At 42.4% G+C, this 44087-nt stretch carries 40 protein-coding genes and 1 pseudogene; 24 read left to right on the forward strand and 17 right to left on the reverse strand.

Going from position 1 to position 44087, the window contains the following annotated elements:
- The first annotated feature begins 352 nt into the window (after positions 1-352).
- The 6 genes from RM368_RS23175 (at position 353) to RM368_RS23200 (ending at position 5706) form a co-directional block, all read left to right on the forward strand.
- Positions 353-1216 carry a phycobilisome linker polypeptide gene (locus tag RM368_RS23175; protein WP_322696220.1) on the forward strand — a complete coding sequence of 288 codons (864 nt, stop codon included), beginning with the start codon at positions 353-355 and terminating at the stop codon, positions 1214-1216.
- Positions 1217-1692: 476 nt separating this feature from the next.
- Complete coding sequence (locus RM368_RS23180; protein ID WP_322696221.1) at positions 1693-2451, forward strand: phycobilisome rod-core linker polypeptide; 759 nt, start codon at positions 1693-1695, stop codon at positions 2449-2451.
- Between the two features lie 283 nt (positions 2452-2734).
- Positions 2735-3268 (forward strand): phycobiliprotein lyase, encoded by a 534-nt coding sequence (locus RM368_RS23185; RefSeq protein WP_322696222.1) that lies wholly within the window; start codon positions 2735-2737, stop codon positions 3266-3268.
- A 122-nt stretch (positions 3269-3390) separates the two neighbouring features.
- Entirely contained in the window at positions 3391-4020 is a 630-nt protein-coding gene (locus tag RM368_RS23190) for a chromophore lyase CpcT/CpeT (protein WP_322696223.1), read from the forward strand.
- On the forward strand, positions 4014-4352 hold the full coding sequence (locus RM368_RS23195; protein ID WP_322696224.1) for a CpeR family transcriptional regulator: 339 nt from the start codon (positions 4014-4016) through the stop codon (positions 4350-4352). Before RM368_RS23190 ends, RM368_RS23195 begins: the two co-directional genes overlap by 7 nt.
- 346 nt (positions 4353-4698) lie before the next feature.
- Complete coding sequence (locus RM368_RS23200) at positions 4699-5706, forward strand: phycobilisome rod-core linker polypeptide (protein WP_322696225.1); 1008 nt, start codon at positions 4699-4701, stop codon at positions 5704-5706.
- Between the two features lie 321 nt (positions 5707-6027).
- Here RM368_RS23200 and RM368_RS23205 read toward each other — a convergent pair whose 3' ends face one another.
- Complete coding sequence (locus tag RM368_RS23205; RefSeq protein WP_322696226.1) at positions 6028-6786, reverse strand: glutathione S-transferase family protein; 759 nt, start codon at positions 6784-6786, stop codon at positions 6028-6030.
- Between the two features lie 483 nt (positions 6787-7269).
- Between RM368_RS23205 and RM368_RS23210 the strand changes: the two genes are divergently transcribed.
- Positions 7270-8187: a M23 family metallopeptidase gene (locus RM368_RS23210; protein WP_322696227.1), complete on the forward strand. Its 918-nt coding sequence runs from the start codon at positions 7270-7272 to the stop codon at positions 8185-8187.
- 141 nt (positions 8188-8328) lie between these two features.
- Here the strand turns inward: RM368_RS23210 and RM368_RS23215 are convergent, their stop codons facing one another.
- Positions 8329-9183: a cyanophycinase gene (locus RM368_RS23215; protein WP_322696228.1), complete on the reverse strand. Its 855-nt coding sequence runs from the start codon at positions 9181-9183 to the stop codon at positions 8329-8331.
- 402 nt (positions 9184-9585) lie between these two features.
- Complete coding sequence (locus RM368_RS23220; RefSeq protein WP_322696229.1) at positions 9586-9789, reverse strand: hypothetical protein; 204 nt, start codon at positions 9787-9789, stop codon at positions 9586-9588.
- A gap of 329 nt (positions 9790-10118) precedes the next feature.
- On the opposite strand from RM368_RS23220, the gene RM368_RS23225 reads away from it, so the two are divergent.
- Positions 10119-12029, forward strand: coding sequence for an acetate--CoA ligase family protein (locus RM368_RS23225; RefSeq protein WP_322696230.1), 1911 nt, complete (start codon positions 10119-10121; stop codon positions 12027-12029).
- A 262-nt stretch (positions 12030-12291) separates the two neighbouring features.
- A complete protein-coding gene (locus RM368_RS23230) occupies positions 12292-12882 on the forward strand; it encodes a thioredoxin family protein (RefSeq protein WP_322696231.1) in 591 nt (196 codons plus the stop codon).
- A 46-nt stretch (positions 12883-12928) separates the two neighbouring features.
- On the opposite strand, the gene RM368_RS23235 is transcribed toward RM368_RS23230, so the two are convergent.
- The 4 genes from RM368_RS23235 to RM368_RS23250 all read right to left on the reverse strand — a co-directional run bounded on the left by RM368_RS23235 (position 12929) and on the right by RM368_RS23250 (position 17382).
- On the reverse strand, positions 12929-13948 hold the full coding sequence (locus RM368_RS23235) for a sensor domain-containing diguanylate cyclase (RefSeq protein ID WP_322696232.1): 1020 nt from the start codon (positions 13946-13948) through the stop codon (positions 12929-12931).
- A 1019-nt stretch (positions 13949-14967) separates the two neighbouring features.
- Complete coding sequence (locus RM368_RS23240) at positions 14968-15132, reverse strand: hypothetical protein (protein WP_322696233.1); 165 nt, start codon at positions 15130-15132, stop codon at positions 14968-14970.
- A 340-nt stretch (positions 15133-15472) separates the two neighbouring features.
- Entirely contained in the window at positions 15473-15703 is a 231-nt protein-coding gene (locus RM368_RS23245; RefSeq protein ID WP_104906287.1) for a DUF6737 family protein, read from the reverse strand.
- 59 nt (positions 15704-15762) lie between these two features.
- Entirely contained in the window at positions 15763-17382 is a 1620-nt protein-coding gene (locus RM368_RS23250) for a cyclic peptide export ABC transporter (RefSeq protein ID WP_322696234.1), read from the reverse strand.
- 523 nt (positions 17383-17905) lie between these two features.
- On the opposite strand from RM368_RS23250, the gene RM368_RS23255 reads away from it, so the two are divergent.
- Positions 17906-19561 carry a B12-binding domain-containing radical SAM protein gene (locus RM368_RS23255; RefSeq protein ID WP_322696235.1) on the forward strand — a complete coding sequence of 552 codons (1656 nt, stop codon included), beginning with the start codon at positions 17906-17908 and terminating at the stop codon, positions 19559-19561.
- Between the two features lie 359 nt (positions 19562-19920).
- Positions 19921-20724: an SDR family NAD(P)-dependent oxidoreductase gene (locus RM368_RS23260; protein ID WP_322696236.1), complete on the forward strand. Its 804-nt coding sequence runs from the start codon at positions 19921-19923 to the stop codon at positions 20722-20724.
- A 285-nt stretch (positions 20725-21009) separates the two neighbouring features.
- Here the strand turns inward: RM368_RS23260 and RM368_RS23265 are convergent, their stop codons facing one another.
- A complete protein-coding gene (locus RM368_RS23265; RefSeq protein ID WP_322696263.1) occupies positions 21010-21171 on the reverse strand; it encodes a hypothetical protein in 162 nt (53 codons plus the stop codon).
- Between RM368_RS23265 and RM368_RS23270 the strand changes: the two genes are divergently transcribed.
- The 5 genes from RM368_RS23270 (at position 21115) to folP (ending at position 26980) form a co-directional block, all read left to right on the forward strand.
- The gene (locus tag RM368_RS23270) at positions 21115-21930 is read left to right on the forward strand and encodes an MBL fold metallo-hydrolase (RefSeq protein WP_322696261.1); all 816 of its coding nucleotides are present in this window, start codon (positions 21115-21117) and stop codon (positions 21928-21930) included. The two genes, RM368_RS23265 and RM368_RS23270, sit on opposite strands and share 57 nt — an antisense overlap.
- Positions 21931-22153: 223 nt before the next feature.
- Positions 22154-23608 (forward strand): hopanoid biosynthesis associated radical SAM protein HpnJ, encoded by a 1455-nt coding sequence (gene hpnJ / locus RM368_RS23275; protein ID WP_322696237.1) that lies wholly within the window; start codon positions 22154-22156, stop codon positions 23606-23608.
- 121 nt (positions 23609-23729) lie between these two features.
- The gene (gene hpnK / locus RM368_RS23280; protein WP_322696238.1) at positions 23730-24641 is read left to right on the forward strand and encodes a hopanoid biosynthesis-associated protein HpnK; all 912 of its coding nucleotides are present in this window, start codon (positions 23730-23732) and stop codon (positions 24639-24641) included.
- A 156-nt stretch (positions 24642-24797) separates the two neighbouring features.
- A complete protein-coding gene (hpnI, locus tag RM368_RS23285; protein WP_322696239.1) occupies positions 24798-26024 on the forward strand; it encodes a bacteriohopanetetrol glucosamine biosynthesis glycosyltransferase HpnI in 1227 nt (408 codons plus the stop codon).
- Between the two features lie 95 nt (positions 26025-26119).
- Positions 26120-26980: a dihydropteroate synthase gene (gene folP / locus RM368_RS23290; protein WP_322696240.1), complete on the forward strand. Its 861-nt coding sequence runs from the start codon at positions 26120-26122 to the stop codon at positions 26978-26980.
- Positions 26981-26983: 3 nt separating this feature from the next.
- On the opposite strand, the gene RM368_RS23295 is transcribed toward folP, so the two are convergent.
- On the reverse strand, positions 26984-27820 hold the full coding sequence (locus tag RM368_RS23295) for an SPFH domain-containing protein (RefSeq protein ID WP_322696241.1): 837 nt from the start codon (positions 27818-27820) through the stop codon (positions 26984-26986).
- Positions 27821-28225: 405 nt separating this feature from the next.
- Here RM368_RS23295 and RM368_RS23300 point away from each other — a divergent pair, with 405 nt between their 5' ends.
- A complete protein-coding gene (locus tag RM368_RS23300; protein ID WP_322696242.1) occupies positions 28226-28570 on the forward strand; it encodes a hypothetical protein in 345 nt (114 codons plus the stop codon).
- Positions 28571-28876: 306 nt separating this feature from the next.
- Positions 28877-29056 carry a 30S ribosomal protein S21 gene (gene rpsU, locus RM368_RS23305; RefSeq protein ID WP_069073049.1) on the forward strand — a complete coding sequence of 60 codons (180 nt, stop codon included), beginning with the start codon at positions 28877-28879 and terminating at the stop codon, positions 29054-29056.
- A 291-nt stretch (positions 29057-29347) separates the two neighbouring features.
- Here rpsU and pth read toward each other — a convergent pair whose 3' ends face one another.
- From pth to psbH, 3 genes are all read right to left on the reverse strand, one after another.
- Entirely contained in the window at positions 29348-29989 is a 642-nt protein-coding gene (gene pth / locus RM368_RS23310) for an aminoacyl-tRNA hydrolase (protein WP_322674211.1), read from the reverse strand.
- 409 nt (positions 29990-30398) lie between these two features.
- On the reverse strand, positions 30399-30671 hold the full coding sequence (locus RM368_RS23315; RefSeq protein WP_094348881.1) for a TatA/E family twin arginine-targeting protein translocase: 273 nt from the start codon (positions 30669-30671) through the stop codon (positions 30399-30401).
- Positions 30672-30813: 142 nt separating this feature from the next.
- The gene (psbH, locus tag RM368_RS23320) at positions 30814-31017 is read right to left on the reverse strand and encodes a photosystem II reaction center phosphoprotein PsbH (RefSeq protein ID WP_322674201.1); all 204 of its coding nucleotides are present in this window, start codon (positions 31015-31017) and stop codon (positions 30814-30816) included.
- Between the two features lie 85 nt (positions 31018-31102).
- On the opposite strand from psbH, the gene psbN reads away from it, so the two are divergent.
- On the forward strand, positions 31103-31234 hold the full coding sequence (gene psbN / locus RM368_RS23325; protein WP_322688543.1) for a photosystem II reaction center protein PsbN: 132 nt from the start codon (positions 31103-31105) through the stop codon (positions 31232-31234).
- A gap of 231 nt (positions 31235-31465) precedes the next feature.
- On the opposite strand, the gene RM368_RS23330 is transcribed toward psbN, so the two are convergent.
- The 4 genes from RM368_RS23330 to RM368_RS23345 form a co-directional block, all read right to left on the reverse strand.
- Positions 31466-32470 (reverse strand): transaldolase, encoded by a 1005-nt coding sequence (locus RM368_RS23330; RefSeq protein ID WP_322696243.1) that lies wholly within the window; start codon positions 32468-32470, stop codon positions 31466-31468.
- A 149-nt stretch (positions 32471-32619) separates the two neighbouring features.
- Positions 32620-34050 carry a pyruvate kinase gene (gene pyk / locus RM368_RS23335; protein WP_322696262.1) on the reverse strand — a complete coding sequence of 477 codons (1431 nt, stop codon included), beginning with the start codon at positions 34048-34050 and terminating at the stop codon, positions 32620-32622.
- A 248-nt stretch (positions 34051-34298) separates the two neighbouring features.
- Positions 34299-35342, reverse strand: a complete 1044-nt coding sequence (gene gap / locus RM368_RS23340) for a type I glyceraldehyde-3-phosphate dehydrogenase (RefSeq protein ID WP_322696244.1) — start codon at positions 35340-35342, stop codon at positions 34299-34301.
- A gap of 244 nt (positions 35343-35586) precedes the next feature.
- Positions 35587-37425 carry a vWA domain-containing protein gene (locus RM368_RS23345; RefSeq protein ID WP_322696245.1) on the reverse strand — a complete coding sequence of 613 codons (1839 nt, stop codon included), beginning with the start codon at positions 37423-37425 and terminating at the stop codon, positions 35587-35589.
- A gap of 251 nt (positions 37426-37676) precedes the next feature.
- On the opposite strand from RM368_RS23345, the gene RM368_RS23350 reads away from it, so the two are divergent.
- Positions 37677-38036 (forward strand): Rieske (2Fe-2S) protein, encoded by a 360-nt coding sequence (locus tag RM368_RS23350; protein ID WP_322696246.1) that lies wholly within the window; start codon positions 37677-37679, stop codon positions 38034-38036.
- A gap of 293 nt (positions 38037-38329) precedes the next feature.
- On the opposite strand, the gene RM368_RS23355 is transcribed toward RM368_RS23350, so the two are convergent.
- A complete protein-coding gene (locus RM368_RS23355) occupies positions 38330-38833 on the reverse strand; it encodes an Hsp20/alpha crystallin family protein (RefSeq protein WP_322696247.1) in 504 nt (167 codons plus the stop codon).
- Between the two features lie 145 nt (positions 38834-38978).
- Between RM368_RS23355 and RM368_RS23360 the strand changes: the two genes are divergently transcribed.
- From RM368_RS23360 to RM368_RS23375, 4 genes and pseudogenes are all read left to right on the forward strand, one after another.
- Positions 38979-39332 carry a hypothetical protein gene (locus tag RM368_RS23360; protein WP_322696248.1) on the forward strand — a complete coding sequence of 118 codons (354 nt, stop codon included), beginning with the start codon at positions 38979-38981 and terminating at the stop codon, positions 39330-39332.
- Positions 39333-39518: 186 nt separating this feature from the next.
- The gene (locus RM368_RS23365; protein ID WP_322696249.1) at positions 39519-40526 is read left to right on the forward strand and encodes a zinc-dependent alcohol dehydrogenase family protein; all 1008 of its coding nucleotides are present in this window, start codon (positions 39519-39521) and stop codon (positions 40524-40526) included.
- Positions 40527-40535: 9 nt separating this feature from the next.
- Positions 40536-42767 (forward strand): pentapeptide repeat-containing protein, encoded by a 2232-nt coding sequence (locus RM368_RS23370; protein WP_322696250.1) that lies wholly within the window; start codon positions 40536-40538, stop codon positions 42765-42767.
- Between the two features lie 668 nt (positions 42768-43435).
- Positions 43436-44087, forward strand: a pseudogene (locus RM368_RS23375) (hypothetical protein); the annotation flags it as partial.

Here is a 44087-nt window from a genome sequence, read left to right on the forward strand (position 1 = left end):
AGAAAACATATTTCTTGTTTTTCTTGGAATAATTTATTCTTTGGAAATCCCTAATACTCTGGCTCAAGGGAATGGCAACATACCATCACTTGCATCCCAATTGCAAATCCAATACTAAAAAAAAGCTGAATTTTCCCTAAAGTATAATTTAACTTAACAAATTTTAATAAATATGGTTTCAGCATCGTATCACAATGTGTAAAGGCAAACGATGCAAAAACTTAAAATCATCACGACTAATAAGGATTTAAAATCTCTATGTCCCGTACTTTGTCACTATGATGTAAAGTTTTTTAACATTTGCTGAATATCCTTCTCATAAAATTTAGTTATTAACTGGGAGATAGTTTGAATGGCTTTTGGACCAGCATCACGATTAGGGGTCGCTCTGTATGAAGACACCGATCCTATCGATCTGTGGCCAAATCGCTCTAATGAGGATGTTGAAACCGTAATTAGAAGTGTCTATAAACAAGTTCTAGGCAACGCTTATGTAATGGAGAGTGAGCGGCTTTCTGTTGCTGAATCCCAACTCAAACGGGGTGAGATTAGTGTTCGCGGGTTTGTGCGTCAAGTCGGGAAGTCGGAACTTTACCGTTCGCGGTTTTTTGATAACACCCCTCGTTATCGGGCGATTGAATTAAATTTCAGACATTTCTTTGGTCGTGCGCCATTGGATTTAGAAGAAACGCGTACACACAGTACTATTCTGGATACAAAGGGTTTTGAGGGTGAGATTGATTCTTATCTAGACAGCGACGAATACCAAGAAACTTTTGGGGAAAACATTGTGCCTTACATTCGGGGCTACAAAACCGAAGCTATTCAGAGTTTGGTTCAGTTTACCCACTTGTTTCAACTGGTACGTGGTTCCTCTAGCAGCAGTCTCAAAGGTGACTTAGCTGGCAAACAACCAAAATTAAACAGTTTGCTAATTCAAAGCACGCCTACTCCTGTGGTTTCACCAGCCAGCAAGGGTGCTACATTCCGCAACCCAACATCTACTCCTCGCACTCGTCAGGGTGTGGGATCTGATGATGATGGTAAGGTATACCGGATTGAAGTTACTGGCTACAGAGCAAATGTGGTAAATAATATTTCCAAATTTCGCCGCAGTAACCAAGTCTTTTTCGTGCCATACAATAAGCTTTCACAAGAGTATCAGCGGATTCACAAGCAGGGTGGCACGATCGCCAGTATTACCCCTGTCAACTAAAGAATAGAAATTGGGGATTTAGAGATTAGGGATTGGGAAATAATTCCGCTGTACTCAGTCTCTAATCTCTCAATCTCCAGTGTTGCTCGTTCTGGGATTTACGCAAAACTAAACGCACTCAAGGGCAATACCTTGCAAAAAGCCGCTTTTGAGCAAGACACTCCGCAAAGCTAGCTTCCACCTAAAAGTATGCGTCTACATAAAATTGCCCTTATCTGAAAAAAATGATTTTCGGCTATTTTTTGGGTAAATCCCGATCGAGCAAAAGTTAGCCAAAGCGATCGCTAATCTGGAGTTTGACCAATTCCGCCGTCAGTTGTGATATACGAAGACATTTAACACACTTTCACAAACTAAAGTTTTACAAAAGCTAGTCAGTAGCAAAAATAACTGACAACTGATGGGAAATTCTACCTCCATAAGGGGTAGGATGCTCGGAAATTAAATTAAATTAGCGTTTTTCAGGAGATACTTCAATGTCACTTTGGGCAATTGATTCACCTACTGTTGAGCTGCGTCCGAACACCAGCGAAAGTGAATTACAAACACTGATTCGGGCAGTTTACAAACAGGTTTTGGGTAATGCTCACTTGTTGTCAAGTGAGCGACTAGCCACTGCTGAATCGCAATTGCGCGATCGCAAAATCAGCGTTCGCGAATTCGTCAACATGGTTGCGAAATCAGAACTTTATCAATCCCTGTTTTTCAACTCTTCTTCTCAGTATCGGTTCATTGAACTGAACTTCAAACACCTACTAGGGCGTCCTCCTGCCGATCAAGCAGAAATTTCCAAACACGTCCGCATCTACAACGAACAGGGCTATGATGCTGAGATCGACTCCTATATCGATAGCAAGGAATATCAGCAGAATTTTGGCGAGAATATTGTTCCTTATGTTCGCAGCACAAGCTCCCAAATCGGAATTAAAAATGTTACCTTTAACCGCACCTTTAGCTTAGTTAGAGGATTCGCTAGCAGTGATAGCGATCGCAAAGCCAAACTAATCGGCGATATCGGTTCTAATTTACCCACAGCTATCAAGGCTCCCGCAGCTGGTTCTAGTGTCAGCAGCACTGACAAACGCTTCTTGATTAAAGCTGTTAAAGGTGCAGGTAATCTCCGTACTCGTCTGGGCAACCTGGAATACGTAGTTAACTACAACCAACTGTCTGGACAAGTGCAAAACATTCATCGCACAGGCGGCAAAATTATCAGTATCACTGAAGTTGCTTAGATTTGTCTAAGTAAGGAGACTGGGGACTGGGGACTGGGGACAAAGGGGACAAGGGGGACAAGGGGACAAAAAAACTCCTAACTTCTACTCTTGTACAGACGCGATTAATCGCGTCTCTACTCTTAACTCTTGTACAGACGCGATTAATCGCGTCTCTCCCCACTCAGCACTCCCAAATTCAGTTGTGGTCAAGGAGGCTAACATTATAGACTAGGAGAATAACTTTCTTTTTTACCAAGATATCTCTTGGATTTTAAGCTACTTTTTTAAGATCACTTTTCTAATGGAAATTACTGACTTTTTTGAACTTTCAATTGGACGATGGCGATCGCAGCGTAGCGCTCATCATTTAGCATTCGCCCATTTTGAAGAAGTATTGTCCAACATTGAAATTGAGTCTCTATCCACCAACGATCCAGCAGTGGCAGCAATCTGTCAATTGTATAACACTGAACCCGGTAGTATCACTCACCCCTTTCGGATGACTTGGGAAGGTGAGTCAGACTGGGACGATAAACCAATCTCTGGTAGTACTGTACTAGTACCAATTCCCGATGTCGAAAATCCTTCTAGAGGAAAACTACTGCGGGATAAGGGTTACGCTGAAACAATTCCAGCAGTGGCTAAATATCATCTGAGTGACGATGGTATTTTTACCCTGCTCACAGAGTATGAACTCGCTGCTGCTGAGGAGCGAATTTGGTTTGCTAACCCAAATCTCCGGTTTCGGGTAGCGACGATTAAAACCAGTGATGGTAAAGGTGTGACAACAGCTTCCTTTTCTTCAGAGATTCGCTCTTTGTCTTCAACCAATTAGCAAATATCAGGTTAAAACATAAAAGGATACAAGCTCCTAAATTTATTTATGGTTACTGAGCTTGTCGAAGTATGGAGATTTTATGCCGTGAATTTGGAATTTTGAATTTGGAGCGAAGCGACGTGACGATAGCGCCCAGCGAATCTAGCACTAACGCTAGCGATTTGCTCACCTTAGCCTGTTGGATGGCAGGAGATTTTAGCAACTACAAGCAATCTTTTGCAAATCCGCAACTTTACGCCCACATTCACATTTATTTTCGTCCTTTACCGATTGAATTTTTTTCTGGTATCGGTTTCTATTCTGAACAAGCTTACGATCACGATTTATGGACACCCTATCGTCAAGGAGTACATCGACTAGTCGATTTGGGCGATCGCATTTATATCGAAAATTACAGCTTGAAAGACCAGATGCTTTATGCAGGTGCAGCTCGTGAATTAGATATCCTCAAAACCATCACCCCAGAAAGCATCGAACGGCGTTATCACTGTTCGATGGTTTTCCAACGAGAAGGTGAAATGTTTCGAGGTAGTGTGGAACCAGGCAATCAATGTCTGATTCAACGCAATGGATGTCAGACATATCTTGTCAGCGAAGTAGAAATAACCGAGCGTACTTGGATAAGTCTAGATAAAGGCATGGATATCGAAACCCATAAGCAAATATGGGGATCTACTGCTGGGCCATTACAATTTGAAAAACGGGAGAGTTTTGCTGATGAATTACGTGCGGTGAGCGCATTATGTTGATTCAGCTTGAATCTATTAAAACCAAAATGTTGCCTCCACTGGCTGAAAAAAAAATGCGCTGCTGGATTCGCAGCCGCCACTTGATTTGTTCGGGTAACTTTTTTATATTCGAGACATTAGAATATACAACGATTGAGAGATTTTCTGAATGCGTTGCTTCTTTAGGAGGGACAGTAATATCCGTTGACCCAGTTAACAAAATCTGGATGGGCGATCATCGCCAAGTAATTTTATATCAGGCAAAAGCTAGTTTACATACACCTCATCATAATTTGAAACAATACTGGATCAAATACGGTGGTTTTTACACTAGATTTGATGAGCGTGCTTGAGAGTTACTATCCTGGAGAAATTATTTTGACAGGCGTTTATAACTCTAATTCAAAATTAAGTTTTGAATTTTAAATACTCCCCAAGGGGGTTGACGGCTAATTATTAATGTCTAATTGCTAATTTCTCATTGTGATTAGCTGTTAGTTATTAATAGTTAGCCGTCTAAGTTTGTTAGAAAATGTAACTAAAAAAATCACCAAAAGTTGATAAGTTATTATCAATAACCAGTAATTAGTAAATTTTAACTAGGGACTGTTATGGCTTTGCATTTTAGTATTGCCACACTGCTACAGAAATTTTATTTTACTTGACAAATTAGTTCCCCTTACCCACAATAAGCCAACTATGCAAACCTTCTTAGACGAAGAAACCAGACGACGCCAATATCAAGCATTTCCCCAAACAGAACCTATAGAACTGTGGAATACTGCTTCAGTTGATGACATTGAAATTGTAATTCGAGCAGTTTATCGGCAAGTGTTGGGTAATGCTTACATCATGGAAAGTGAGCGGCTCGTAGTTCCAGAATCCCAACTCAAGCAAGGTATAATCGATGTCCGTGAGTTTGTGCGTCAAGTTGCCAAATCAGAGTTATATCGCTCCAGATTTTTTGATAACGTTTACCGCTATCGGGCAATTGAACTGAACTTTAAGCACCTGTTGGGTCGCGCTCCTGATGATTACTCCGAAACTAAACATCACAGCAACATTTTAGATGAGAAAGGTTTTGAAGCGGACATTGATTCTTATCTTGATAGCGACGAGTATTTAGAGGCATTTGGCGAGAACATAGTGCCGTATTACCGGGGTTATAAAACTCAAAGGGGCAAAAAAATATTGGAATTTACCAATATGTTACAACTGTTGCGGAGCAACTCTAGCAGTGATAAGAACTTAGCAACTAATAATGAACCTCAACTGGTGCGATCGCTAATTACCAACGCTCCTTACGGTAGACAGAAACTCACGGATATTAGTGCATTGCTGGCTGAAGTATTCAAGCCAAAGCCAGAAACTGCTGCTCCAGTTAATACCTTTATTGCAGCTTCCACAGCAGCCGAGGAAAGCTTGCGACAAAAGATTAAAGAGCAAGAAAGCCAGATTGCAACTTTGCAACAACAATTAGCAGACTTAAGACCATTTGCCAGCATCGGCACAACAAAATTTAGTAGTAGTTGGCAGTCTTCTAGTTTGCCGACTAGCACAGGTGAATATACATCTTTGCAACAGCAAGCTGACGCCCAAGAAAAACAGATTGCAGCTTTGCAAGAGCAAATTGCTGATGCTCGACGATCTGCGACAATTGGGGAAGCTCGGTTGAATAAATGGCGCAGTCGCGTTTTTAATGGCTAATTTCTCTAGTGTTTAGTTTTATCGGGTGGGTTAGGCAAGTTTAACTCACCCATTTTTTCACTACGAACAAATAAACTACTTTAACCCTAATTCGAGAAGCTGCTTGTAGGAAAAGAAGACAAAGCGTAGCTTTAGCGGGGTGGGGTTCTTTAGATTTAATAAGTCTCGGATTGGAACACCTGCACCTGACCCCAAACAAGCGAGGAAAGTCCCTTGGTTGGACTCCTGGTAGACCCAGAGTGCCACGAACTCGTTATCCCATTGTTAAAAAAGCCTTTACCAAGCCCAAGAAAGTATCTAAAAATACTGCTTAACGGCTTTTCATTCTTCAGTCGGTTGCTGAAGAGTGAAAACCGCTAATTGAGCGGCGAAAGCCCGCTTGAAGGCGGGGCGCGCTTCGCCACGGGCGACATAGGTAGAAAGATTCGGATAGTCGTCCACCATACCCAAGTCTTTCAACCTGAGCAGCACTGACACCATCATCAGGTCGCCTGCGCTGAATGCGCCATCGAGCCAGTCGGCATCTCCAAGGTGACGGGAAAGTTCTAAGAGTCGGTTACGGATGCGATCTTCGACGACACGCAGGCGCTGCTCATACCAGGACTCATCGCCCTCTAAGTACGTGGCGATTTCCCGATCGACGATTGGCGGCTCCATCGTGTTAAGTGCGGCAAACATCCAGGCGATCGCTCGCGCTCGACTATTGGCATCGTCTGGCAACAGCCCTGTATGGCGCTCCGCGATATGGAACACGATCGCCCCCGACTCGAACAGGGTGAGATCGCCTGACTCATAGGTTGGAATTTGCCCGAAAGGATGAAGCGTACGGTGCGCGGGTTGCTTCATCTCACTGAACGAAACAAGACGAACGTTGTAAGGTTGGCCCACTTCTTCGAGCGCCCAGCGAACACGCATGTCACGCGCCAGTCCCTTGCCGCCATCAGGCGATCGTTCAAAGGCGGTAATAGTGGGTGTCATTGTCAGGGTCATGGTGATTTCTCCTTTCGGTTCAATTTTTGCTTTGGGTGTGTTCTGTCCGTCAAGAACAGCAACTCTAGATATCAGCGTCAAAGCTGGCATTAAAAGCGCCGACGGAACTATCACAAAAAGCTAGATGTAACACTATTGGTAATAGTGTTACATTTTGCGCGGCCAAGTGATGCCGACAGCATCAGCCGCGATCGCTCATGACCACCTTGCCAACACTGGCGCTTGGTGGCAATGTAACCGAGACAATTTTAGATTTTAGATGCAAGAATTAAACTCAAAATCTGAAATCTAAAAAAGGTTTCAAACCTCTGCATTTATGGAGAATATTTAAAAAAATCATCATTGAAGCCTTTTCTTTAAAGGAGAGGTTAATCCTTGCATCCAAAATCGACTTGACCTTTGAGTTTTTCTACTTCCAGATGTGTAACTTGTAAACTTACTATTGCTGGGTCATTTTGTCATGCTTTAGTTTAAACTTCAGTCACTAAAGATTTCCTGATATTTTCCGAGTAAGCTTGAAACAACAAATAATCAGAAAGTGTCTGAATTATCGCTCTAATAGACTTACAACTTATGAAAAAAGCTATAATTTATCGATATCGTACTTATGGACTAGTTGGGTTAATATCCTTAAGCGCTGTATTAACTACACCTACATCTGCCTTAACACAATTGGCAGGCGATTCCCCAATTGGGCAAACTCCTATCCCTACTGTTAAATTAATCTGGCCAACTAAAGGGTTTATTTCTCAAGGCTTCCGCAAATATCAACATGAAGGAATTGATATTGCAGGGGAATCTGGAACTCCTGTTGTTGCTGCGGCATCCGGTACCGTTGTTAAAGCAGGTTGGGATAATTGGGGATTAGGAAATGCCATAACTATTAAACATCTTGATGGCAGCACTACTGTTTACGGTCACAATCGCCGTTTGTTGGTGAGCAAGGGTCAACAGGTTATTCAAGGTCAAATGATTGCTGAGATGGGATCTACAGGCAATAGTACAGCACCTCATCTGCACTTTGAAGTTCATCCAAATGGTCGAATAGCAGTTGACCCCCTGCGTTTGTTGACATCCGTAACTGCAAGTGTTGGCTTTGGTTCTAAAGTTCAGCCAGTAGATAACCAGAACCGGCCAGTTTCGCCACCCCCAGTAGCAAATCAAGTTTCACCCTCACAGCAGCCAATTCCTATAGATTTTGCACCTGTAAACACTGATACGAAATGTAATGGAATTAGTCTTATTGAAGGTGAGACTATAAGCTCTCGTGTAAAAGTCTGTGAAGAAAATGGTCAATTATTTTATATTGGGCAATTGAAGCAATCCCCAAGCAAGCCTATAAAGATAGTAGCTTTGAATATTGGTAAAGACAGATATCGAGCAGATAATGGTAGTTTTTATTATTTAGTCACTCCACAAAGAGTTGAAGTTTGGCGAAATGGCAGTCAGATTCGTTCTGACAGTTTTTATAATTTAACGAAATCGCCTTGATATTCTTCTTGATATCCCCTGCCTACCAAAGGTTGAGGCAGGAGTATTACAGCAATTAGTTGAAGAATAATGCAGAATTCAGAATTCTGACTCCTGAATTCTGTTCAATAAAACTTTCAGTTTAAATACACTTGCTAAAAGTTAAGTGTTAATTGAAGCAAGTGTTTGAGAGGCATTTGATACAGAGCCATTGTTTACGATAGGTTGACGAGTTTTCAGGTCAAATTTGAAGCCATGTGGCAAAATATGAAGCTTTGCTCCACAAATCGCCAAAGATTCATCCTTCAAAATTTCGTCCACATTGTTATATGTAGCTTCTGATTCATCAACAATCGTAACCGCACCTTCACCAATTACTTCAACTTGGTTATCTACCACTACCATAGCGGTATTTTCATCAATACCAAATCCTAAGACAGCAGGCTGTAGTACCAAAGCTGATATTAAACGTCCCAAGCGTCCCCGTTGGGAAAAATGCTGGTCAATTACTACCCCTGGTAAAAATCCCATACCTGGGCCCATATCGACAGTTTCAATCCGAGGATGTGTTTCTGAGTCGCCTTCCACAATCATTACGTCTGGCATCACAGCAGCTCCGGCGCTTGTGCCTGCTATAACTGCGCCTTCAGAAAAGCGCTGGTGAATAGCCGTATCGATTTCGGTGTCCTTGAGGATGCTGGTAATACGAGCTTGGTCTCCCCCTGTAAAAAACACCCCAGTTGCTTTATTAATAGCTTCCAACGCGGTAGATGAAGCTGCATCTTCACGGGTTTCTGTATCAATAATGCGAACTGTTTCGGCTCCCAGGCGCTCAAACACTCTGATGTAATTTTCTCCCACTTCTCTTGGTAGTTCTGTGGCTGCTGTCAGAATTACAATATATGCCTTTGTGCCTCCAGCGCGTCTTACAAAGTCCCGCAAAATTACGGAATCACCTTCTTTATCTTCGGCTCCCCCAATAATTACTAACTGCTTTTTGATATTACTTTCAACCATGATGCCCCCTGGGATTTGAGTTAATAAATTTCACTAAAACATGACAATTCAATGTATCAAATCATCCCTTTGATAGATTACTTGATAGAAGTAGGGTTAACATTTGCGTAGACGCATACCCTTACGGGGATCTTGCTACGCAAAGCGTCTGTCTGCGACACGCTGTTCGCGTTCGTACACAAGCGGCTTGTCGTTAGACATCGCAATTACACCAAAATACTTTTCTGAAAAATTATTAATTTTCCAGTCACTAAATAAAATCTACAACATCAACTGCCTCTAGAAAATACTTCTAGAGGCATTTTTGGCTATATTGCTAATGGTCGATTGGAGATTTATCGGGCGATGTGAATAATTGGTATTGACCCTAGCTAGATGCAAATAGATATCTGATGGCAATTCCTAATGAACCCGACTTCTGTAAAGCAAGTTAGTTAAGAAAAAACGTGCTTGTTCGAGTGGGAGATGCCTGGGTTTGCCTTGGTAGACAATTTGATATTCATTCATATCTGGACCATCTCCATGTCCAGAGATCAGCTTTTGGTGAAAAGCTTCGTCAGCCAGTTCTCGAATTTCATCTCTTAGAGCAGCTTTTGTGCTATTCATACTTTGCTGTCTTTTTATACTGTCTTTTTAATGCCCTACATGTATTTATACAATTTTTTAGATGAGTGTTGTACCTTTCAAAGGTTATATATTCAATTATTCATCAGGATGAATTGACTGTTCTTGGTTACTAGCAAAAGATTGAAGATTTAATTATGCCTTAAGATAGTTAAAAATGCCTAGTAATAAAGTTAACGTGGGTTCTGATTAGCTCAGTGGCAAAGCCATTACTCTCCAAAATTAACCTGAGTCAATCTACAATCTATAAGTCTGAGTAACTACAACTCAGCATGAAAAATTTAGGGTGTTTAGCCGAAGGTTCGTAATCAATGGTTCTACAAAAAAGCAGTGAATTAGTCCGCATTAATGCTAGAAGAACGGATGTATTCGATATTTTCAACTTCAAGCATTACCTTGGCCCCAACCCTTATTTAAATGTAGGGGCGCTAGCATTTGATTTTGCTCTAATTGACTCTAGAGAGCCTTTGCCCATTGAAGATTATATTGCCAGCATTGGCGATCGCTATCCAAATCTTCGCGATCAAACCTACGAATCTTATGCCCATCTCTTCGCCCAAGTTGTGTCCGAAGCCGGAAAATTGGACATGGATTTACACCTTGACCGTTTGAGTGTGAAGCCATATCCAAATCTCACGCGGATTAGCATCCAATCACTACACGAACGCACAACTAGAGAGGTAATTTACTTTGTTTGGGACTGGTTTGAAGCCATTACCCAAGATGAAGACTTTGCTTTTGATGAGCAACTGGTAAGGCTGCAAGATAGATTTCGCGCATCTGTCTACGGTGGCCCCACGGTTTACGCCCTATTGCGAACAGCTTATGAAAAAGGTATTCCCGCCTTTTATTTGTGGGAAGAAGGATTGATGCAATACGGTTTGGGAAAAAAACACGTCCGGGGGGTAGCAACAACATTTAACTGTGATAGCCATCTAGATTCGGAATTTACTACCCGCAAAGATGATTGTAAGGCATTTTTGAAAACCTTGGGTTTCCCAGTGCCTGAAGGTAGTATTGTCTTTACCGAAAAAGAAGCTTTGGCAGCAGCAAGAGAAATTGGCTACCCAGTGGCAGTTAAGCCAGTGGTAGGTCACAAAGGAATTGGCGTCACGGCTGATGTGCAAGATTCAAAAGAACTGATATCTGCTTTTAATCGGTCACTGGCAGCGATTCCCGAAAATCAGCAAACCCGAATAATTGTTGAGAAAAGCATCACAGGATCGGATTTTCGTATGCTGTGTGTTAATGGTCGATTCGTCGCCGCCACAGAACGCCGTCCCGCATCAGTTGTGGGTGATGGGTATTTAACGCTTGCAGAGTTAATTCGTGAAGAGAACCGCAAACCTGCACGTTTAGACACGCCAACCTCGCCGATGAGTAAAATTCAGATCGATGAAGCGATGGAACTCTACTTAGAGGAACAGCGTTTATCATTAGACAGCGTGATTGAGAAAGGACGCACCGTTTACCTGCGTAAAGTTGCCAATCTTTCAGCTGGAGGTATGAGCATCGATGCAACCTCAACAGTTCATGCTGACAATATTATCTTGGCGCAAGATATTGCCCAACATTTCCAACTGACTTGTCTGGGGATTGATGTCATTACCAAAAGTCTTGCGGAATCTTGGAAGTCCAGTAACTTTGCTATCTTGGAAATCAATGCTGCACCAGGCGTTTTGATGCATCTGAAACCTTCTGTTGGTGAAAGTGTTGATGTACCTTCTCATATTTTAGAAACATTTTTTGAGTCGGGTACAGATGCCAGGATACCAATTATGACCTTTAACAAAATCTCAGTTGAAGAACTGCAAGCGACTATTGACCATATCCTTTTGCAAAATCCCAACTGGACAATAGGTGCTGTTTGCCGTGATGCCGTTTTTGTGAATCGCTCGAAAAAAGTATTAAGCAAAGATTACAACAGTAATGTTCAAACTTTGTTGCGTCATCCCAAACTTGATTTACTAATTGCCGAGTATCCTGAAGAAATCCTCGAAGAACAAGGCATATTTTACCAAAATAATAATATCGTAGTTTTGGATAATCCCACCGAAACTGAGATGATTTTGGCGCGAGATGTTTTCGACAGTTCGACTGTGGTGATTAGAAAAGGCAACGATATTTCTATTCGTCGCAAAGGGTTGATTGAAGATTATACTTTGGGTGAAGATGAACCATTTACGCGGGTTTATTTGAAGGAAACTGGAGCAATTTTGTAAGTGAAGTAAATAGGGGACTGGGGATTGGGGAGTGGGGACTGGGGAGGCAGGGGAGCAGGGGAGAAATCAATTCAAAATTCAAAATTCAAAATTCAAAATTAAAGAACTTCTCCCTCCTGCCTCCTGCCTCCTCTTTCCCAATGCCCAATGCCCCATGCCCAATGCCCCAATTCAAGCTTCCAGAGGTGAGAAAGTGAAGAGTGGTTGGAGTCAGCTAAACTAAAGAAGAAATTGCTTAAGAAGTTTTAATAATTCTGCTGTTATGAGTACTGATTCATCTGTTAATTCTCCCGAAAAACCTGAATCTACATTCGGGAAGCGTTTGAGAAACTTTTTAATTGTAATGGTAGCGATCGCACTTAGCGTTTCCCTCGTCTTAGGATTGCGAACTGAAACAACCTCGGCAACTCTAGCTAAGTTAAGCGAGACTTCCACACCGTTAGAAGTAGCCGTCAGCAATGGCAAACCATCTCTAGTAGAGTTTTATGCTGATTGGTGTACTGTCTGCCAAAAAATGGCACCAGATATTAGTCAACTAGAAACAGAGTATGCTGACAAGATGAATTTTGTCATGCTGAATGTAGATAATACTAAGTGGCTGCCGGAAATGTTGAGATATCGGGTGGATGGAATTCCCCATTTTGTATTTTTGAGTCAGCAAGGAGAAACCATCGCTGAAGCGATCGGCGATCAACCCCGAACGATTATGGCTAGTAACTTAGAAGCTTTAGTTACTGGTTCTTCTCTCCCCTACGCTCAAGCTAGCGGTAAAGTTTCTAAGTTTTCAGCCCCAGTAGCACCAACGGCGAATCAAGACGATCCCCGCAGTCATGGGAGTCAGGTGGTAAATTAAAATAATTCGTAATTCGTAGTTAAAGACTGTTATGTGATGGGATATTCTATGTAACAGATTGCCGTTTGAGACGCTTTTGAGCATACATTAATTTGTCAGACCTGACGATTAGTTGTTCTAGTGACATATTGCTCTCTGGTGAGTAACGCTCTATGCCGATACTCATCGAAAGTTTATAGCTACGGTTTTGCTGTTGATTAAAGTTAGCGATATTTGTTTGTAGACGCGCTTGGATACTATCAGCGTCCTTAAAGTAGCTAGAGATGAAAACAATGAACTCATCCCCACCCAAGCGGGCAACAATATCTGAGTTGCGAAAACTTTGCTTAAGTAATCGACCAGCATCAATAATCAAGGCATCTCCCATGTCATGACCAAGGGTGTCGTTAATCTGTTTTAGTCCATCTAAATCAATGAAAATAACCCAGCAAAACACTTTCATGCGGTGAGCAATTTTCAACTGCTGTGCAGCCATCAGCAAGAAAGCACGTCGGTTATGCAAACCTGTTAGTTCATCAGTCAGCGATAACTGTCTTCCTTCAATCTCTGCTTGTTTGCGGTAGCGAACTTCCTGAATGAGTTCTATTTGAGCGATCGCTTGACGACTTAGGCGGCGCAGTGCATCTAACTGCTGATAACTTAAGTGATGAGGAATGGTATCTAGAACACACAACGTCCCAATTGGAAGACCATCAGGCGTAATTAAAGGAACACCAGCATAAAAACGAATTTTGGGATTACCTTTGACTAAGGGATTGTTATTAAAGCGATCGTCTTTAAGGGCGTTAGGAACCACTAATATTTCCTCTGGTTGCAGAATCGCATAAGAACAAAAAGACCCATCTCTGGCTATTTCGCTACTTTCTAGTCCAAGCTTAGATTTAAACCATTGGCGATCGCGATCAACTAAGCTAATTAAAGCAATTGGAGTCTTACAAATGTAGGCAGCGATCGCAGTTAGATCGTCAAATGCTTGTTCGGGTAGGGTATCTAGAATATTGTAGTCTGCCAGCGCTTTGAGCCTTTGTGCTTCATTGTCAGGTAGAGGAACAGGTTGGGTTTTCACAGATGATTGTCTACGCCTTAGCCAGGAAAGTCTAGGGCATTGTAAATTTTGAAACAACCGCGGTATTACCTCTCCAGCTACAAGGCTGGGTAACATAAATATCTCTGCAACGAAAATCAACATTCGGTTGAATATACAGAAAAATTTTATTACATTATGTGCTTCATGCCTTTGGTTTGCTCTGTTGTTCATGTCACCCTAACTTTCCCTGTGCAAATTACCTAACTATTTAGATACTTACAAGGTCTTTTGCCCCAAAGAAGCTTAAAAAATATCAATTTTATTAAAAAATTATTAAAACTTATTCTATTGTTAAAGTTCTTTATCATGTATTAATGTTTTTGATACTACTAATTTGTTTATATCTACGTAAGTTACGAGGGTTATAAACCGATTAGGAGAACTTCTCCTTATAATTTGCTTGAGCGATCGCTTAACTTTGCAGCACGGTTTTGCTCATCTCTGCACGCTTACGCAGATATGATACGTATTTTAGAAGAAGTGGTAGACCGTCCTTCCTTACCAAGGGCAGCTACGATGTATACACAAGTCGGAAACAGCTGAGAAATACACGGTTTTACCCCACCCTAACCCTCTCCTAGTTATTGAATCACTACCAGTTCTCGAATTACCCCACCCTAACCCTCCCCTTGTAAAGGGAAGGGAACCGGATTTTTCTTGTTTCCTCCCAATATATCGGGGGGATTAAGGGGGGTAATTTGACTTGTGTATACACGGTAGCCTTATAAAGGGGAGGGAACTAAATTTTCTGTTGTCCCTCTTAATAAGGCAGGGCTGATTTACAAGCGTTTTAAGCAAAAAAATCAGGTGACTAAAAAATCTGACTCAAATTCTCACGAATGATTTAGGACTGCTGTATAAGCAACAGATACCTCGAAGTCGTTTCGAGGTACTCCAAAGTCGTTTCGAGGTACTCCAAAGTCGTTTCGAGGTACTTAAAAGTCGTTTCGAGGTACTTAAAAGTCGTTTTGAGGTACTCCAAAGTCGTTTCGAGGTACTTAAAAGTCGTTTCGAGGTACTCCAAAGTCGTTTTGAGGTACTCCAAAGTCGTTTTGAGGTACTCCAAAGTCGTTTTGAGGTACTTCAAACTTTATCGCACCGCGATCGAGTACACAGGTGCGTAGGCGTAGCCCGTTGTAGGCATCGCTTTCATAAATCTTCACAAACAAATCGATTGCTTGACTTTTAAGACAATCGCTACATTAATAGATTTTATTACAAGTAATCACCCGAACTTAATATAATTAGCTGCATACAATCTGAGATGCTAAATCTCGAACGCAGTAGAATAATTGTTCTCTACCTAAACTCATTTTCCGCATTACATTAAGAGCCTATTTATAAAGTAAATATTAAGTAGGATGTGTTACGGCTATGTAAGAATTTGGGAGTTTGAGAAAATCAGGATTAGCCGTAACGCATCATATCTGTCGGTGCGTTAAGCGTTGCTATAACGCACGCTACAATTTAAGCTTTACTTTATAAATCATCTCTAAGCTCAAACTATTCTTTATACGATTCTAAAATTCCACTGCGAATCATTAGTTGCGGCCAAAACAACACAAAAAATACCATCCACGTTCCTATCGGGATGGAAACGAGAACTGTTAGCCAGATAGTTTTAAATAGTAACCAGCTACCACCAATCAGTGTTACACCCGTGAGAACTATAGACCAGGGCTGACACCACCAAGGTTTGTAGTTCCAAGGATTTATGGGCTTTTGTTCAGACATTGGTTTTATTTAGTCAAACTCCAAATAGTCTTTTAAGAATTATGAATTGTGTTGTCAGATTAAGTTTTATCGTACTCTATTTTGCCATAGTCAAGTTTGATAATTCGGTCTGCTAAATGAAAATAGCGATCGTCATGGCTAATTACCAGTACTGTTTTACCCTGCGATCGCAGCTCTGGGAGAAGTTGAGTGTAAAATATTTCTTTGAATACTGGATCTTGATCGGCTGCCCACTCATCAAACAGATAAATTGGTCGATCTTCCAAGTAGGCTGTGAGTAAAGCTAGCCGTTTTCGTTGTCCTTGAGAAAGAGCGGTGGTAGAAATTTGTCCATTTTCCACTTTCACTTTATGGTCTAGTTGCAGTTTTTGTAAATATTTTCTGGCTTGAGCATCCAAGTGAGAATTTTTTAATCCTAAAAGTTCTTCAAATAAATAAAAGTCGGAAAACACCACGGAAAAATGCTGGCGATACCATTCTCGATTCTCTTCGCTAATGAACTCATCATCAAACCAGATTTCGCCGTTGTCTGGGATATAAAGCCCAGTAATTAATTTAGCTAATGTAGATTTACCGCTACCATTACCGCCAACAATAAAGACTAATTCTTGAGGATAAAGTGTTAGATCGACGGGGCCAAAAATAAAGCTATTGTCTTCTTGCTCTGTGTAGTAAGTGTGAGTGACACTTTGAAATTTTAACCTGTGCCAGTCAGATTTCAGAGCAGGTGGGACAGTGGATATTTCAGTTCGACTAGCTAGAGATAAACCCAGTGATTCGATTTTTTGTAAGGCAATGCTAGCTTTGCTTAATAGAGGAAGTTTACTGATGATGTTATCCATTGGTAACACCAAGTATGTGAAGGTCAAAATGTAGCCAGAGAGAGTTTCGGGATTGATATTAAGCAGATTAGGCAACACGAATAATACAAAACCGAGAGCAAAAAAGAATATGAGTTGACCCCAGCTTGAAGTTATGGCAAAAAGGCTTAGACCGTTAACATTATGATGACGAAACTCGTTCGCAGTTGATTGTAGTTTCTCTTCTAAAAAATCTTCACGCCGCTTGTAATTTAGTTTAAGTTCCTTGACTCCTTCGGTAATAGTGCGAAAATCTTTAAACAATTGGTCTTCATCTTCACGAGCTAGGGTAAGTAATTGTCCACCTCTGTTGAGTAGCCACTGACAACTAGCGATCGCAACTACTGAAATCCCACAAACCATCAACAATACTAACCAAGAAAGCCAGGTTATATATGTTATACAACCCAGAACGATCGCTAAATTAATAAAGATAAAAGGCATCTGATAAACAGCATTAGCAACCGCTTGAATATCTTCTGTTAAAGTTGCCAATAATCGAGGATTCCCTAAGCGTTCCAGATGACTCAACTCGGAAGCGAGAATCTGACGACTCAAACGCATCCGTAATTGCAAGACTGCATTCTGAGAAAGGCGAATCAGCATCACTTGAGAAACGATACTGGTAATTAGTGCAACTATAGCCAGCCCCGCAAAACCCCAAATTATCGATGTGAGCCGGGAAGCATTACCGCTACTTGCAGCATGGCTAATTAAGGCAATCAAGCCAGCACTACTACCGCCACTCAAAAATCCGGTAGCGATCGCGATCGCCACCATCCCCCACGAAGAACGCAAAAGAAAGTAAATCAAATTCATGACAAATGCCTATACCCAGTTGGACACAACAAAAAATGAAAATCTCTCTTTTTATGTCCCATGCGCGATTTCCATAATAGTTGTTTGCCAACCAATTAAATTTGCATTGCGAGGGTAGATTTTATCAAACAGAATTCAGGAGTCAGTCGTCAGAATTCAGTATAAATTCTGTGCGACTGGCAGATGAACAAACGGTGTTTTTGCACCCCCGCTAAATTAAAAATTTAGCAGTCTACAATTAGTGGCGGGTCTGAATCCCCCACTTTCTTATTCTGACTCCTGAATTCTGACTTCTGGATTCTTCTTCAAATTTTACCAGTTAAATACCCCTTCAAATATGACGATGAATCAGGCAGAAGGCAACATTGGACGATTTGTAATCTTTAGGACTTTGTTTTGAGCAAAAATACATTTATAATTCCTTCTGCCTTCTGCCTTTCTTTGGTAAGCTAGTTGGAATTACAGCTAATTCTGTCAAGAAACTGTCAAATTACCTGCTCAGTTTTCCAGGGTGAAATTTGCAATGACTGTGAATTTAAAGTCTTTAGAGAATCAAATTAATGTAGCCGGCAATTCTCAAACCGCTTCTGTCACTCAAGGAACCCGCTACGTTCCTTCGCATCATCGACGTATTCTGTGTATTTTTCCTAAGTACAGCCGTTCCTTTGGTACTTTTCATCATGCTTACCCACTTATGGGTAGTGTCCGGGCTTTTATGCCACCCCAAGGTATTTTAATTGTGGCTGCTTACTTACCTAAAGAATGGGAAGTGCGGTTTATTGATGAGAATGTCAAATCAGCAACGCGGGCTGATTATCAATGGGCTGATGTGGTGATTGTAAGTGGAATGCATATCCAAAAACCACAGATTAATCAAATTAACGAACTTGCCCATCGAGCCGGGAAAATTACCGTTGTCGGCGGCCCCTCGGTGTCTGGTTGTCCAGAATATTATCCTGAGTTTGATATTTTACACTTGGGCGAATTGGGAGATGCTAGCGATCGCATGATCGAATATCTAGACCAAAACTCTCAACGCCCCCAACAACAAATTCGCTTTGAAACTAAGGAACGTTTACCTTTAACAGAGTTTCCCACCCCAGCTTATCATTTGCTGAATATCAATGATTACTTCTTGGCAAATGTGCAGTTTTCTAGTGGTTGTCCTTATCGCTGCGAGTTTTGCGATATTCCCGAACTCTATGGCAACAGTCCTCGGATGAAAACACCAGAGCAAGTAGTCGCGGAGTTAGATGCAATGCGACAATCTGGCAATTTGGGGGCAGTATATTTTGTCGATGATAACTTTGTTGGCGATCGCCGCGCTGCCATGAAGTTACTTCCTCATCTGATTGACTGGCAAAAACGCAATGGCTATCCCATCCAATTTGCTTGTGAAGCAACGCTCAACTTAGCCCAAAGTCCAAAGCTGCTGGAAATGATGCGCAAAGCTTATTTCTGCACAATCTTTTGCGGTATCGAAACACCAGAACCAAATGCCCTTCATGCGATTTCCAAAGACCAAAATCTGAGTATGCCAATTTTAAAAGCAATTCAGGTTTTAAATAGTTATGGTATGGAAGTAGTTTCAGGAATCATTATTGGGTTAGATACAGATACACCAGAAACAGCAGACCGAATTCTCGAATTTATTCGGGCATCGCAAATTCCCATGTTGACAATTAACCTGCTTCATGCATTACCGAGAACTCCATTATGGCGGAGATTAGAAGCAGAAGGACGACTTGTCTATGATGAAAGCCGCGAATCAAATGTTGAATTTTTGATGCCCTACGAGCAAGTTGTTGAGATGTGGCGGCGCTGTATTACAACGGCTTATGAGCCAGAATTTTTATATCAGCGATTTGCCTACAATATGGAACACACCTATCCAAATCGCATCGAAGTTCCTAACAGCCCCTCTCGGACTTCTGCGGCTAATATTCGCAAAGGTTTAACTTATTTAACTAATATTTTGGTGCGGATAGGCGTATTTAGTAACTATCGTCAAACTTTCTGGAAAATGGCCAAGCCAGCACTAAAAGCAGGTAATATTGAAAACTTGGTTCACGTTGGACTTGTCGGACACCATTTGATTAAATTTGCCCAAGATTGCGCCAAAAATGAAGAATCGGCTTCATTTTATTCCCAAAAAATCGTTACGAAAGTTCGTAGCTAAGGTAACAATTAAAATAAGTATTGAGAGACTGAAAGTCTGTTAGAGGTATATACAGAACTGTAAAAAAGTAACCTTGAAGATACACTCGCGATACTTCCTGGGAAAGACGCGATCGCACTGCTACCTACCTAACATTGTAAGGGTTGAAAGCCCACAGTCCATGCAATTAGGAATTTCCAAATAAAAAAATATACAACTAATTATTGTGGGGTGGGTGTCTCGCCCGCCCAGTCCATAGGGCGCTCATGTTGCCCACCCTACAATATTGGATAATTTATTTCTTGGAGTTCCCTTATTTGGTAGCGAAATAAACCATCGCCAGCGAGTGTGGAGCAGTTACATAGGAATTTTAGATGGTTATGAACAGTTCAGTGACCCGACCCTTGGCTGTCGTGACAGGTGCCTCCAACGGCATCGGTTATGAACTTGCAAAACAGTTTGCTCAAAACGGCTTCGATCTCCTAGTTACAGCCACCGGATCGAGCATTGACGAAGCGGCTATTGCCTTCGAGGAACTGGGTGCTAAAGTTGAGACAGTGCAGGCCGATCTGGCTAGCTATGACGGAGTTGAGACACTCTACAACCAGATTAAGGCAACTGGGCGACCAGTGGATGCGATCGCCATCAACGCAGGTGTTGGTGTCGGTGGTGATTTCGCCCGTGAAACCGACCTAAAGGACGAACTCAATCTGATCGAGCTAAATGTCGTATCCTCTGTACATCTTGCCAAACGAGTGGTAAAGGATATGGTTGAGCTTGGCAAAGGTCGAATCCTTTTCACATCGTCAATTGCCGCTTTGATGCCCGGCCCGTTTGAGACAGTTTACGCTGCCTCCAAGGCTTTTGTGCATTCCTTTTCAGAAGGGTTACGTAACGAATTGAAGGATACTGGCGTTACCGTCACCGCCCTGATGCCGGGGCCCACCGATACCAACTTCTTCGACCGCGCGGGTATGGACGACACAAAAGTAGGCACGGAGCAAAAGGACGATCCGGCTGAGGTCGCCAAGCAGGGTTTTGAAGCCTTGATGGCTGGCGAGGATCGCATCATCGCCGGTTCCCTCAAAACGAAGCTTCTGGCGAATGTTAGTAAGGTTTTACCTGATACAGTCAGCGCTGAACAGCACCGCAAGCTCAGTGAGCCGGGATCGAGCAACAACTAATTTGTACCCAATCAAGACTCATTTTAAGCGGGGTGCGATCGCCTGGGCTAACGGACTTGTAAAAAATAAATTATCCCAAATTATTTGTACATCTGTAGGGGCGTACAAGTATCATTGGTGTCAACTTCAGCTAAAAGCCTTTTCAAATCTCGTTTCCAGCCTCTAGGCTGGAAATGTTGCTCTTGGCGGCTCTGCCGCCAGCAAGGGAGGCGGAGCCTCCTTGAGGCATTCCCAGTCTCCGACTGGGAACGAGACAATATCTAAAAGCTGCTTATAGGCTGACTTTCACGCTAAGTTGACACCAATGCACAGATATGTACCCCTACTTACTTTCACCGTCAAAGTCGTAACAGAGGATTCATGCAAATTCATCATCTCAATTGCGGCTGTATGTGCCCGATTGGCGGGGCCCTGTTCGATGGCTTCAGTCGCGGCCCGAAGGCTCATCTAGTCTGCCACTGTCTGCTGATTGAGACAGAGCAGGGGCTTGTTCTAATTGATACCGGCTTTGGGCTGCGCGATATCAACTCGCCTTACTCCCGCCTCAGCCCGTTTTTCATTCATTTCAATGGCATCCAGTTTGATAAAAAATACACAGCAGTCGATCAAATTGAAAAGTTGGGATTTTCCGCGCGAGATGTGCGTCATATTGTGCTTACCCACCTTGATTTCGATCATGCCGGTGGTCTGGAAGATTTCCCAGAAGCAACCGTACACGTAATGCAAACTGAGATGGAAACCGCCCAGGATCGGCGCGGATTCATTGCCAAAAGGCGCTTTCGTCCACAACAGTGGGATGAGGTTAAGCACTGGAAGTATTATTCAGCCGGAGGCGAACCTTGGTTCGGTTTTGAAGCAGTACGTGACCTCGACGGACTACCGCCAGAGATTCTCCTCATTCCCCTTGTTGGTCACACGCGGGGTCATGCTGGTATCGCCATTGATACACCAGAAGGTTGGCTTTTGCACGCAGGTGATGCCTATTTTTATCGGCACGAGATGGACTCAGCCAAAAAAAGCTGCACGCCAGGTTTACGCGCCTACCAATGGATGATGGAAGTGGATCGCAAAGCTCGATTGCTCAATCAAGATCGGCTACGCGCATTATCAAGCGATCGCAATCAGGATGTACGCTTGTTCTGTAGTCATGATGCTGTCGAGTTCAAAGCATTCGCTGACCAATTTAGTACAACACGGCAAAAATAAACCAATCATTCCGGTTATAGCGATTCCCAGTTAAATGAGGTACAAATAATATTTTGAAACGCAGAGAGACGCAAAGTAAAGCGCAGAGGTACGCAGAAATTTTTCGCTAAAGAGAGAAAAAGAGAAAATTTAATGAATGATTTAGAACTGCGATCGCATCTGTTGCCCTTTAGGTTTTATCCTAAAAAAGTGTTAGCTAAAACCTGCAAAGGGAAATCTACCTGTGAAAAAAACTTTGTTTCTCAGTCCTCCTTCCTTCGATGGATTTGATGGTGGTGCAGGTTCCCGATACCAAGCCAAGCGCGAAATTACTTCTTTCTGGTATCCGACATGGTTGGCGCAACCCGCAGCCCTTGTGCCTGGTAGCAAGCTTATTGATGCACCTCCACACGGTCAAACAGTACAAGATGTCATCGAAATTGCTCAAGATTACGAGCTAATTATCATGCACACCAGCACGCCTTCGCTGGCTAATGATGTCAAGTGTGCCGAGACAATCAAAGCTCAAAACCCTGATGTCAAGATTGGCTTAATTGGAGCGCACGTTGCAGTATTACCAGAACAGACGTTGCTTGAAAACCCAATCATTGACTTTGTTTGTCGTCACGAATTCGACTATACCTGCAAAGAAATAGCCGAAGATAAATCTTGGGAAGAAATAACAGGTTTAAGCTATCGCGATCGCCAGGGTAATATCCATCATAATCAAGATCGTCCCTTAATTCACGATTGGGATTCGATGCCCAGTGTATTGCCGATTTATCATCGCGATCTAGATATTACCAAATACTTTATTGGCTACTTATTGCATCCATACATTTCCTTTTATACTGGGCGCGGCTGTCCGGCAAAATGTACCTTTTGCCTTTGGCCGCAAACAATTGGCGGACACTTATACCGCACAAAAAGCCCCGAAGCTGTTGGCCGCGAGATGGAAGAAGCGAAAGCGATCTTTGGTGACAAAGTACGGGAATATATGTTTGATGATGACACATTTACTATAGACAAACAGCGAGCGATCGCAATTAGCGAACATCTGCGGCGACTCAAACTAACTTGGAGTTGCAACGCTCGCGCCAATCTAGATTATGACACTCTGAAAAAACTACGCGATAATGGCTTACGCCTACTTTTAGTCGGGTTTGAATCTGGAAATCAGCAAATTTTAGATGGAATTAAAAAAGGAATCAAGCTGGAAGTAGCGCGAAAGTTTATGGAAAATTGTCATAAGCTTGGCATTACTGTACACGGCACATTTATCATTGGTTTACCCGACGAAACCCCACAAACAATTGAAGAAACAGTCCGGTTTGCTTGCGAGATTAGTCCGCATACAATTCAGGTTTCGATCGCAGCTCCATATCCTGGAACAGAACTTTATCGTCAAGCACAAGAAAATAATTGGTTTAGCAACACTTCTTTAGTTGCTAGTTCTGGAATTCAAATGTCTACACTGCAATATCCAAATCTCTCCAGCGCTGAAATTGAGGATGCAGTTGAAAGGATGTATCGGAAATTTTACTTCCGTCCCAGAGCGATTATTCCAATTGTTGGTGAAATGCTCACCGATCCCCAAATGTTAGTGCGTCGCTTGCGTGAAGGGCGGGAATTTTTCTCTTACTTAAAAGACCGTCGCACCCAAGCAACTGCGAAAGCAGAATCAGTAGTTGTTGGTTAGTTGTTAGTTATTTTTATGGAGGAATTGACGATAACCCAGCCAAATAAGTAAATGCACAAAAATAATTTACTGCGATCTAATTAAATAGCTCAATTATCGGAACCTTAAAAAGCCAAAACTTATGCAAGCACAGCGATTCGCCATCATCAATGGTGATGACTTTGGTTTCTCTGAAGGAGTTAATCAAGCAATTATCAAAGCACATAAAGAAGGAGTGCTAACTAGTACCAGCCTGATGGTGAGCGCTGATGCTGCAAAAGAGGCTGTCACTTTGGCAAAGGCCAATCCAAACCTGGCTGTTGGACTACATCTTGTATTAGTATGTGGTCGTTCTGTTTTACCGCCAGAGCAAATTCCCCATTTAGTTGACAAACAAGGTAACTTTTCCAACAGTCCATTTTTTGCCGGTTTGCGCTATCAATTTGTTAAGGAAACCCATCAAGAATTGCGCCAAGAAATTCGCGCCCAATTAGAAAAATACCGTTCTACTAATTTACCTCTTTCTCATGTCGATGGACATTTGCATTTGCACATACATCCAGTAGTCTTGCAAATTTTAGTTGATTTGGCAGCAGAATTTGATATTAAAGTAATTCGTCTTCCCAGTGAAGAACTGAGAATGAACTTAAGAGTTAATCGCAGTCATCTACTGACAAAACTAGTTTGGTCAGGAGTATTTGGCAGACTACGCCGCTATGGTGAGAAATTGCTAGAGTCCCAAGGTATTAACTTTACCCAAAGAGTTTACGGTTTATTGCAAACTGGAGGCATTACAGAGGAATATTTACTTAAATTGATACCTCATATTCAGGCAAACTTAGTTGAAATTTACTCTCATCCAGCGATGCCTGTGGCGGGCAACTCTTGGAGAGGCTACGCCAACGCCAACGCAAATGGAGAACTAAGCACAGGAGAAGCAGAACTGGCTGCATTGTTAAGTCGTCAAGTACGCGAAGCGCTCCTGAGTAACGGCTTTGAACTTACTAACCATCATTTCCTATCCCAACATACTGGCGTATCCAGCCTTAAATAATTTTGAATTTTGAATACTTCGACTGCGCTCAGTACAAGTTTTGAATTTTGAATTGGTATAACTTTGTCATCCAAATCCCATCTAACGTACATACAAAAATCCTAAACTTATCGGCAGTGAATCTAGAAAATGCTAATACTAATTGCCTGGTAATGAATGGCTATGTTTGCATCTACCTTCTTAACAAATCTTCATGCGATCGCTAGTTATTTTCTTTTAATTTTGTGCATAGCATCTGTTTTGTTTTATTGCTATGCAATTTATGCAGCAATAACTTTTTTTGCTGCTCCCCAAGCAGTTAATCGAGAGTTTCATCCACCTGTTAGTATTCTCAAACCTATTTGTGGGCTTGATAGTAATGCTTATGAAAACCTAGCCTCATTTTGCCAGCAGGACTATCCCAAATATCAAATCATCTTTGCAGTACGAAACTCTCAAGACCCTTGCATAGAGGTTGTAGAGAAAATCATCCGCAATTTTTCAGATTTGGATATTTTGCTGATTGTAAGCGATCGCATCATCGGTACAAACCTGAAAATTAGCAACTTAGCCAATGCCGCAGCCCAAGCGAAATACGAAATTCTAGTCCTTGCTGATAGTGATATTCGAGTAGGAGGTGATTATTTGCAAAGAGTTATCCAGCCGTTGCAAGATAAAAACGTGGGCGTAGTTACCTGTATGTATCGAACCGTAACTCAAGGATGGATATCGATATTAGAAGCTATTAGTACTACTACTGAATTTCACGCCGGGGTTTTAGTCAGCAACATTAAAGAAAATGGTATAAAATTTGCCTTTGGTTCTACTATTGTCATCCCAAAAAAAGTACTAGAAACTATCGGTGGATTTGAAGCGATCGCTGATTATCTGGCAGATGATTTTCAACTAGGCTATCTACCTGTCCAAGCAGGTTACAAAGTTGTACTTTCTGACTACATAGTTGAACACGTACAGATAAGCAACAACTTAGTTGATGCCATCAGACGACAGATTCGTTGGGCGCGTGGTAAACGAGTTTCTCGTCCTTGGGGTTATTTAGGACTAATTTTTACCTATGGTGTCGTCACCAGCTTGTTGCTGTTGATTGCCACTAATGGTTCAATATTAGGATGGCTAGGATTATCTATCTGTTGGATAACAAGATTGGTGATGGCTTGGCTTGTTGGTACTATCAGTTTGAAAGATCCAATAGTCAAAAAGTTTTTGTGGCTCGTTATTGTGTGCGACTTGTTAAGCTTTGTTATTTGGTGTTTTGGCTTTCTTGGCAACACTATAGAGTGGCGGGGACAACAACTGAAGCTAACTAAAGATGGAAAGCTATTATTACCAGAAGACAAAAATGATCGATTATCAATCAAGGTTTTGATTAATAAAGGCGCATAGCAGTGCTAACTTTCTTTTGGGGAGCATCCCGTTTTAGCAGAAAGTTTCAGAATCTTGCTTCGATTATTGTTTTCCAAGAGTGACAAAACAGGGTTATGCCAAAAAACTTGATAATTCGAGAACGCTGTTTCAATTGGGGACAGCGGACTTATTTGATGGGCATTTTAAATGTAACGCCCGATAGCTTTAGTGATGGAGGTGAGTTTAACACTTCCTCTACCGCTTTAGTACAGGCGCAAGCACTGGTGGCTGCTGGTGCTGACATCATTGATGTGGGCGGTCAATCAACTCGACCAGGGGCAAAGCAAATAACTCTGGTGGAGGAACTTGACCGAGTACTATCAGTATTACAGGTGCTAAGACCAAAGATTTCAGTCCCGATTTCTGTAGATACAACCCGTGCTGCTGTAGCCAAGGCATCTGTAGAAGCTGGGGCGGATATTATTAATGATATTTCTGGCGGCACTTTTGACTCAGAAATGTTGGCAACAGTCGCACAGTTAGGTGTACCGATGATTTTAATGCACATCCGGGGAACACCACAGACAATGCAACAACAGACTGATTATCAAGATTTGCTTGGTGAGATTTATAGTTTTTTAGCTCGGCAAATACAGGCAGCAACTACTGCGGGCATCGACCTGGATAAAATTATTATCGATCCTGGTATTGGTTTTGCTAAAAACTACGAGCAAAATTTAGAAATTTTTCGCGGTTTGCGATCGCTCGCACCACTCAATTGTCCTATCTTGGTAGGAGCATCTCGTAAAAGTTTCATTGGTCGCATTTTAAATCAACCAGATCCCAAAGCACGAGTTTGGGGAACGGCAGCAGCTTGTTGTGCTGCTATTTTTAATGGCGCTGATATCCTCCGAGTTCATGATGTTCAAGAAATGCGCGATGTTTCATTAGTCGCCGATGCCCTATCAAGACAAGCCGCACAGCATAACTCTTAAGTACTACTCTTCTTCGCTTTTTCTGCCATTACCTTCATGATTCACTGACTCGGCTATCAACTCCTGAAACATTTCACTTGAGTTAGCTGGGTCTACAAAGACAATTTTGGCATTACTGCTCTCACCAAGTTTTTGGCTAGCATCTACGTAATCTTGAGCCACAAGATACCGCAAAATATCCCTACTGTCGGGATTGGAACGTAGAGCTTGAGAAATGATTTGCACTGAAGCCATAGTTCCTTCTGCTTTTTTAATCGCAGCTTCTTTTTCCCCTTCTGCTTCGGTAATCAGTGCCCGTTTTTTGATAACGGCGGCTTGTTCTTCTTCTCTAGACTTTCGGACACTCTCAGGTAAAGTAATTCTCTGAATATCTAATCGGAGAATCTCAACTCCCCAATCTGCCGTTACATGATTCAACTGATCTAAAATAGCTGAGTCCATCTCTGCTCTAGAGACGTTGGTCTGCTCTAGGGTATTTTGGGCAATGATTTCTCGGAGCGTAGTTGTGGTTATCTGTGTCAACGATCCTTGCAGATCCTCAATCGCGTAAAAGCTTCTCTCTATATCTCGAATCCGCCAGTATACAATAGCATCCACTTCTACGTAAATATTATCTTGGGTGATCACATTCTGAGGTTTAATGTCTGTAAACTGCTCTCGTGTAGTATCTTCCATGACAATCTGATCGACCAAGGGAACAATAAAGTTCAGTCCCGGCTTAAGTTTTCGATGATACCGCCCTAAGCGTTCGACTAAGGCTTCATTTCCTTGATTAATCAGTTTTGCAGAACCTAATGCATAACCTATAAGGGCTAAAACTATAGCAATAATTGGCTCCATGTATGCTCCTATTAAACTTTGGGGAGAATTTAATGTCAAAGATATGCTACTAGCTTGTCATATCTTTGAGTTTAATGTTTTCAGTCTGTAATTTTATCAACACCAGCAGCGATGTCGAGTCGCTGCAAGTTTTGTACATATTCTCTAAGTGAGACTGTTTTGCAGAATGCTTAGAAGCTCTGCTTCTTGTCGTCAGCGATCGCTATTAAAGCACCTTGATAAAACCCTGGCAAGGACTAATTGATGTAATCAACATTACTTGTACTGGCATTTTCAGACAGTCAGGAGGTTTATTCAGTATATTTACGTAAAAAATTCATATTCAGGTAAAAATTTGGCAAGATATAAAAACCCCACTATAATCGGAGAAAAATTAGCTTGGGCTATTAAAAACATCAAAATATTATGAGTAGATTGTTAATCAAACTTATAGGTTTAATTCTACTTTTCACAGGATTATACTTTTTTGGTCAAAATATCATATTTGTTAGTGGTTACTATTCATATTTTTACCGTAGCTTGCCGGCTACAGCTTCAGTTTTAGCAACGATGACAGGTATATTTGCATTAGTCTTTTTTCAAAGAGAAACTGGTAACTTAGGATGGATTTTTCTAGGCATTGGCATAGTACTAGTTTTCTTAAGCGGTGGAGTTATTTTACAGCCAACTAGCTTATGGAATTTCATAGTTGCTTTTACAGCATTAGCAGCTAGATATAAATTACTAAATGAGGGCAGAATCAACTTTTAAAATCTATAAATATAGTCAGATTGGCTCATCTACCTTAGTAGCTAAGATTACATTATTCGCTAGTTGATGGTACAGCCAGAAAAATTTAGTATTATAATTTTCCTATCTTCTCCATTGCTTCTGAGAGTGCATTAGGGCACTTAGATTAACTTTTAGTTAAGTAACGATTTTACGAGATAGAAGTACACATAACCCGCCTTAACCGGATGAATAGCCTCTTAATTGTAGACTTTAGCTCAGAGGGGTTTTACTAAGGTTGAGGGTAATATTAAAATGGAAACTATTGATGATGAGGAAAAGGCAAGAATGACCCAGGTGGTTCTAGGAGAGAACGAAGGAATAGACTCAGCTTTGCGTCGGTTTAAACGCCAGGTTTCCAAAGCTGGGATATTAGCTGATGTGAAATATCATCGGCACTTTGAAACACCAATAGAAAAACGCAAACGTAAGGCAGTGGCAGCTAGACGCACAAGACGTTTTAAATAAACCTATTTGGTGTGATATCGGCGTTGCTTGAGGTTATGACCGAAAACAGGCAATAGCACGTAGGCGTAGCCCTTTATAGACATCGCCATTATTCATACAAATATTAAGCAAAGTCTGCCGCACCGCTAATTAGGGTGTAAATAAGTTACTTTTCCTATACGTAGAGTGCATTAGAGACTTTATCTTGGTTAGATGGAGCAAGCTAAAATCGCTGCCCATCAACCAAAATAAGCGCCTTTAAACATCGTTTAGCTTTCTTTAATCAGCTGATAGGATAGTATTCATCCAGCCTTAAGACTCAGAATTATTAATGGTGCGGCTATTACAAACATTCATCGCCTTTTCTACTCCCTGCTTGAGACTTAGTTCAATACACTCAACTACGAACTGAAGTACAAGAGACATCTGCTGATTTTCGGCAGCGGAAAATCGCCCTAGCACATGAGAGATCGCACCAGAATCATCGTTATTAGCTGCATCTTTGGGTTTACCAATACCGATTCGCAAACGAGGAAAGTTTTGGGTACTAAGATGTGCGATCGCACTTTTCATGCCGTTATGTCCCCCAGCCGAACCAGATAAGCGCAAACGAGTTTTTCCCAGAGGTAAATCCATATCGTCATAAATCACCAACACTGACTCAGGCGGCAATTTATACCAACTTGTCACCGCTTGTATTGCTTGTCCTGAGCGATTCATATAAGTTAACGGTTTCAACAAGCGAATTTTACCTCCACCTGGGGCCATACCCTCGCCATACTCACCCTGAAACTTGCGGTTTTCTGTTAAGGAAATGCGCCAAGAACGAGAGAGAGTTTCTAAAGCAGCAAAACCGATATTATGGCGTGTTTGGTCGTACTTAGCTTCTGGATTCCCTAACCCGACGATTAGTTGTGGAATTACCAAAGCTGGTTGCGTAACAGCTTCTGTCATTTTGCCTACAGTCAATTGATATTTATCACTTTTCTAGTAGTACGCCTTGGCAACTTGGCGGGGTAAAGGGAAAGGGGGAAAGGGAAAGGGGGAAAGGGAAAAGGTTTTTTATTCCTTAGAGGATGTCTGAGAAGTATTAAATATTTCGCTTGATCCCCCCTAGCCCCCCTTAAAAAGGGGGGAACCGGAATCAAAGTCCCCCTTTTTAAGGGGGATTTAGGGGGATCTACAAGTCTCAAATACAACACCAAAAAGTTTTCAGACATCCTCTTACCCTTTTCCCTTTACCCTTTACCCAACCTCCATCTAAGATTTTTGGGTTGCCAGACTACTAGTAATGAAGGGTTTGTAGTAAGCACTTTAGTGCTTAGAAAATAAGGACTAAAGTCCTTACTACGAACTTGACAGACTAGCTAGGTTGGGAAGAACTAGCGGTATCCTGCTCAGATTTAGCAGGGTGGATTTGCTTAGGTTCCAATTCAGCAGTAGTCTGTACAACTTCTTCTAACTGTTCTGCTTCTTTTTGAAACTCGTTTTGAAACTCCTTGGAAGCTTCTTGGAAACTACGAATTGTTTTGCCCACACTCCGACCGATCTCTGGCAGCTTTTTTGGGCCAAAGATTAACAGCGCTACTACCATAATTACAGCCATTTCCGGCAGACCGATACCAAATATATTCATTTTTTGTCTCCTGTAAACTCTAAAACCACTACAGAAACTCACATATATAGTTAGTCTAGTCGGAAATCGCAACTCACAAAAAAACCCGGAAGAACCGGGTGTAACTTAACTTGTTATCCAAACTCGCTCGCTCGTGTATGTGTTAGCGTCCTAAACTGCGCCAATCGACAAATACATCCTGAACCAACAGTGTTTTATTGTAAAGTTGCAGAATAATCAGCAGAAACACGAAAAATAGCCCTATAAAAACAGCCATCACAGGGGTAGTACCCCAACCTGGAGCCACTTTCCCATACTCAGAGTTCAGTGGTTTCAGGATATCTCCCAACCTAGTCCTTTGTGCCATAGTTCACCTAAGATTACTTGCCAAAGCTTTTTTTAATCTTCTGTAATATTCTATAAGAATAGCACTCATCATCTATCTCTCAATTATGGAACCCGCAATAGTTCTTAGCATTTCTGTGGCTGCCGTGGTGATTGCCATCACTGGATTTTCGATTTATACCTCCTTTGGCCCTCCTAGCAAGGAATTGAACGATCCGTTCGATGACCACGAGGATTAAAAGAGTCATATCATATCCGCAGCGTAAATTTTTGATGCAATGTCTACGACGGACTACGCCTACGTAGACAAGCATTGCTGTTGCTTGTCGGAGTTTCCTCGATGAGCGACTGGCGTGTGGAATGAAATGACTATGGCAATCATAACTAAATTACCCAGACATCATATTTGAAGTGCGTTACGGCTTAAGCCGTAACGCACACTACTTTGGATGTTTTTGAATTGGAAGTCCCTAATGGCTTGCCACTACCTCTCCTTCCAGGCGAACGAGTCGGTCTGCCAAAAGTTTCTCAAGGTCTTCTAGTGCCTTGGTGAAACCTTTAATACCTTCGTCTAGTTTGTCGGTTGCCATGCGGTCAGCAGCGTGCATCTTGTCATAGCTAGCTTTGTCAATGGATATCTTTTCGATTGACAAGTTTGCTACCTTTGCAGGGTCAAGTTTACGTGGCAGTTCTCCGATAGTTGCTTGTAATTCAGCCAAAAGCGACGGTGAAATGGTTAGCAAATCACTACCTGCAAGTTCAGTAATTTCACCAACGTTACGGAAACTAGCTCCCATAACTTCGGTTTTATAGCCAAATTTCTTGTAGTAGTTGTAGATTTTAGTGACAGACAAAACACCTGGATCTTCGGCTGCTGGGTAGCTATCGCGTCCGGTATCTTTTTTGTACCAGTCAAGAATCCGGCCCACGAAGGGAGAAATTAGAGTAACGCCAGCTTCAGCACAGGCGATCGCTTGGTGAAGACCAAATAACAAGGTAAGGTTACAGTGAATACCTTCTTTTTCGAGAATTTCCGCAGCGCGAATGCCTTCCCAAGTGCTGGCAATTTTAATTAAAACGCGATCGCGGCCAATTCCAGCAGCTTTATACTGAGCAATTAATTCCCGTGCCTTAGTTACAGTAGCTTCGGTATCGTAGGACAAACGAGCATCCACTTCCGTAGACACGCGACCGGGAATGATTTGCAAAATCTTTAATCCAAAGGCAACTGCCAAACGGTCAAAAGCCAGAGAAACTATCTGTGCTTGGGTGGCTCCGGCTCCAGCATCTTTCTGAGCTTGGAGTAAAGTTTGATCGACAATTTCCTGATATTCTGGCATTTGTGCCGCAGCAGTAATCAGCGAAGGATTGGTGGTAGCGTCTTGGGGCTTAAACTTTTCAATTGCCTGGATATCCCCTGTATCTGCGACTACAACAGTCACTTGTCGCAATTGTTCCAGTAAATTCTTAGACATAAAATACTCCGTGATGAATGTTACAGGATTTACTTATTCCCCAGTTCTTTACACTCTTTACTCTTCCTTCAATTCTGATTCTGGCAATTTTTCTTAATTATTGCCCAATTTTACTTACTATCTTGAGCCACAGCCCTATTCTAAGTGCCTTATGCCGAAATTGGCTGTCCAATGGAATGCACTTTGATTAAACTAGTTGTTCCTGATTTACCAATTGGAACACCAGAGGTAATTACTACTTTATCGCCCTTATTCGCTAAACCCATGTCTACAACTGTGTTCACCACATTGGTAAACATCTCTTCAGCATTGTGGACTGGTGGGATCAGCAAAGCTTCCACACCCCAAGAAAGCGCTAGCTGGCGGTAAGCGGTGATGTCGGAGGTTAGGGCAATAATCAGAGAAGTCGGCCGATATTTAGAAACCATTCTCGCCGTACTTCCTGATGTAGTGTTACAGAGAATTGCCCGTGAGCCAGTTTCATAGGCGATACGACAGACGGATTCTGCCACAGATTCGGTAACGCTCAGACTGCCTGCTTCATGACACCAAGCGTGTTTGCTACCCTCATCTAGAGCTTGTTCTGTCCGCACGGCGATGTTGTGCATCATCTCGACGGCGGCGATGGGATATTGTCCGACAGCTGTTTCACCAGAAAGCATTACCGCGTCTGTTCCATCCAAGATCGAGTTAGCAACATCGGTTGCTTCGGCGCGGGTGGGATCGGGGGCGCTAATCATCGACTCTAGCATTTGGGTGGCTGTAATCACCGGCTTGCCAGCACGATTGCAACGGCGAATAATCTCTTTTTGAATTAGGGGTACTTCGTGAATTGGCACTTCCACCCCTAAATCGCCACGGGCGATCATAATTGCGTCGGCAACCTTCAGAATAGAGTCAAAGTTTTCTACTGCCTCCGCTCTTTCGATTTTGGCAATTAAGCGAATCGAAGCGCCAGCAGCTTCAATCATGCGCTTGGCGGGTTCTAAGTCTTGTGGCGATCGCACGAAGGATACCGCTACCCAGTCTACACCTAACTGAATCCCAAAGCGCAGATCCAGCAAGTCTTTTTCGGTGATCGAACTTACAGGTAAAGGAGTTTGAGGCAGGTTTACTCCCTTGTGCGTAGAAATTAGCCCGCCGATTTTAACTTGTGCCCGAATGCGATCGGCATCGCGATCGGTAACAATTAACTTGACGCGACCATCATTAATCAAAATCGGTTCGCCAGGTCGCACCATTGCGAACAAAGTCGGCAATGGTAAAGGTAGTTCGTCAATACTCTCACCCTTTTCTTGCAAAACAAAGGTAACTTCAGTACCAGCTTCTAAATTTAAGCCTTCCGGTGGTAAAGTTCCCAAGCGAATTTTGGGGCCACATAAGTCTTGCATAATCGCGATCGGCTTTTGCAACTCAGTACTAATTTGCCTGAGATAGTGAGCCGTTTGGGCGTGGAATTCATAAGCTCCGTGGGAAAAATTCAGCCGTGCCACATTCATTCCAGCTTTTACCAAGGATTGCAGCTTTTCAGGTGCAGATGTAGCCGGGCCAACAGTACAAATGATTTTGGTTCGACGCATAGGGATTGGGGGTTGAGGAGTAACCTGCAAATTTGGATGCTTTTTGCGTAGGCGTAGCCCGTCGTAGACATTGCACAAAACATCCAAATTCACACGTGCTTCATATCACTGGTTTGCTAAATAAAAATCCTAAATTCCGTTTGATTTTCGGAGTATTTACCATTTGACCCAAATCCCAAAAGTCAAGGTCAAGAGTCAAAGGTTAAAAGTTAATGACCAATGACAAATGACCAATGACAAATGACCAATCAAACCACAGCCGCTGTCGGTGCGAGTTTTTCCTTCTGTGACATAGACAACATTAGGTCAATCACGCGATTTGAGTAGCCCCACTCGTTGTCATACCAGGCAATTACCTTGAAGAAGTTGGGATTCAACTCAATCCCAGCACCTGCGTCAAAGATACTGGAATGGGTATCACCTTGAAAATCTGTGGAAACTACTTCTTCATCTGTGTAACCCAAGATACCCTTTAGTGAACCTACGGCAGCCTCCTTCATCGCAGCACGGATTTCCTGATAACTGGTTTCTTTGGCTGTTTTGAAAGTTAAATCAACTACAGAGACATCGGGAGTCGGAACTCGTAATGCCATCCCAGTTAACCTGCCCTTCAATTCTGGTAAAACCAGTGCTACGGCTTTCGCTGCGCCTGTGGAGGAGGGAATAATATTTTGGGATGCACCTCGACCACCCCGCCAGTCTTTCTTGCTGGGGCCGTCTACAGTTGGCTGAGTCGCAGTCATAGCATGGACTGTGGTCATCAACCCTTCAGTCAACCCGAAATTATCATTAATGACCTTAGCTATGGGAGCTAGACAGTTTGTAGTGCAGCTAGCATTGGAGACAATGATATCCTTGCTAGGGTCAAACAGTTGATGATTGACACCCATTAACAGGGTAGTAACTCTATCTGGATCTTTGGTGGGAGCGGAAATTACCACTCGCTTTGCACCTGCCTTCAGATGGTTTGCAGCTCCTTCATAATCAGTGAAGAGTCCGGTAGCTTCTACGACATAATCTGCACCTAATTTTCCCCAAGGTAACTCTGCTGGATTCCTCACCGACACACAAGGAATAAAATGTCCGTCAATCAGAATGCCGTCTTCCTTGGCTTCAACCTTATGCTTTAATTGACCGTGGGTTGAGTCGTACTTTAATAGGTAAGCAAGATTATCTGGTGGTACTAGATCGTTAATACCCACAAACTCAATGTTAGGATTATCGATGCCAGCGCGAAGTACAAGTCGCCCGATTCGACCGAAGCCGTTGATACCAACTTTCAATTTAGTCAAGATTAAGCCTCCCGTTGCGGAAAGTTGAACAAAAGGAGAAAGTTAAAAGTCAAAATAGATTCCCTTTTACTCTTTACTCTTTGATCCTGACAGTCTCAGTCAGCTAAGGCATATTTACTTGGCATATTTTAAGGATTGGGCATGGGGCATGGGGCATTGGGAAAGAGGAGGCAGGAGGAAGAAGTTCTTTAATTTTGAATTTTGAATTTTGAATTTTGAATTGATTTCTCCCCCGCTCCCCAATTCAAGTGGGTTGGACAAATCGCTTAATTTCACCACAGGCAATATAAGATTTGCCGTCTGGTGCAGTTTTGACTTCATCAACGACGTAAAGCATTCCTTCTTCGCGCACCGATCGCGGAAAGCGCATATTCCAATCCGGTTCATATCCATCGGAAACCACTCTAGCACGTAGTTTGCTGCCATCTTTGACACACTGAACTAAAATGCTGTCCCCTACGCTGTCAGTTGTGGGCAGATCGGCAGCACTGGCAGGGCCTTTGGAAGCTTTACCTGTGTTAGCTCGATTGGATTGTCTAGGGGCAACAAAGATATCTGTTTCACCGGGTTGAGCAAAACGGGTAATCTTACCACGTACCCGATAGAAAGTAGCATCGCTTGAGAGTTCCAATCCTTCAACGACATAGCGCGCCCCTTCGGCACGAATAGCACGGGGAAACTGGATGTTCTTGGTTGGATCGTAGCCTTCAGACATGACCTTGACCCGCAGTTTACCCCCTTCACGAACGCAGTGCAATTCAACACCTGAACCGACTTCATTCACAATGGGCATGGCGTAGACTTCATCGCCAGTAGTGACACCACGACCCACCAAATCGCTGCGATTGCGCGTCATCGTTTGGTAAGTCTGGTCTCGCATCTCTTTCCGTCCGGCATTGCCTAAAGCTTTTTGAGCGATTCGACTGGCGAAATATTCCAGCTGATCGATTTCTTCAGCAATTTCAAAATTCTCATTCAACCCTTTATCTCGCAAATCTTTCACGAGCGCCCGCAGGATTTGTTCGGCTTCCTGATGCTTGCCCTGTTCAGCGAGATTAAGGGCAGTCTCTTTAGCCTTAGCAATGGTAAGGCGACTCAGTTCCAGAATGATATGGCTGGTAGCAGCAAAAGCTGCTTCCTCAACAGTGCCAACTTTGGCGACGACATCTATAGTACCGGAAACGCTTTGAATCCGGTCATCTTGCACAACATCGGCGCTGTAATGCAGTTTCATCACAGGTAAATCACCAACTTGAGCGCTTGATATCCCCAGACTCAAACCGAGAAGTTTGTCCTCATCCTCGTAAAGCTCTCCCAAGGTGATGACAGCTTGACTAGCGTCATTCTGGCTAACTTGAGCCAGACTCAAGGTATCAACCAGGCTGACACCATCTGCCAATTCAAGTGTCACCTTGAGGTTTTGTCCCACTACTGCTCTTAAACTATCTAGCTCAATACTAAACACTTCAGTTGCTTCATCGATGCTTTGAATGAAGTAGAAGTTGCCCGTGGCTGCCCTTGCCATTCCAATCAGCAAGTCTTCGTTGAAACCTTGAGCAAAACCTAACGTAGTTGTGATAATACCTTCCTCAGCTTTTTGCCCTGCTGTCGCCGTCAGGATTTTGGGGTCTTGAATGCCCATATTGGCGTGACCATCGGTAAGCAGGAGAACACGGTTGATTTTTTGGGGATCGAGTCGCGTCTTCACGTGTTCGCAGCCTTTGAGCCATCCCCCTGACAAATTGGTAATACCGCCTGCTCTCACCTTGCGGATGGAATTTTTCAGGGTGGCTTTGTTAGTCACAGCTTGGGGTGGCACAACACTATCCACTTCATCGTCGTAAACAACTACTGAGAGAATGTCATCTGGCTCAAGTCGCTCTACCACAGACTCAGCGGCTTTGAGTGCGTGATGCAAGGGAGCGCCTGCCATAGAGCCGGAACGGTCAATTACAAGCGAAAGGTTAAGGTTACGTCGAGGAGATTTAGCTATGTCGGCACGAAAACGTAGCAGAATATTTGTCTTTAATGAAGATCCTGCGGCGAGGATAGACTGGTCAAATTCGTAACTTGTCTTAATCATTTTTTATCTCCTTTAAAATTGAATTTTATCAGCTATAACCCTTGTGATACATAGATAGTAAGCGCTTTATTTAGTTTACCCAGAAATAATTTTATTCAGTATAAAAATTGTATATTTTGTAAAATTTTATAGTTTTAGTATCTTAGACAAAGCCCGTTGTAGACATTCTCGGCTCTTTGGTATTGAAAGGCGATCGCACTGGTCACTATTGCGGGAAACTGTAAGCAGATATATTAGGAGAAGAGAACCTAATGAGTTGGACTAAAGTTCTTGCAGTCGAAGCACTTTCCCCTGGTGCGCGAGAAGTGGTGAAAGTTGGCAACCGAAAAATTTTGCTTTTGAATCACGAAAGTCAGCTTTATGCTGTAGATAACAACTGCCCTCACTTAAAATTACCTTTGAAAAGTGGGAAAATCACTGAAAGTGGGGCAATAGTTTGTACCTTCCATCGCAGTGCCTTTGACCTGCGGACTGGTGAAGTACAAGGATGGTGTGCCTGGCCACCTGGTGTAGGTAAGGTACTCTCGTTGGTTTCACAACCAAAAGCCTTGCCAGTATTTCCGATTCGTGTTGAAGAAGGCAGTATCTGGGTTGATGTCCAAGAGGAATAGCACCCTCTGCTAAATTGATACCGTTTCTTCCTGAAGCTGCATATCTTTACCCTCGGCCACGCCGTCTCCCAAAGCATCAGAGAATTAACCAGAGGGTCTTTCATGTGCATCTTGATACAGAATTGGTATTACCAAAACAGTGCTAAGTAAAAAAACAATAAAAACTCCAGCCGATAAGTTTAGCTGGGGTTTTTATCAAAATTTACCTATTCCAGAGATATAGAAATCATTGAATGAGAAAATAGAATATCTTCTCAAGCAGTTGGAAGACTTTGCTGTGATGTTATGTTGGGTTAGTTGTTGCCATTGCCAGCTTCTATAGAAGCTGTAGGACTTTGAGATTGACCTAAATTCACTTTAAAGACTTTGTTTTGTTCTTGCTCCAGTTTGGGTAAATTCAAAATTAAAATCCCATCTTTCAAGTCTGCCTTAACTTGTTGATTCTGAACTTTGGTTGGCAGAGGAATTACTCTAGCGAACTTGCCATACCGGAATTCCGAATGAACTTTAGCGTTAGATTGGGAATGTTTTTCGTAACGATGCTCGCCAGCTATCGAAATTGCATCTTGAGTAACTTGAATATCCAAGTCTTTAGCTTCCACGCCTGGAATTTCAACTCTTAATAGCAACTCTGAACCATTATCATGTAATTCAACCGCAGGAACCCACGCTGTTCTTGGTGATGCAGAAATCTCGGAGTTATCGCGCTCGGCTGCTGTCAGATCAGAGAATAGTTGATCCATTTGACGACGCAGAATCTCCATTTCACGGAATGGTTCCCAACGAATGAGTGCCATATTTTAATCTCTCCTTAACTTTCTAATTCAATCTTGGGTAATCAAACAAAGTTTTAGAGGTATTTTTTAGAGAGGAGTTTTATTTGCTTTGTTTCTTCGTCGTAGCTTAGACTTTTCTAGCCCAGTTTACCGTCTGGAAATTGATATGGCTAGTCGCATATTCACCCAGTCTGCATCTATGGTAGTAGACATTATGCTAGCTACACCAGAGCGACGTGCAGCCATAAGTAGAATAGCATCTACTTATCATCGATTAGCACAATTAATTATTCAAAGCGATCGCGAAACTCTGATCCAGGAATTCAAACTAGCACAGAGCTTTTTAGGAGAAGAAATTAATAGTGCTGCTGAGGAAAGCACTTATGTAATTAATACCCTAAGTGTATTACTAGCAGCGAAGGAAGTTGGACAAAAACAATCATCTTTTGTAATTCAGAAGGCAGGGGGCAGGGCGCAGGAGGTAGTCCCGATGAAACAAGTTAAGTTTCAAAAGCCTTGAATGAAAAAATTACTCAGGACTAGTATTTTTACTCGCCACTCAGCACTTTCAAGGTAGAAGGTAGAAGGGAACACATATTTAAAAACGTGGGAGACATTGCAGTTTTGGCTGATAAATATCTCTGGATCTACCCTCTTGCGGTAAAGTTGCATAAGAATGTGCATCTAAAGCCAGGAGGAAAGAGTTGTGAAAGCAGTCTTGATGACAGCAGCTGGCAATCCCGAAGTTCTACAAGTGCAGGATGTGCCAAACCCTGCTGTTCCTGTCGGGAATACTGAACTTTTAGTACGTTTGGTGGCGGCTGGCATTAACCCCATTGACACTAAACTTCGGAGTCGAGGCAGTTTCTACCCCGATCGCACGCCGACTATTTTAGGATGTGATGGTGCAGGGATCGTGGAAGCAGTAGGTGCTGGCGTTCAGCGTTTTCGCGCAGGTGATGAAGTATATTTTTGCTATGGTGGCTTGGGCGCACACCAAGGAAATTACGCTGAATATACCGTTGTGGATGAGCGGTTTGTAGCACGTAAACCCGCCTCTATCTCCTTTGCCGAAGCCGCAGCAGCGCCTTTAGTATTAATCACCGCCTGGGAAGCTTTATACGAACGGGGACGATTAGAACCTGGGGAACGGGTTTTGATTCATGCGGGTGCTGGTGGTGTCGGCCATGTAGCAATTCAATTGGCGAAACTCAAAGGTGCTACTGTTTCCACCACCGTGGGTTCTGAGGAAAAAGCTAATTTTGTCAAAGAACTCGGTGCGGATAATGTAATTTTTTACAAACAAACAGACTTTGTGCAAGCGGTATTAGATTGGACTGGTGGCGAAGGCGTAGACTTGGCTTTTGATACCGTAGGCGGCGAAACCTTTCACAAAACCTTCCCCGCAGTGCGAGTCTATGGCGATATTGTGACGATTCTCGAACCAAATGCCAATACTGTTTGGAAAACTGCTAGAACTCGCAACCTCCGCATTGGTTTAGAATTCATGTTGGCACCAGCCTTGCTAGGATTACAAGATAGTCTCCACCATCATGCAGAAATTCTCGAACAATCTGCCACCTGGATCGATGAAGGCAAATTAAAAATCCATGTGAGTCACAAATTTCCCTTAAAAGAAGCAGCTAAAGCCCACCAATTAATTGAAAACGGGTCTGTGGCAGGTAAAATTGTTCTGCTGATTAGTGACGAATAATCGAACAATTTGCATAATTTATCTTTTAAACGCAAAGGCACGCAGAGGTTAAACACAAAGGTACACAGAGGAATTTCTCTGCGTACCTCTGCGCTTCCCTTAGCGTTCCTTTGCGTTTTACTCCTCCTCCCCCTACCAGCTTCGGCAGCACAAACACAACCAGAACGCACACCCTTAACCCTAGAATTATTGCAAGAACGACTACACACACCGACACTCCGCGAAGGAAATTTAACCGTAGATTTGCAAAAAATGGCGATCGATTTACGCCCAGAAAACGCCAGCTTTCGTGATGCTTTTTACCAACTATTACGAAAAGAACTTGGTACAAGACCTTTAGGTTTAGACCTCAGCTATGCTTTGATTCTGGGGGATTTTGTCGGCAGTGATTTGGGTTTAAGAACACCATTGTATGCAAAAGCTATTGCACCGATTTTTACCGCTAACGAACAAGAAAAACTAGAACGTTTGCGCTTCGTTTGTTTAGAGTCACTCGCCATCGCTTTACCCAACTCTAAAGATTGTCGATCGCTTCTGGGAACAGAGTCAACTCCAGCCAGTGAAATCGCGGTCTTTCGTGGTGTCTTAACACTGGTGCAAACTCGCTTCAACGGCGAAGTGAAGTTCTCCAATACTTTTTTTCTTCAGTCTGTTGATGCCCAAGGTGCAACTTTTCTCCAACCCACTAACTGGACTCAAACTAGATTTGCTCGTCCTGTTAGTTTTACCAGTGCTAACTTCCAGCAACCAAGCAATTTTCAGGGCAGTATATTTTTTGAAAAAGCTAACTTTAAAAAAATTAAATTTCGGGAATTGGCTGATTTTCAAGGTAGTATCTTTGAGACAACTGCCAACTTTAACCAAGCAACGTTTAAACAGTTGGCTAAATTCAGTAGTGTCCAATGGCAAGGAAATGCTGATTTTTCGGAAGTGGATTTTGCCAATCAAGCCCAGTTTACTAAAGCAGGTTTTAATCAGTTTCTTCTTTTAACAGAAGCAACTTTTGAGCAAGGTGTAAGCTTCCGAGAAGTGGAGTTTAACCAATTGGTAAATCTGCAAGGGGCAAATATTCTTAACCTTGCAGATTTTAGTGATGCCAGGTTTGCTAAAGAGGCTTGTTTAAGCGTACCTGGTTTAACTTTTAACTCTAATCAAGCGAAAATTTTAGGTAATCCCGGTCAGATTGGTCAGATGTTCTGCATCCCAACATTCCAAGGTAATCAAAACGTCTTGCGGAATTTGGGGCAAAATTTCCGTCAGCAACAGCAAGTAGGCGATGCTAATGAACTGGAATACACAAAACAACGATTGCGATTAATCGAGTTTGGGCATCGGTTGACGGCTACAAATATTAATAGTGCAACTGTTGCAAGTTTAATCAATTTAGGTTTTTCTGCAACTCAAGCCCAAGCGATCGCCCAGCGTCGTCTGGTAAAATCCTTTCGTAACAGTAGTGAGTTACTCACCATTGCAGACATCGATTTAGAAAAATATACCCAACTAAGCGATCGCTTAATTGTTGGCGAAAACCTTTCTATATGTGGGTGGTTGCTGCAAGCTTGGAGTTGGTTGGCATTGAGTGTATTGTTATTGTTAAGTGGTTATGGGACAAATTTTTGGTTAGTTTTTGGCGTGGGAGGAGTTGCGATCGCTTATTTCGGGCTACTATTTTGGCTAGTGGATCGCTATCGTCGGCTGCATCCGGTACCAATTATTCCCACATCTTACGAAACCATTTCGATATTAGTCAGTTTTAGCGTTTTAGAATTCTTCAGCTTACTAGCAATCTTTCGCAATGCCGAACAACCTTGGCTGACGTTGGGATGTCTTTTCATTATTCTTGTTCCCGTCCCAATGGCTTTATCGATCCGACTTTACCAACAAGGTCGTTATCATGACTTAATGGACGTTTCTTACTTCACAGAAGACGGCACATTTCGCCAGTTACGATTATTGATTGGACGTTTGCCAGTGATACCAAGGAATGAGACATTTCGGGAACGATATATGCCTCTATTGGGCGATCGCCGTTGGAACTGGCTCAACTATTATGATTTTAGTCTCAACAATCTAGTTAAATTAGGATTTAACGACATTCGCCTGCGAGACGAACACTTACCAGGCATCATCTCTGCACTTGCTTGGTATCAATGGAGTTTGGGTGTAATTTACATCACGCTAGTTTTGTGGACACTTTCCCGCACAATTCCGGGATTGAATTTGCTGATTTATCTGAAATAATTCCTGTACTGAACTTTTTTTCGCTACACTTTGTAGTGGTGCTAAGAGGATGTTTTCAAAATTTTTTGGACGGTAAGAAAACGTTTTATACCACACTCAATCCCCCGATCAATTGGGTATTACATCGACTAAAAGTAATAGAAGCTCGGTTAAACGCAAATTAATTAAATATCTAAAAATTTGGTAAATTTATCAAAAGATTGTTCATTGCTAGATAATGTTTAACCAAGTTTAATTTTTGTTATAGGTAAGTAGGTGGGAAAATTCATAACTACGTTATTGCGAGTAAAACGTTCGCGAAGCGTCTCGTAGAGAAGCGATCGCAAAGATTTTATTTTAGTTTAAGTCTGTTTATCCACACCTACTTACAAATATCTCAGGTTTTTTTAAAAATTGTCTAAAAATATCTACAATTTTGATATTTTTATCAAAATATTTTTCATTGTGCTTCCAAGTTCAATCATATAGATTGGAAGTGTCAATAGGTAGCATTAATTAAAAATTGATTATCTCAACTTAATAAAGATAACCCAGTTATTTAATAGCTACTAAATAGTTTTGCTAACAATTAAAACAACAAAATAACCATGAAATAGACTTAATTTTGTCTATTTTATGTTCTGATGCTAGCAAAATTGTTATCAAAACAATAGCGAGGATTAATTCTAATGGCAGACAATTCAAGTAATAGTGGTAGCAGTAACTCCTCTACTAGTGGGAACAATCCGATTGAACAATCACCCTTCGGTCGCTTGGAAGAAGTTGTCGGTAAGGAAGGGGTCAAAAATCTATTCAGTGGTGTTGGTAAGGGAGAAGATGGCAGTAGCCCATTTGGTGGTAGTGATGGTAGCGGTGGCAGTCAGCCTGATTTAGCCTATGGTGGTAATCCTTTCGCAGGTGACAACTTCTGGAATATCTTTGCAGGCGGTGTCAACCCATCTAAAGTCGCTGGTAGCCCATCCACAGGCGGTGGTAGCCCATCTACAGGTGGTGGCAACCAAAGTAGTGGCAGCGACCCTTTGACTGGTGCTGGTGGCAGTAGTAACTCATCCGCAGGTGGCGGGAACCCATCCACAGGTGGTAGTAACCAAGGTAGTGGCAGCGACCCTTTGACTGGTACTGGTAGCCAGACTTATGGTATTAGCACAAGTGAAATACCGAACGGGTTCGATTTGAGGGTTACTATTGACAAGCTAGTTGCCTCAAAGCTTGACAAGGAACTGGGCGATGGAAAAACCCCATCATTTGGTGGTAGTGGAGGAATTCCATCATTTGGTGGTGCTAGTGGAGGAGGAATCCCATCATTTGGTGGTGCTAGTG

This window comes from Nostoc sp. DedSLP03, assembly GCF_034530815.1.
Taxonomy (GTDB): Bacteria; Cyanobacteriota; Cyanobacteriia; order Cyanobacteriales; family Nostocaceae; genus Nostoc.

Bases quoted from the DNA above. Each gene is read 5' to 3' on its own strand.
- RM368_RS23175 (WP_322696220.1), top strand. From the start codon at position 353: ATGGCTTTTGGACCAGCATCACGATTAGGGGTCGCTCTGTATGAAGAC.
- RM368_RS23180 (WP_322696221.1), top strand. From the start codon at position 1,693: ATGTCACTTTGGGCAATTGATTCACCTACTGTTGAGCTGCGTCCGAAC.
- RM368_RS23185 (WP_322696222.1), top strand. From the start codon at position 2,735: ATGGAAATTACTGACTTTTTTGAACTTTCAATTGGACGATGGCGATCG.
- RM368_RS23195 (WP_322696224.1), top strand. From the start codon at position 4,014: ATGTTGATTCAGCTTGAATCTATTAAAACCAAAATGTTGCCTCCACTG.
- RM368_RS23200 (WP_322696225.1), top strand. From the start codon at position 4,699: ATGCAAACCTTCTTAGACGAAGAAACCAGACGACGCCAATATCAAGCA.
- RM368_RS23205 (WP_322696226.1), bottom strand. From the start codon at position 6,786: ATGCCAGCTTTGACGCTGATATCTAGAGTTGCTGTTCTTGACGGACAG.
- RM368_RS23210 (WP_322696227.1), top strand. From the start codon at position 7,270: ATGAAAAAAGCTATAATTTATCGATATCGTACTTATGGACTAGTTGGG.
- RM368_RS23215 (WP_322696228.1), bottom strand. From the start codon at position 9,183: ATGGTTGAAAGTAATATCAAAAAGCAGTTAGTAATTATTGGGGGAGCC.
- RM368_RS23220 (WP_322696229.1), bottom strand. From the start codon at position 9,789: ATGAATAGCACAAAAGCTGCTCTAAGAGATGAAATTCGAGAACTGGCT.
- RM368_RS23225 (WP_322696230.1), top strand. From the start codon at position 10,119: ATGGTTCTACAAAAAAGCAGTGAATTAGTCCGCATTAATGCTAGAAGA.
- RM368_RS23230 (WP_322696231.1), top strand. From the start codon at position 12,292: ATGAGTACTGATTCATCTGTTAATTCTCCCGAAAAACCTGAATCTACA.
- RM368_RS23245 (WP_104906287.1), bottom strand. From the start codon at position 15,703: ATGTCTGAACAAAAGCCCATAAATCCTTGGAACTACAAACCTTGGTGG.
- RM368_RS23250 (WP_322696234.1), bottom strand. From the start codon at position 17,382: ATGAATTTGATTTACTTTCTTTTGCGTTCTTCGTGGGGGATGGTGGCG.
- RM368_RS23255 (WP_322696235.1), top strand. From the start codon at position 17,906: ATGACTGTGAATTTAAAGTCTTTAGAGAATCAAATTAATGTAGCCGGC.
- RM368_RS23260 (WP_322696236.1), top strand. From the start codon at position 19,921: ATGAACAGTTCAGTGACCCGACCCTTGGCTGTCGTGACAGGTGCCTCC.
- RM368_RS23270 (WP_322696261.1), top strand. From the start codon at position 21,115: ATGTGCCCGATTGGCGGGGCCCTGTTCGATGGCTTCAGTCGCGGCCCG.
- RM368_RS23265 (WP_322696263.1), bottom strand. From the start codon at position 21,171: ATGAGCCTTCGGGCCGCGACTGAAGCCATCGAACAGGGCCCCGCCAAT.
- hpnK (WP_322696238.1), top strand. From the start codon at position 23,730: ATGCAAGCACAGCGATTCGCCATCATCAATGGTGATGACTTTGGTTTC.
- hpnI (WP_322696239.1), top strand. From the start codon at position 24,798: ATGGCTATGTTTGCATCTACCTTCTTAACAAATCTTCATGCGATCGCT.
- folP (WP_322696240.1), top strand. From the start codon at position 26,120: ATGCCAAAAAACTTGATAATTCGAGAACGCTGTTTCAATTGGGGACAG.
- RM368_RS23295 (WP_322696241.1), bottom strand. From the start codon at position 27,820: ATGGAGCCAATTATTGCTATAGTTTTAGCCCTTATAGGTTATGCATTA.
- RM368_RS23300 (WP_322696242.1), top strand. From the start codon at position 28,226: ATGAGTAGATTGTTAATCAAACTTATAGGTTTAATTCTACTTTTCACA.
- rpsU (WP_069073049.1), top strand. From the start codon at position 28,877: ATGACCCAGGTGGTTCTAGGAGAGAACGAAGGAATAGACTCAGCTTTG.
- pth (WP_322674211.1), bottom strand. From the start codon at position 29,989: ATGACAGAAGCTGTTACGCAACCAGCTTTGGTAATTCCACAACTAATC.
- RM368_RS23315 (WP_094348881.1), bottom strand. From the start codon at position 30,671: ATGAATATATTTGGTATCGGTCTGCCGGAAATGGCTGTAATTATGGTA.
- psbH (WP_322674201.1), bottom strand. From the start codon at position 31,017: ATGGCACAAAGGACTAGGTTGGGAGATATCCTGAAACCACTGAACTCT.
- psbN (WP_322688543.1), top strand. From the start codon at position 31,103: ATGGAACCCGCAATAGTTCTTAGCATTTCTGTGGCTGCCGTGGTGATT.
- RM368_RS23330 (WP_322696243.1), bottom strand. From the start codon at position 32,470: ATGTCTAAGAATTTACTGGAACAATTGCGACAAGTGACTGTTGTAGTC.
- pyk (WP_322696262.1), bottom strand. From the start codon at position 34,050: ATGCGTCGAACCAAAATCATTTGTACTGTTGGCCCGGCTACATCTGCA.
- RM368_RS23345 (WP_322696245.1), bottom strand. From the start codon at position 37,425: ATGATTAAGACAAGTTACGAATTTGACCAGTCTATCCTCGCCGCAGGA.
- RM368_RS23350 (WP_322696246.1), top strand. From the start codon at position 37,677: ATGAGTTGGACTAAAGTTCTTGCAGTCGAAGCACTTTCCCCTGGTGCG.
- RM368_RS23355 (WP_322696247.1), bottom strand. From the start codon at position 38,833: ATGGCACTCATTCGTTGGGAACCATTCCGTGAAATGGAGATTCTGCGT.
- RM368_RS23360 (WP_322696248.1), top strand. From the start codon at position 38,979: ATGGCTAGTCGCATATTCACCCAGTCTGCATCTATGGTAGTAGACATT.